Source organism: Cytobacillus sp. NJ13 (assembly GCA_030348385.1).
GTDB lineage: Bacteria > Bacillota > Bacilli > Bacillales > Cytobacillaceae > Cytobacillus.
Genome location: JAUCFP010000006.1, coordinates 1,556,326 through 1,613,996, shown reverse-complemented (window position 1 = coordinate 1,613,996; position 57,671 = coordinate 1,556,326). Strand labels below are relative to the sequence as shown.

General features: G+C 36.9%; 50 protein-coding genes, 1 tRNA gene and 1 pseudogene. 38 read left to right on the top strand and 14 right to left on the bottom strand.

Translation table 11 applies throughout. From position 1 onward, the window contains the following. Nucleotides 1-385 precede the first annotated feature (385 nt). The 3 genes from QUF73_07805 to QUF73_07795 are packed head-to-tail and all read left to right on the top strand — an operon-like array spanning nt 386 to nt 3,273. Entirely contained in the window at nt 386-1,381 is a 996-nt protein-coding gene (locus tag QUF73_07805; GenBank protein MDM5226113.1) for a DctP family TRAP transporter solute-binding subunit, read from the top strand. A 19-nt stretch (nt 1,382-1,400) separates the two neighbouring features. Continuing rightward, a complete protein-coding gene (locus QUF73_07800) occupies nt 1,401-1,973 on the top strand; it encodes a TRAP transporter small permease (protein MDM5226112.1) in 573 nt (190 codons plus the stop codon). A 19-nt stretch (nt 1,974-1,992) separates the two neighbouring features. Then, on the top strand, nt 1,993-3,273 hold the full coding sequence (locus QUF73_07795; GenBank protein ID MDM5226111.1) for a TRAP transporter large permease: 1,281 nt from the start codon (nt 1,993-1,995) through the stop codon (nt 3,271-3,273). Nucleotides 3,274-3,291: 18 nt separating this feature from the next. Here QUF73_07795 and QUF73_07790 read toward each other — a convergent pair whose 3' ends face one another. Further along, entirely contained in the window at nt 3,292-3,909 is a 618-nt protein-coding gene (locus QUF73_07790) for a trimeric intracellular cation channel family protein (protein ID MDM5226110.1), read from the bottom strand. Between the two features lie 237 nt (nt 3,910-4,146). Here QUF73_07790 and hflX point away from each other — a divergent pair, with 237 nt between their 5' ends. From hflX to glnA, 4 genes are all read left to right on the top strand, one after another. Continuing rightward, the gene (gene hflX / locus QUF73_07785) at nt 4,147-5,403 is read left to right on the top strand and encodes a GTPase HflX (GenBank protein MDM5226109.1); all 1,257 of its coding nucleotides are present in this window, start codon (nt 4,147-4,149) and stop codon (nt 5,401-5,403) included. Nucleotides 5,404-5,416: 13 nt separating this feature from the next. Beyond that, on the top strand, nt 5,417-6,688 hold the full coding sequence (locus QUF73_07780; protein ID MDM5226108.1) for a methionine gamma-lyase family protein: 1,272 nt from the start codon (nt 5,417-5,419) through the stop codon (nt 6,686-6,688). 187 nt (nt 6,689-6,875) lie between these two features. Beyond that, nucleotides 6,876-7,283, top strand: a complete 408-nt coding sequence (locus QUF73_07775; GenBank protein MDM5226107.1) for a MerR family transcriptional regulator — start codon at nt 6,876-6,878, stop codon at nt 7,281-7,283. Between the two features lie 102 nt (nt 7,284-7,385). Further along, the gene (glnA, locus tag QUF73_07770) at nt 7,386-8,720 is read left to right on the top strand and encodes a type I glutamate--ammonia ligase (GenBank protein ID MDM5226106.1); all 1,335 of its coding nucleotides are present in this window, start codon (nt 7,386-7,388) and stop codon (nt 8,718-8,720) included. 116 nt (nt 8,721-8,836) lie between these two features. On the opposite strand, the gene QUF73_07765 is transcribed toward glnA, so the two are convergent. After that, the gene (locus QUF73_07765) at nt 8,837-8,971 is read right to left on the bottom strand and encodes a hypothetical protein (GenBank protein ID MDM5226105.1); all 135 of its coding nucleotides are present in this window, start codon (nt 8,969-8,971) and stop codon (nt 8,837-8,839) included. Nucleotides 8,972-9,033: 62 nt separating this feature from the next. Here QUF73_07765 and QUF73_07760 point away from each other — a divergent pair, with 62 nt between their 5' ends. Further along, nucleotides 9,034-9,180: a hypothetical protein gene (locus tag QUF73_07760; protein ID MDM5226104.1), complete on the top strand. Its 147-nt coding sequence runs from the start codon at nt 9,034-9,036 to the stop codon at nt 9,178-9,180. A 139-nt stretch (nt 9,181-9,319) separates the two neighbouring features. Here the strand turns inward: QUF73_07760 and QUF73_07755 are convergent, their stop codons facing one another. Continuing rightward, a complete protein-coding gene (locus QUF73_07755) occupies nt 9,320-9,457 on the bottom strand; it encodes a hypothetical protein (GenBank protein MDM5226103.1) in 138 nt (45 codons plus the stop codon). 898 nt (nt 9,458-10,355) lie between these two features. On the opposite strand from QUF73_07755, the gene QUF73_07750 reads away from it, so the two are divergent. Next, nucleotides 10,356-12,137 (top strand): hypothetical protein, encoded by a 1,782-nt coding sequence (locus QUF73_07750; protein ID MDM5226102.1) that lies wholly within the window; start codon nt 10,356-10,358, stop codon nt 12,135-12,137. Nucleotides 12,138-13,288: 1,151 nt separating this feature from the next. Here the strand turns inward: QUF73_07750 and QUF73_07745 are convergent. Together QUF73_07745 and lexA are read right to left on the bottom strand one after the other, a co-directional pair. After that, nucleotides 13,289-13,573 carry a DUF4257 domain-containing protein gene (locus QUF73_07745; protein ID MDM5226101.1) on the bottom strand — a complete coding sequence of 95 codons (285 nt, stop codon included), beginning with the start codon at nt 13,571-13,573 and terminating at the stop codon, nt 13,289-13,291. Nucleotides 13,574-13,859: 286 nt separating this feature from the next. After that, complete coding sequence (lexA, locus tag QUF73_07740; protein ID MDM5226100.1) at nt 13,860-14,483, bottom strand: transcriptional repressor LexA; 624 nt, start codon at nt 14,481-14,483, stop codon at nt 13,860-13,862. A gap of 156 nt (nt 14,484-14,639) precedes the next feature. On the opposite strand from lexA, the gene QUF73_07735 reads away from it, so the two are divergent. The 9 genes from QUF73_07735 to QUF73_07695 all read left to right on the top strand — a co-directional run bounded on the left by QUF73_07735 (nt 14,640) and on the right by QUF73_07695 (nt 23,490). Beyond that, nucleotides 14,640-14,972 carry a LysM peptidoglycan-binding domain-containing protein gene (locus tag QUF73_07735; protein MDM5226099.1) on the top strand — a complete coding sequence of 111 codons (333 nt, stop codon included), beginning with the start codon at nt 14,640-14,642 and terminating at the stop codon, nt 14,970-14,972. A 9-nt stretch (nt 14,973-14,981) separates the two neighbouring features. Next, nucleotides 14,982-15,629, top strand: coding sequence for a recombinase family protein (locus QUF73_07730; protein ID MDM5226098.1), 648 nt, complete (start codon nt 14,982-14,984; stop codon nt 15,627-15,629). A 144-nt stretch (nt 15,630-15,773) separates the two neighbouring features. Beyond that, nucleotides 15,774-16,007 carry a DUF896 domain-containing protein gene (locus QUF73_07725; protein ID MDM5226097.1) on the top strand — a complete coding sequence of 78 codons (234 nt, stop codon included), beginning with the start codon at nt 15,774-15,776 and terminating at the stop codon, nt 16,005-16,007. Nucleotides 16,008-16,244: 237 nt separating this feature from the next. Beyond that, on the top strand, nt 16,245-18,251 hold the full coding sequence (gene tkt / locus QUF73_07720) for a transketolase (protein ID MDM5226096.1): 2,007 nt from the start codon (nt 16,245-16,247) through the stop codon (nt 18,249-18,251). Between the two features lie 272 nt (nt 18,252-18,523). Then, entirely contained in the window at nt 18,524-18,961 is a 438-nt protein-coding gene (sirA, locus tag QUF73_07715) for a sporulation inhibitor of replication protein SirA (protein ID MDM5226095.1), read from the top strand. 86 nt (nt 18,962-19,047) lie between these two features. Further along, entirely contained in the window at nt 19,048-19,263 is a 216-nt protein-coding gene (locus QUF73_07710) for a YneF family protein (GenBank protein ID MDM5226094.1), read from the top strand. A 134-nt stretch (nt 19,264-19,397) separates the two neighbouring features. Then, on the top strand, nt 19,398-19,838 hold the full coding sequence (locus tag QUF73_07705) for a DUF6376 family protein (GenBank protein ID MDM5226093.1): 441 nt from the start codon (nt 19,398-19,400) through the stop codon (nt 19,836-19,838). A 105-nt stretch (nt 19,839-19,943) separates the two neighbouring features. Continuing rightward, a complete protein-coding gene (locus QUF73_07700) occupies nt 19,944-21,692 on the top strand; it encodes an ABC transporter transmembrane domain-containing protein (GenBank protein ID MDM5226092.1) in 1,749 nt (582 codons plus the stop codon). A gap of 4 nt (nt 21,693-21,696) precedes the next feature. Next, nucleotides 21,697-23,490 (top strand): ABC transporter transmembrane domain-containing protein, encoded by a 1,794-nt coding sequence (locus QUF73_07695; protein ID MDM5226091.1) that lies wholly within the window; start codon nt 21,697-21,699, stop codon nt 23,488-23,490. A gap of 39 nt (nt 23,491-23,529) precedes the next feature. On the opposite strand, the gene QUF73_07690 is transcribed toward QUF73_07695, so the two are convergent. Beyond that, entirely contained in the window at nt 23,530-24,291 is a 762-nt protein-coding gene (locus tag QUF73_07690; protein ID MDM5226090.1) for an MBL fold metallo-hydrolase, read from the bottom strand. 118 nt (nt 24,292-24,409) lie between these two features. Between QUF73_07690 and QUF73_07685 the strand changes: the two genes are divergently transcribed. Continuing rightward, entirely contained in the window at nt 24,410-24,817 is a 408-nt protein-coding gene (locus tag QUF73_07685) for an Lrp/AsnC family transcriptional regulator (GenBank protein ID MDM5226089.1), read from the top strand. 77 nt (nt 24,818-24,894) lie between these two features. On the opposite strand, the gene QUF73_07680 is transcribed toward QUF73_07685, so the two are convergent. Then, nucleotides 24,895-25,065, bottom strand: a complete 171-nt coding sequence (locus QUF73_07680) for an aspartyl-phosphate phosphatase Spo0E family protein (GenBank protein ID MDM5226088.1) — start codon at nt 25,063-25,065, stop codon at nt 24,895-24,897. 346 nt (nt 25,066-25,411) lie between these two features. Here QUF73_07680 and QUF73_07675 point away from each other — a divergent pair, with 346 nt between their 5' ends. The 3 genes from QUF73_07675 (at nt 25,412) to QUF73_07665 (ending at nt 27,398) form a co-directional block, all read left to right on the top strand. Continuing rightward, the gene (locus QUF73_07675) at nt 25,412-26,119 is read left to right on the top strand and encodes a cytochrome c biogenesis protein CcdA (GenBank protein ID MDM5226087.1); all 708 of its coding nucleotides are present in this window, start codon (nt 25,412-25,414) and stop codon (nt 26,117-26,119) included. A gap of 279 nt (nt 26,120-26,398) precedes the next feature. Beyond that, nucleotides 26,399-26,758: a response regulator gene (locus tag QUF73_07670; protein ID MDM5226086.1), complete on the top strand. Its 360-nt coding sequence runs from the start codon at nt 26,399-26,401 to the stop codon at nt 26,756-26,758. A 151-nt stretch (nt 26,759-26,909) separates the two neighbouring features. Further along, complete coding sequence (locus tag QUF73_07665; GenBank protein ID MDM5226085.1) at nt 26,910-27,398, top strand: cytochrome c biogenesis protein CcdC; 489 nt, start codon at nt 26,910-26,912, stop codon at nt 27,396-27,398. Nucleotides 27,399-27,446: 48 nt separating this feature from the next. Here the strand turns inward: QUF73_07665 and QUF73_07660 are convergent, their stop codons facing one another. Next, nucleotides 27,447-27,941, bottom strand: coding sequence for a DinB family protein (locus tag QUF73_07660; GenBank protein ID MDM5226084.1), 495 nt, complete (start codon nt 27,939-27,941; stop codon nt 27,447-27,449). Nucleotides 27,942-28,052: 111 nt separating this feature from the next. After that, nucleotides 28,053-28,478, bottom strand: a complete 426-nt coding sequence (locus QUF73_07655) for a DUF2621 domain-containing protein (GenBank protein ID MDM5226083.1) — start codon at nt 28,476-28,478, stop codon at nt 28,053-28,055. Nucleotides 28,479-28,601: 123 nt separating this feature from the next. Between QUF73_07655 and QUF73_07650 the strand changes: the two genes are divergently transcribed. From QUF73_07650 to QUF73_07620, 7 genes are all read left to right on the top strand, one after another. Continuing rightward, nucleotides 28,602-28,698: transfer RNA gene (locus QUF73_07650), tRNA-Sec, on the top strand. A 168-nt stretch (nt 28,699-28,866) separates the two neighbouring features. Next, a complete protein-coding gene (locus QUF73_07645; protein MDM5226082.1) occupies nt 28,867-29,838 on the top strand; it encodes a site-specific integrase in 972 nt (323 codons plus the stop codon). A gap of 448 nt (nt 29,839-30,286) precedes the next feature. Next, a complete protein-coding gene (locus tag QUF73_07640; GenBank protein MDM5226081.1) occupies nt 30,287-31,615 on the top strand; it encodes a hypothetical protein in 1,329 nt (442 codons plus the stop codon). Nucleotides 31,616-31,916: 301 nt separating this feature from the next. After that, the gene (locus QUF73_07635) at nt 31,917-32,552 is read left to right on the top strand and encodes a hypothetical protein (protein ID MDM5226080.1); all 636 of its coding nucleotides are present in this window, start codon (nt 31,917-31,919) and stop codon (nt 32,550-32,552) included. Further along, the gene (locus tag QUF73_07630; protein MDM5226079.1) at nt 32,549-33,157 is read left to right on the top strand and encodes a hypothetical protein; all 609 of its coding nucleotides are present in this window, start codon (nt 32,549-32,551) and stop codon (nt 33,155-33,157) included. The genes QUF73_07635 and QUF73_07630 overlap by 4 nt, the downstream gene beginning before the upstream one ends. Next, entirely contained in the window at nt 33,120-34,427 is a 1,308-nt protein-coding gene (locus QUF73_07625; GenBank protein MDM5226078.1) for a hypothetical protein, read from the top strand. The genes QUF73_07630 and QUF73_07625 overlap by 38 nt, the downstream gene beginning before the upstream one ends. A gap of 98 nt (nt 34,428-34,525) precedes the next feature. After that, the gene (locus tag QUF73_07620; protein ID MDM5226077.1) at nt 34,526-35,287 is read left to right on the top strand and encodes a BRO family protein; all 762 of its coding nucleotides are present in this window, start codon (nt 34,526-34,528) and stop codon (nt 35,285-35,287) included. 332 nt (nt 35,288-35,619) lie between these two features. On the opposite strand, the gene QUF73_07615 is transcribed toward QUF73_07620, so the two are convergent. Continuing rightward, nucleotides 35,620-35,829, bottom strand: coding sequence for a hypothetical protein (locus QUF73_07615; GenBank protein MDM5226076.1), 210 nt, complete (start codon nt 35,827-35,829; stop codon nt 35,620-35,622). Nucleotides 35,830-36,380: 551 nt separating this feature from the next. After that, nucleotides 36,381-37,655 carry an IS110 family transposase gene (locus tag QUF73_07610; protein ID MDM5226075.1) on the bottom strand — a complete coding sequence of 425 codons (1,275 nt, stop codon included), beginning with the start codon at nt 37,653-37,655 and terminating at the stop codon, nt 36,381-36,383. An 813-nt stretch (nt 37,656-38,468) separates the two neighbouring features. Here QUF73_07610 and QUF73_07605 point away from each other — a divergent pair. Next, complete coding sequence (locus QUF73_07605) at nt 38,469-40,319, top strand: ATP-binding protein (protein ID MDM5226074.1); 1,851 nt, start codon at nt 38,469-38,471, stop codon at nt 40,317-40,319. Between the two features lie 243 nt (nt 40,320-40,562). Here the strand turns inward: QUF73_07605 and QUF73_07600 are convergent, their stop codons facing one another. Then, a complete protein-coding gene (locus QUF73_07600; GenBank protein ID MDM5226073.1) occupies nt 40,563-40,766 on the bottom strand; it encodes a hypothetical protein in 204 nt (67 codons plus the stop codon). 254 nt (nt 40,767-41,020) lie between these two features. Here QUF73_07600 and QUF73_07595 point away from each other — a divergent pair, with 254 nt between their 5' ends. From QUF73_07595 to QUF73_07565, 7 genes are all read left to right on the top strand, one after another. Then, on the top strand, nt 41,021-42,376 hold the full coding sequence (locus tag QUF73_07595) for an HNH endonuclease (protein ID MDM5226072.1): 1,356 nt from the start codon (nt 41,021-41,023) through the stop codon (nt 42,374-42,376). An 86-nt stretch (nt 42,377-42,462) separates the two neighbouring features. Then, nucleotides 42,463-43,518 carry a hypothetical protein gene (locus QUF73_07590; protein MDM5226071.1) on the top strand — a complete coding sequence of 352 codons (1,056 nt, stop codon included), beginning with the start codon at nt 42,463-42,465 and terminating at the stop codon, nt 43,516-43,518. Between the two features lie 336 nt (nt 43,519-43,854). Next, the gene (locus tag QUF73_07585; protein MDM5226070.1) at nt 43,855-46,008 is read left to right on the top strand and encodes a hypothetical protein; all 2,154 of its coding nucleotides are present in this window, start codon (nt 43,855-43,857) and stop codon (nt 46,006-46,008) included. A gap of 1,050 nt (nt 46,009-47,058) precedes the next feature. Further along, nucleotides 47,059-47,622 (top strand): recombinase family protein, encoded by a 564-nt coding sequence (locus tag QUF73_07580; GenBank protein ID MDM5226069.1) that lies wholly within the window; start codon nt 47,059-47,061, stop codon nt 47,620-47,622. Nucleotides 47,623-48,301: 679 nt separating this feature from the next. Beyond that, the gene (locus QUF73_07575; GenBank protein ID MDM5226068.1) at nt 48,302-49,543 is read left to right on the top strand and encodes a hypothetical protein; all 1,242 of its coding nucleotides are present in this window, start codon (nt 48,302-48,304) and stop codon (nt 49,541-49,543) included. Between the two features lie 2 nt (nt 49,544-49,545). Next, nucleotides 49,546-50,076, top strand: coding sequence for a hypothetical protein (locus QUF73_07570; protein ID MDM5226067.1), 531 nt, complete (start codon nt 49,546-49,548; stop codon nt 50,074-50,076). Beyond that, nucleotides 50,064-51,986 (top strand): hypothetical protein, encoded by a 1,923-nt coding sequence (locus tag QUF73_07565; GenBank protein ID MDM5226066.1) that lies wholly within the window; start codon nt 50,064-50,066, stop codon nt 51,984-51,986. Before QUF73_07570 ends, QUF73_07565 begins: the two co-directional genes overlap by 13 nt. A 971-nt stretch (nt 51,987-52,957) precedes the next feature. Here QUF73_07565 and QUF73_07560 read toward each other — a convergent pair. Together QUF73_07560 and QUF73_07555 are read right to left on the bottom strand one after the other, a co-directional pair. Next, nucleotides 52,958-54,511 (bottom strand): annotated as a pseudogene (locus QUF73_07560) (IS3 family transposase). Nucleotides 54,512-54,849: 338 nt separating this feature from the next. Next, nucleotides 54,850-55,794, bottom strand: coding sequence for an LCP family protein (locus tag QUF73_07555; GenBank protein ID MDM5226065.1), 945 nt, complete (start codon nt 55,792-55,794; stop codon nt 54,850-54,852). A 597-nt stretch (nt 55,795-56,391) separates the two neighbouring features. Between QUF73_07555 and QUF73_07550 the strand changes: the two genes are divergently transcribed. Continuing rightward, nucleotides 56,392-57,660 carry a mechanosensitive ion channel family protein gene (locus QUF73_07550; GenBank protein MDM5226064.1) on the top strand — a complete coding sequence of 423 codons (1,269 nt, stop codon included), beginning with the start codon at nt 56,392-56,394 and terminating at the stop codon, nt 57,658-57,660. The last annotated feature ends 11 nt before the right edge of the window (nt 57,661-57,671 follow it).

The following is a 57,671-nucleotide window of genomic DNA, read 5'->3' as shown; positions in this document are numbered from 1 at the left end:
TTAGGAGACCCAACCAATTTAATTTTATTTAAGCATTTTTAAAAAGGGTTATCAAGAAAAATATAAAAATTAAATAAAAAAATTTAGAAAGTATTGATTTTTTAGAAAATTATAAATAGAATATGGATAGTGGTTGGGTGACTGTACCATAACTCAAGTAATCTTCTTTAAGAAAAGTCATTCCATAAAAAAGATTTTAATAGATCAGCAGGGTAGTGAATAAAAAGGAGGAATTTTAAGGGGGAAATCATATTATTCTAATCAAATAACAATATTAACAACTTATTTATGTAGACGACTTGGCGGCGGTAAATCTGATGAATCCTTGCAGTTTTTCAATCATGTATTTGTAAGGGCTTACAATATAGTGCGGGAGGCGAATTATATGAGAGTATTTCTGTCTATCTTATCAATCCTATTGTTAATATTTGTGAGCGGCTGCTCCAGCAATGTTAATGGCAAAGAGCCGGATGCAGAATATGTTTTGAGACTGGGCCATCTTCAAACGGAAACTCATCCCTACCACAAAGGGGCATTGAAGTTTAAAGAGCTGGTGGAAGAAAAATCTAACGGGCGGATAAGAATTGATATATTTCCAAGCAGCCAATTAGGAAATGGAAGAGACCAAATAGAAGGAGCGCAAATTGGCTCCATCCATTTTCATATTGGGTCAGTAGCACCAGTAACCAATTTCGCCCCTAAATTTAATTTGCTTAACCTTCCATATTTATTTGAAAGCCGGGAGCATGCTTTTCGGGTCCTGGATGGGGAGATAGGCAAAGAGATAGCTTCTGATTTAGAGAACAGGGGCCTTATCAACCTCGGCTATATGGAGAATGGCTGGAGGCATATGACAAATAATAAAAAACCCATTAAGACAAGTGCCGATGCAGCGAAATTAAAACTGAGGGTCCAGGAGTCACCTCCATACATCTCATTCATCAAAGCTCTTGGCTCAACCCCTGTTCCTGTTCCTTTTGGTGAGCTCTATACTGCTCTGGAGCAAAAAGTGGTGGATGGCCAGGAAAATCCGCTTGCTCAAATCTATTTAAATAAATTTCATGAGGTGCAGAGCTATTTGACTCTAACTGCCCATAATTATGATGCTGCAGTTTTTCTGATGAGCAAAACAACATTTGATACTTTGCCGGCAGAACTTCAAAATGCAGTATCTGAAGCTTCTAAGGAAGCGGTTGATTATGAACGGGCAATAGCACTGGAAGATGAGGAAAAGTTGCTGGATGAGCTGAGAAAATCGGAAGTTCAAATTGAAGAAAATCCGGATTTGGAATCATTTAGAAAAGCAGTCAAGCCAGTATATGACGAATTTGAAGATTCTATAGGAAAAGAGCTGTTTGATAAGATAGAAAGCTTAAAATAAATGGCGGGGGTGTAGAGAAATGAGTGATTTTTTCGGGAAATTGAGTGACAAAGCGGATAAGTTATCCAGAAATATTGTTATCTTGTTTTTTGTCATTGCCTTTATCTCCACAGTGTATCAGGTATTTTCAAGATACGTCCTGCAAAGTGCGATTGCAAAAAGTATACTCCCTTTTGCAGACTTCAGTATTTTCAACTTAACCTGGATTGAAGAACTTATCAGGTACATGTTTGTATGGATCGTTTTCTTAGGGATCGGAATCGTATATAAAAGCAAAGGGCATGCCCAAGTAGAAATTCTCCATCATTATTTATCTGAAAAATGGAAAAGTAGAGTCATGCTGCTGGTTGAATGTATTAACAGTGCACTTTTTCTGTTTCTCATTATTTATGGATCAAGAATATTGAAGTTCTCTATTCAGCAAATTTCTCCTTCGCTTGGCCTGAATATGACTTTTATTTACGGAGCAGTCCTAGTCAGTTCAATTGTCTGTTTTGTTCACTCATCGGTTAATATTTTGGAGCTGCGCACTGCAAAAAGGGATGAAAGAGTGGTCGTTCAAGTAGAATCCCAAAATACAAATATGGGTTAGTTGAAAGGGAGGGAATTTGATGACGGTAGCAATAATAGTATTGGCTGTATTGTTTTTATTAATGATTCTGGGTGTGCCAATTGCAATATCTTTAATTATAGCTTCCATTTCCGGATTTATTTCAAGCATTTATTATATTCCTCTTGAAGTGGTTCCACAGCGTTTGATTACATCAGTTGATTCCTTTCCGCTGCTGGCGATTCCATTCTTCATGCTTACAGGGGAATTTATGATGTCAGGGAGTATGGGTAAAAGAATAGCGGCATTTGCTTTTGCCGCAGTGGGCTGGGTAAGGGCAGGACTTGCCCAGGTTTCAACCTTAACAAGTATGTTTTTTGCCGGGATATCCGGTTCAGGTGCTGCAGATACAGCTGCTGTAGGTAAAATGATGATACCGATGATGGAGTCAAAGGGATATGATAAAGGGTTTGCAGCTGCCACTGTTGCAAGTGCGGGCACAATAGCTGTGGTTATACCTCCATCCATTCCCATGATTGTATATGGCGTAACTGCAGGAGTATCCATAGGAGACCTGTTCACAGCAGGCATCATACCCGGGATATTAATAGGCTTGTCTTTAATGATGTTAAACTACTGGTTAACCAGGAAAAACAATTATTCTGAAGAAAAAAAGACATTCGAATTCACAACATTCCGCAAAACTTTTTATGAAGGGATATTGGCTTTGCTCTTGCCATTAATCATTATTTTCGGCATCAGGGGAGGGATCTTTACTCCTACAGAAGCCGGAGCAGTAGCAGCTGCATATGCTTTTATCATTAATAAGTTTGTTTATAAAGATATGGATTGGAAGGATATACCCGAAGCGTTTATAAACGCTGGAAAAATGTCTGCGATGGTTGTCTTTATTATAGCCGGTGCAAATTTATTCGGATGGTTACTAACGGCTGAACAAATTCCGCAGCAGCTTGCACAGCTTGTAATGAACGCAACAGAAAATAAATATCTGATACTATTTATCTTCAATATTATCTTCTTTATTGCAGGGTGCTTCCTGAACGCATCAGCAGCGATTACGATCCTAACGCCATTGCTTCTCCCGATTGCTCTCGGAGCAGGCATTGACCCGGTCTTCTTCGGATTAATCATGGTTGTTAACTTATCAATCGGTTTAATTACTCCTCCAGTTGGATTGGATTTGTTTATAGTGAAGGGAATAGCTGATGTTTCCTACGATAAATTAATCAAGGCTGTGATTCCTTTTATTGCCGTAATGGTTTTTGATTTATTTATTATTACTTATTTCCCTGCGATATCAATGTTTTTAACAACCCTATAAATATTAAAAGAGCATCGGCTATCCGATGCTTTTACTTGTTCCCAGCCTCTTAACCGGAAGCTTCCAATTATATGTGTAAGATAAAACCCGCAAAGCGGTAATGAAGATAAACAAAGTGTAAAGTTCAAACGGTGCTTCGGCGATTCCAAGTCCGACTCCAAAACCGCAAAGGATAGCCCAGACCGCATAGATTTCAGACCGCAATACAAGCGGTTTTCTCCTTGCAAGCAGGTCACGGATTATGCCGCCGCCGCTTCCTGTCAGTACTGCAGCCACAATCACAGCGCTTAATGGATGGTTCATTTCCGTTGCGTACAGTGCTCCTTGGATGGCAAACGCGGATAATCCGATTGCGTCTGTGAAATTGCCCCATTTTTGCCAGTGTTTGAGCAGGTTGTTCGGGAACAGCATTACTGCTGTGATGGATAAAAGGGCAATCTGAAAAAATAAACCCTGTTCCCAAAGGGCAGAAACAGGAACACCTATCAGCAGGTTTCGGATGGCCCCGCCGCCAAAAGCGGTAACAATACCCAGAATATAAACACCTAAAATATCATATTCTTCTTCCATGGCCACAATTGCGCCGCTGACAGCGAAGGCAACAGTGCCAATCATACTTAAAACTTCCCATGTCATATGCCATTTCTCCTCATGATGCAACTCTCTAAATCTATGTTATTACAGTCAATTAAAAACGTAAATTCTTTCCAAACAATATGATTTTAACACGGAAAAAAAGAAATACAATACTTTTTTAACACTTTTTAAATGGACGGTGGAAATGCCTATATATAGCGGTAAAAATTAGTATTTAAGCATGTTTTTTGTTATGATGTTATCAATTAAAATAAGCAAATGAAAGAGGGATGCTGGTTGGAACATAAGCCAGATTATGAAAAAGTCATTCTTGTCGGCTGCCATACTGATGAAGATGACCAGCGGTTTGAATATTCAATGGAAGAATTGGAATCGCTGACTGAAACGGCAAACGGAAAAGTTTTAGCTTCGATTACTCAAAAAAGGGAACGGGTTCATCCGTCTACATATATAGGAAAAGGGAAAGTGGAGGAACTGGCTGCACTTCAGGAAGAAATGGAAGCAGATATTATCATTTTTAACGATGAGCTCTCACCAAGCCAGGTTCGCAACTTATCAGCAGATTTGGATGCCAGGATCATTGACCGCACACAGCTGATTTTAGATATCTTTGCGCAGAGGGCGCGTTCTAAAGAAGGGAAGCTGCAGGTCGAATTGGCACAGCTGCAGTATCTGCTGCCGCGCCTGTCAGGCCAGGGTGTCCAGCTTTCAAGACTGGGCGGAGGAATCGGCACGAGGGGGCCGGGTGAGACCAAGCTTGAATCAGACCGCCGCCATATCCGCCGCCGCATTGATGATATTAAGACCCAGCTTTCTGTCATTGTGCAGCATCGTGACAGATACCGTGAACGAAGGAAGAAAAACAAAGCATTCCAAATAGCGCTTGTCGGCTATACAAATGCAGGGAAATCCACGATTTTTAACAGATTGTCCGAAGCGGATTCCTATGAAGAAAACCAGCTGTTTGCCACACTTGACCCGATGACCCGCAAGCTGATTTTGCCAAGTGGATTTATCACACTTGTGACAGATACAGTCGGATTTATTCAGGATTTGCCGACTACGCTCATTGCAGCCTTCCGTTCCACTCTGGAAGAAGTAAAGGAAGCAGATCTTCTTCTTCATGTGGTCGATATGTCCAATCCGGATTATTACCAGCATGAGCAGACAGTCAATAAACTGATAGAAGATTTGGAAAATGATAAAATTCCGCAGCTGACGGTATATAATAAGAGAGATTTAAGGCATCCTGATTTTGTCCCGACCGCCAGAACAGAAACGATTCAGATCAGTGCCTTTGAAGAAGATGACCGCAATGAGCTCAAACGGAAAATCGAGCAGATGATCCTGGGAATGATGAAGCATTACCATGTGGAGGTGCCTTCGACAGAAGGAAAACTGCTGTCACAGCTCAAGAACGAAACCATCCTGAGGGAATTGACTTTCAATGAAGACAAGGAACTCTATGTTTGCAAGGGCTATTACCTCGAAGACCATCAGATCTCAGGGCCTTTAATGAAATATACCGTATAGTTAGGAGAACATCATGTTTCAACAGTTATCACAAGGGGAAAAGCTCCAGCCGATAGTAAAAGAAGTGGAGCAGCAAATTTCAGAAGTATTAAAGAGCATTGATGAGCGGATTGATGAGAATCAATTCCGTGTATTAAAGAGCTTTCAAAATTTCAAAGTCAGCGATTCGCATTTCATTCCTTCAACCGGCTATGGATACGATGATATCGGCAGGGATACATTGGAGGAAATATATGCAGAAGTTTTCGGCGGGGAAGCCGGATTGGTGCGTCCGCAGATTATATCAGGCACGCATGCTATTTCCATTGCACTTTTTGGCGTATTGCGGCCGGGTGATGAATTGCTGTACATCACAGGCAAGCCATATGACACACTGGAAGAAATCGTTGGAATCCGGGGAACTGGAAACGGCTCGCTGAAAGAGTTCGGAATTGGATACAAGAGCATCCCGCTGAATGAAGACGGAAGCATTGATTATCCTGCAGTTGAAAAATCAATAAAACCGAATACGAAAATGATTGGCATACAGCGTTCTAAGGGATACGCAACAAGACCATCATTCACAATCGAACAAATAGAAGAAATGATTCAGTTTGTAAAAGAAATTAAGCCGGATGCAATTGTTTTTGTTGATAATTGCTATGGAGAATTTGTTGAAGACCGCGAACCTTGCCATGTTGGGGCAGACTTGATGGCCGGGTCGCTTATTAAGAATCCCGGCGGGGGGATTGCCAAGACGGGCGGTTATATTGTCGGTAAGAAGGAGTGGGTGGAAGCCTGCTCCTACCGAATGACTTCACCGGGAATTGGGGCAGAAGCGGGTGCGTCCCTTTACAGCCTTCAGGAAATGTATCAGGGCTTTTTCCTTGCTCCCCATGTTGTTGGCCAGGCGCTGAAAGGGGCTGTTTTTACTGCAGCATTGCTTGAGCGGCTTGGAATGAACTCCAACCCAAAGTGGGACAGTAATAGAACCGATTTGATCCAATCTGTTCAATTTGATGATAAAGAAAAAATGGTGGCGTTTTGCCAGGCGATTCAATTTGCATCTCCAGTTAATTCCCATGTAACCGCCTATCCAGCTTATATGCCTGGATATGAAGACGATGTTATCATGGCAGCGGGTACCTTTATTCAGGGTGCAAGCATTGAACTGACGGCTGATGGCCCCATCAGGCCGCCTTATGTTGCCTATGTTCAGGGCGGACTGACTTATTCACATGTGAAAATGGCTGTATGCATCGCTCTGAACCAATTGCTGGAAAAATGTTTAGTCCAAATAAATTAGGTAAATATTAAGAAGGACAGCTACATAGTTAGTTGTCCTTTTCTGTTCTTTACTGAGAATTATATGAAAATATGAAAGGAAAAAATTTTTTGAAAAATTCATGTTATAAAAGCTAACATATTGTTGACAGATTATCTGACATTACATATAATAAACTCAAGAAGTAATAGAAAAGGAGGAGAATTAGTTGACTGGAAGCGAAATTCGACGTTCCATGCCGCTTTTTCCAATTGGTACTGTCATGCAGCTGACTGATCTGACCGCCAGGCAGATTCGCTACTATGAAGAGCACCAATTAATTTCTCCAGCTAGAACAGACGGAAATAGAAGGCTTTTTTCCTTAAACGACATCGATGTCCTTCTGGAAATTAAAGATTTGATTGATCAAGGCGTGAACATGGCTGGGATCAAGCAGCTATTTTTCGTAAAAGAACAGCAAGCGATAACTGAAAACATGAATAAGCAAGCAGAAAAAGCGAGACGTGATCTATCAGATGAAGATATACGGAAACTCCTTCGCAAGGAAATTGTGCAGGCGGGCCGATTTAATCGTTCATCATTGCGTCAGGGCAACATGCACCGCTTTTTCCATTAAAAAAGCCGTTTTTAAGCTCGTTGATATTGTCTTGGGTTTCTGAGCGCACATTAACAGAGCAAAAAATAAATCACTCATGTAAATTTAAGGGAGGAACTACCAGTGGCAAAGTTTACTAAAGAAGATATTAAGCGTATTGCAGAAGAGGAAAATGTAAAATTCGTACGTTTGCAGTTTACGGATATTCTTGGAACTATCAAGAACGTGGAAATTCCGATCAGCCAGCTTGAAAAAGCTCTTGATAACAAAATGATGTTTGACGGGTCTTCAATCGAAGGTTTCGTGCGTATTGAAGAGTCAGACATGAATCTATATCCAGACCTTGATACATGGGTGGTATTCCCTTGGACAGCAGAGAAAGGAAAGGTTGCACGTTTGATCTGTGATATTTACAATCCGGACGGAACTCCATTCCTTGGCGATCCGCGCAGCAACTTAAAACGTATTTTAGCGGAGATGGAAGAGTTAGGATACTCTGATTTCAACTTAGGGCCTGAGCCGGAATTCTTCCTATTCAAGCTAGACCAGGCTGGAGAGCCGACTCTTGAACTGAACGATAATGGCGGATACTTCGACCTTGCGCCAACTGACCTTGGAGAAAACTGCCGCCGTGATATCGTGCTTGAGCTTGAAGAAATGGGCTTTGAAATTGAAGCATCCCACCATGAGGTTGCACCTGGACAGCACGAAATCGATTTCAAATATGCGGATGCATTAACAGCTTGCGACCAAATCCAGACGTTCAAGCTGGTTGTTAAAACAATTGCCCGCAAGCACGGCCTGCATGCGACATTCATGCCAAAACCGCTGTTCGGTGTTAACGGATCAGGCATGCACTGTAACGTTTCATTATTCAAGGATGGCAAAAATGCATTCTTCAACGAAACAGGCGATCTTCAATTAAGTGAGGATGCCCGTCACTTTATCGCAGGAATCATCAATCATGCGACAGCATTTACTGCAGTAACAAACCCAATCGTTAACTCTTATAAGCGTTTGGTGCCTGGTTATGAAGCACCTTGTTATGTTGCTTGGTCAGCGCAAAACCGTTCACCGTTAATTCGTATCCCTGCTTCCCGCGGTGTAAGTACACGTGTTGAAGTAAGAAGTGTAGACCCTGCTGCAAACCCATACCTTGCAATGGCTGTACTTCTAAAAGCTGGTCTTGACGGAATCAAGAACAAATTGACTCCTCCGGCACCAGTAGACCGCAACATCTATGTAATGAACAAGCAGGAACGTGAAGAAGAAGGCATCAAGGATCTTCCGGCTACATTGGCAGCTGCACTTGATGAGCTTAAGAAGGATGAAGTCATCGTATCCGCTCTTGGCGAACATATCTTTGAACACTTCATTGAAGCAAAAGAAATTGAGTGGGATATGTTCCGTACGCAAGTGCATCCATGGGAGCGTGAGCAGTACCTGAGCATGTACTAAAAAGTAAACCCCTTTACACCACTGGTGTTGAGGGGTTTTTATATACGGGCAGAAATTTAATAAAGTTTATATATTTTTGCTTTGCCCGGAAAATGCCCGATTTTAAAGCAAAAAAATTATTCAAGGACATTTTTCATGTATTCCTCGAATTTACTCATTTTTTCAGTTTCAATCTTTTTACTAATATGCGAATAAACATCTGCGGTTATTTGAATGCTTCCATGTCCCAATCTCTCCTGGATGTATTTCATGTCTGCCCCTGCTTCTAATTTTAAATAAGCTTCAAAAATCTAGAGCATTGTAGGTGGATGATATGGGAATAGCTGGACCTATTAATCAAAAGATATTTCAAAGCGAAAAGAAGAAATTTGTCCTTGGTCAGTTAATTGAATTAGGAGTTAGAGAGCCGCAGCATGGTATTCCCATCGATGAATTAAAATATGACGAATTAAAAGTATGAATTGCTCTTGGCTTCATTCAGAGTAATCGATGCTGAAAAAGATGAAAATAGGTGGTTCTGATGACAAAGAAACCTAATCCGGTATTGCAAAAGGCAAGAGAAGAAGCCTAACAAGGGGATTTGCGAAAAGGGAAGTATATTAATCAGTGGATAGAGCCTTTTTACTTTTCTTTTTATTAAGAATTTGAGGTTTTCTTGAAACTACAATTAAAGAAATAATAAAGCTAATCGCTAAGATTGCTGATAATGTCCATGCAAAAAGTTCGAGTGGTGTCATTATTTAATGACCTCCTTCTTTGGGATTTATCTAAAAGTTATGCTGACATACTTGTTAATATCCCAAGAAAGCTAATATAAAGGAAACAAAAGAAATACATTATGTAGAGATGAACAAGGTTAAGGTCCTGTGCTGTTAATCCAAAATATCCGAGGATTAGTGCAAAAAATGCCAGAGACCGGAAAAATTTAATATCAAAAAAATGCGGATAAAGTACTAAAAAAGAAACCCCTTGACACTATTGGTGTTGAGGGGTTTTTGTATTCGGGCAGAAATTTTATAAAAGTTATGTTTTTTGCTTTGCCCGAAAACTGCCAGATTTTAATGCAAAAAAATTATACAAGGGAATTATTTAGGGGCACGATTAAAACGATAAAAGGTATCATCATTGCCCCAAACCTGCAAAATTTAATTTTTTCCTTTTTAAATTAACCTGCCTCTATAGTTGAATAAAAAGAACGGCTGTAAAATGGCAGCCGTTCTTTAAGTAATGCACCCATTTGTTTAAGTAGAAATCTTAACAATCTTTTCTTAACCTAACAATACCTAATCTCTTAAATGTGTTAGGGCATTTCAAAAAGCGCACTCTTTTTAAAGAAAAGCGTTGCGGAATAATAAAAATCGCGAAAGAGCTGCAAAAATAGCACCTTAGCCCCTTTATATAGTTTCTCGGAAATTAAATTTCCATTTTAGCTCTATTCTTTGGACTAGAGTATTTATTATTGAATATTTACGAAAACCTTCCCACTTGCAAAACAAAAATTCCACTAACAGCAAAGTAAGTTTTTTAAAAACAGGCAGTAACACGCACCTGTACATAGGAAGCTTGTCCCTTTCAAATTTAACTCCTTTACATATATTGAATCATGTAAGCAATAAATTAAAAGGAGAGAAAAAAATGGAACAAGAAACCTCAAATAGAATATCACCATTTCAGTCCCTTATTGATTCCTTAGACCCTAGACTTTCATTTGTTTGGTTACCGCCGATAGGAGACGGAACGACTGCCCCAAGTATATTTGATAACTCACTTCAAGGCTATATTACTGTAACCATAGAAAATCTGACGACAGGTGTTACACTCGATCAGTTAGAAATTCTCGCAAATTCCGAAAGCAATTATAGAGTTAACTGGAGAGCAAGAAATGTTCAACGAGGAGATCAAGTTCAATTTCTCGTTGAGGTAAACGAAGTTACTCGAAATGGGGTAGAACTTTCACCTATTGAACTAGACCCTGTTGTTGTTACGGTCGCACCAAATACGTTTCTTAATAATCAGAACGTTCCGATTAGATTTAGAATTGATAACGATCCCGTCATCCGTGCCCGCCAGTTAAATATTCAGGGTGATACAGCCACGCAGATTGCAGAACAATTAAATGCTGAGTTCTTTTTAACTTTCCAACAAAGTGCCTTAATTCTTACCAACGAGGCATTCACTGCACTCGAGGTAGCAGGTGCAATTGTAACAGTATTTGACTTAGGAGTTTCGGAAACTGCCAATCTTCTAAGATCGCTGGGGTTTGATGTAATTGGAATTGCTCAAGCGCTTCAACAAGTTTTCGGTTTGGGTGCTCAGGCTGCGGCCACTATCTTAAAGGACATCGGTTTTGTTGTTACGGAGGTTGCTCAAGCGCTTCAACAGGTTTTCGGTTTGGGTGCTCAGGTTGCGTCACTAATCTTAAAAGCAATCGGGTTTGTTGCCAACGAGATTGCGGCTGCTCTTCAGCAAGTTTTTGCATTGACTGCTCAAGCAACGGCTGAAGTCTTGAAAGCAATTGGGTTTGTTGCCAACGAAATTGCGGCTGCTCTTCAACAAGTTTTTGGATTGGCTGCCCAAGCAGCGGCGAATATCCTAAAAGCAATCGGGTTTGTTGCCAACGAGATTGCGGCTGCTCTTCAACAAGTTTTTGGACTGGCTGCCCAAGCAGCGGCGAATATCCTAAAAGTAATTGGATTTATTGCCAACGAGATTGCAGCTGCCCTTCAACAAGTATTTGGATTGGCTGCCTTAGCAGCGGCTGAAGTCTTAAAAGCGATCGGGTTTGTTGTTAACGAGATTGCGGCTGCTCTTCAACAAGTTTTTGGACTAGCTGCCTTAGCAGCATCTGAAATCTTAAAAGCGATCGGGTTTGTTGTCAACCAGATTGCAGCTGCTCTTCAACAAGTATTTGGACTAGCTGCCTTAGCAGCGGCTGAAATCTTAGAAGGGATCGGGTTTGTTGCCAACCAGATTGCGGCTGCTCTTCAGCAAATATTTGGACTAGCTGCCCTAGCAGCGGCTGAAGTCTTAAAAGCGATAGGGTTTGTTGTCAACGAGATTGCAGCTGCTCTTCAACAAGTATTTGGATTGGCTGCTCAAGCAGCCGCTGTAGTCTTAAATGCGATTGGGTTTGCTTTCAACGAGATTGCGACTGCTCTTCAGCAAGTTTTCGAATCATCTTTGCTGCAAATAAGTCAGATTCTCAAGGATGCTTTTTCCTTTACTGCAAAAGCCATTGCTCAACTTCTAAACAGTGTATTTGATGTAACGAACGATATTGTTGCAAGTATATTAAATGATCTTGAATATGCTTTAGGAGAAATAGGCGAGGCACTTGAAGATGTATTTGGAGATGTTGGCGAATTTTTCTGTGATCTTGTTTCAGATATTCCTGTTCTTGGTGACCTATTTTGCTAGATACTGTAAAATAGCTTAACATCAATAGGTTACCAACAAATTCACCGTGGATGATAATCCTGCTTCTTAAGTATAAGTAGAAATCAAAAGCTCTTCTCACTCGAGAGGGGCTCTAATAATTTTCTTCAGTAATTTCCTCAAAAGTGACTCCATAAAACTCTGCAAGCTTTTCTAATTTGTCTTTCCTGGGAAAACTCTTATTCAAATCCCAATAGCCAATAATAGTATAATGAACCCCGATAGCTTTAGCTGAGAGTGTAGTAATTGTGGGATGAAGAAGTCAATTTAATAATTGGCTTTTTTTGTTTGCTTAAAAATACAAAGCCCGAGGGTTTTTCCGAACGCAAGTGCACCCATGGGAGAGCGAGCAGTACCTGAGCATGTACTAAGAGGTAAGCCCCCTGCTGCCATTGGCAGCTGGGGATTTTTTGATTGGAAAGCAAAAGACAGTATATTGCCTAAATCACAGGCTATTTACTGTCTTGATTTTTGTTATTTAAAAACTATTGATTTTTTCTTTTGCTGCTTTATCTTGATCGGTTTTATTTCCGCGTAACGATATAAAGCAATTAACATAGGGAGCGGTAAAATTAAGTAGAAAAAGTTAATGTAATGGAATACCATATTGCCTGGTATTGTAAGAAAAAACTGTATCCTGCTATATAAGAATAATAATAACAAAAACAAGAATAGGCTTTTCCAAAGTTTTTTATTTAATATTTGTTTGCTGTAAGAATAACCGAATAATCCTATAAGGCCAACAACAGATAAGGGCAAGTAATAATTAGTGAAAGATAACCAATACCCAGACCAATTAATTTTATCAGAATAATTTAATAGTAAAAGTAAATTTCGAAAAGTAGATATTAACATGATCCAAAAATAAATTTTCCAAAACAAGTTCATGAGCCCCTTATATATAACTTAGAATTCTATTGAAATATTATCATAAAAGTCATCAAGAGACATACATAAATTACGGATTTGATAAGGAAAACTAAGATGGCAATGGCAAAACTTTTTTGAGAAAATACTAATAGGGAATTTTAACAATTTCATTATTCAATTATTAAAGCGGTTCTAATTAAAATACAAAAACCCCGTTTGCTGATGAACGAGGTTTTAACTAATTTGTATTTCCCTGCATCTCTCTATTCTTTATGTCTGATCTTTAAGAAATCGAGACATGTCAGCAGTGCATCTCCTCCAAATCCTGCAATCACCGCAAGGAGAACTACCTTTAAGGCAGAGTCAGGATCTGAAGATACGACCAAAAAAACAGCCGCCAAAGCCCCCATGATTACTTCTTCAAAGACCCCCAGATAGATGAATTTTTTTGTCCTTCTGGGTTTGACCATTTTGCCTTCTTTCCGAATATGTCCAACGACACCGACCAGCCCACCAATCAACAAAGCGAAGGTAATGTTCAAAAACATTTTTTCTTCACACTCCTAAAGTCGAGATTTTGGACAAGCGACCTTAGGTTGATTCTCGGTGTATTACCATTATATAGAAAGTGGCTATAAATTAATATGCATAAAAATACCGAATTTTCTGAACAATAAAATAGTCATACATGACTGTAACTTTATGCCAAATGATAAAGTATCAGTTACTTTCGTATGATTTCGCTAATAGCATCAGGTAATAGGAACTGATAACCTTCTTAAAATTGGAAAAAATAAAAAGCAGGCAGAGGCTGCATGCTTTTTATCATTTCTATTAATGCATATGGCGGTATACACCTATAACCTTGCCAAGGATGGAAACATTTCGAATGATGATAGGTTCCATTGTAGAGTTTTCCGGCTGAAGCCGGATAAAGTCCTTTTCTTTGAAGAATCTCTTGACAGTTGCTTCGTCTTCCTCTGTCATAGCAACCACGATATCTCCATTATTTGCAGTGCTCTGCTGTTTGACGATGACATAGTCGCCATCAAGGATTCCGGCTTCAATCATACTTTCGCCCATGATTTCAAGCATGAATACATGCTCGTCAGCAGGTGCCATTCTTTCTGGAAGAGGGAAGTATTCTTCAACATTTTCAATGGCGGTTATTGGCTGCCCTGCAGTTACTTTACCGACGATCGGAACATTGACTGCACTGACCTTAGGGATGTGAGAAGACTCGTCCAGATCTAAAATTTCAATGGCGCGCGGTTTAGTGGGATCCCTGCGGATCAGCCCTTTGCTTTCAAGTCTAGCAAGATGGCCGTGAACTGTTGAGCTTGAAGCCAGGCCGACTGCTTCCCCAATTTCCCTTACAGAAGGCGGATAGCCTCTCAATTTAACTTCTTCTTTTATAAACTCTAATATATCTTGCTGCCTTTTTGATAATTTCACCATCTTTATGCTCCTCGTATGTTTTTGTTGTCTCAATTATAGCATCAATTACCATATGATACAAACATAAGTTCGAATTTTTATTGACACAAAACAAATGTTCGGTCTATAATAAAAACATCAAATGCGAACATATATTCTTTTTAGAGGTGGTATATCATGCTGGAAAAATTGTGGAAATCATATTCTTATGCTATTATTCTCTTCGTTTTAAGCTTGGCAGCATCGTTTATTATGCTCGTGCAAATAGAAACTCCTGATACGGAAAAGTTTGTGAAAGTCACTGTTGCAGAAGGCGACTCTTTATGGAAGATTGCTGAGAATTTTTCGGCTGAACATTCGCTGTCTACAGATCAATTTATTAATTGGGTAGAACAAAATAATGAGATCGCGGCCGGAAGGATTTTTCCGGGCGATGAAATTGTTATTCCAGTAAAAGCACTGGATGATGAGCCTTTTAAAGAGCTTGCCAGTTCAGACCTCTATGAATAAGGAGAAGTTATGAAAGCAATTATTTACTGCAGGGTTAGTACAACAAAGGATACTCAGGAAACGTCCCTTTCAAGGCAGGAAGAAGAGCTGGTGAATCTGGCGAAAAAGCATGATTTTGAAGTGGTAAAGGTGATTCGCGAACAGGCCAGCGGATACGATCTTGAAAGAGACGGTATATTGGAGCTTTTAGACTTAATTAAAGAAAAGGATATCAAGGTTGTCCTCATTCAGGATGAAACCAGGCTTGGGCGGGGCAATGCAAAGATTGCAATACTCCATTGCGTCTTAAAAGAAGAAGTCCAGCTGTACAGCATTTCGAATAACGGCCAGCTCGAGCTTTCGGAATCAGATTCGATGGTGCTGAACATTGTTGGGATGGTAGAGGAGTATCAGAGAAAGCTTCATAACATCAAAATCAGACGCGGCATGCAGCGGGCTGTTGATAAAGGATACCGGCCCGAGAAGAACTTAAGCAATCAGGGAGCAAATGGCGGCAGGGAAAGAATAGAGGTGCCGATAGAGGAAATTGTCCGGCTAAGGAAAAACGAGTTAACATTTGCAGAGATTGCTGCAACACTCAGGGGCTTTGGCTATAATATCTCAAAAGCAACTGTCCATAGAAGGTATAAAGAGCATATGGAATCACTTGCTGAATAGAGCACTTTTCTTGTCAAAAGTGTTCTTTTTTAGTATGATGGCAGTTGAGTTTCAGTATTGTTCCATATCTGAAGCTACTGTATAATAAGAACTTCTATTTAGAATATCCAAAGGTAAACTTTTGATATAAAGGAGCTTTAATATATGCTGCCAAAACAAAAACTTGCCCGAATTAATGAACTGGCAAAGAAGGCAAAGGAATCAGGATTAACAGAAGCAGAAGCGAAAGAACAGACTTCTCTCCGCAAAGAGTATTTGGAGACTTTCCGCTCTGGCATGCTGAACACGCTTAAAGGTGTTACAATTGTTGATCCGAAAGGAAACGACGTAACTCCGAAAAAGCTGAAAGAATTCCAAAATAAAAACCGCCTTCACTAATATTATAAATGCAAGGGATACACAATGCTGTATTCCTTCTTTTAATAGAATGCGGAGATGACTTTTACGGATCTTTTGCCGGATATCTCCGCTTTTTTACATATGCCGGGTCTTTTTGTGTCAATATAGTAACAAACCGGCTTTTTTGTCCTTTTCCTGACCCTATTGGTTGTGAAAAAAAGGGACACCCGATAATATTAAAAGAGTAAAGAATTACTACTCGAAAGGATGTATTGAATGTTTAATCACACAGATGAACTATCCATCAGTTCCATTCGTACTTTATCAATCGACGCCATTGAAAAGGCGAATTCCGGCCATCCGGGGATGCCGATGGGTGCAGCGCCAATGGCTTATACACTTTGGACACGCTTCATGAACCACAACCCGAAAAATCCAGAATGGTTCAACCGTGACCGTTTCGTCCTTTCTGCTGGACATGGCTCTATGCTTTTATACAGCCTTCTTCATCTTTCCGGCTATGATGTTTCCATGAATGACATTAAAGAGTTCAGACAGTGGGGAAGCAAGACGCCTGGCCACCCAGAATACGGCCATACTCCAGGTGTTGACGCAACAACAGGCCCATTAGGACAAGGTATTGCAATGGCTGTGGGTATGGCAATGGCTGAACGCCACCTGGCTGCGACATACAACAAAGACAACTTCAATGTTGTTGACCACTATACATACAGCATCTGCGGGGACGGAGACCTTATGGAAGGTGTTTCGGCTGAAGCTGCTTCCCTTGCCGGCCACTTAAAGCTTGGAAGACTGGTTGTTCTTTATGATTCAAATGATATCTCACTTGATGGAGACCTTGATAAGTCTTTCTCTGAAAGTGTTGAACAGCGCTTCAAGTCATACGGCTGGCAGTACATCCGTGTAGAAGACGGCAATGATCTTCACGAAATTGCAAAAGCAATTGAAGAAGCGAAACAAGATGAAAGCCGCCCGACGATGATCGAAGTGAAAACTGTCATCGGCTACGGTTCTCCAAACAAATCAGGCAAATCTGATGTTCACGGCGCTCCGCTAGGTGCTGACGAATTGAAATTAACGAAAGAAGCCTATAAGTGGACCTTCGAAGAAGATTTCCATGTTCCACAGGAAGTATATGATCACTTCAAGCAGCAGGTTGTGGAAAGCGGCTCTAAAAAGCAGCAGGAATGGGAAGACCTTTTTGCACAGTACAAAGAAGCACATCCTGAGTTAGGAAAACAGCTGGAGCAGGCAATCAATGGCGAGCTTTCTGAAGGCTGGGATAAAGACATTCCTGTTTATGAAGAAGGAAAGAGTCTTGCAAGTCGTGCTTCTTCCGGAGAAGTGCTAAATGCAATCGCACAGAACCTGCCTTCATTCTTTGGCGGATCTGCTGACCTTGCAGGCTCCAACAAAACAATGATCAAAGGTACAGGTGACTTTACGGCTGAGTCATTTGACGGCCGCAACATCTGGTTCGGTGTGCGTGAATTTGCAATGGGTGCTGCATTGAATGGAATGGCACTTCACGGCGGATTAAAAGTATTCGGCGGAACATTCTTCGTGTTCTCTGATTACCTGCGCCCGGCAATCCGTCTGGCTGCACTTATGAACCTGCCTGTTACGTATGTATTCACACATGACAGCATTGCTGTCGGTGAAGACGGCCCTACGCATGAGCCTGTAGAACAGCTTGCTGCATTGCGTGCAATGCCAAACCTATCTGTTGTCCGTCCTGCTGATGGAAATGAAACAGCATCTGCCTGGAAAACAGCAATCGAATCAACAAACAAGCCAACTGCATTAGTATTGACCCGTCAAAACCTTCCTACATTAAAAGGAACAGATTCAGCGGCTTACGAAGGCGTACAAAAAGGTGCTTATGTTGTTTCACCAGCTTCCAACAGCATTGCGGATGTATTATTGCTTGCTGCAGGATCTGAAGTCAGCCTGGCTGTTGAAGCACAAAAAGCGCTTGAAGGCGAAGGCATCCATGCATCAGTAGTCAGCATGCCTGCCTGGGACCGCTTCGAAGCACAATCAAAAGAGTATAAAGAAAGCGTAATTCCTAAGACAGTCAAGAAACGTCTTGCCATTGAAATGGGAACTTCACTTGGATGGCACCGTTATGCAGGTGACGAAGGCGATGTTCTTGCAATCGACACATTTGGCGCATCTGCACCAGGTGAGAAGATTATGGAAGAATACGGATTCACAGTTGAAAACGTTGTAGCACGCGTAAAAGCATTGCTGCAGGGATAATATTAACTGACGAGGGAGAGCTGAGAGGCTCTTCCTTTTTTGTATGGTTGGTTCTCTAAAAAATAGGATTACATTTCAGTAAAACCGGGAAAATAACGAAGTAAATATTTTGTTCTTCTAATATAGCAGCTCTCCCACCAAGAATCCTCATAATCAACTGAATTCTTCGTTTTCGACAAAATTAGTGAAAGTTTTTAACATCTTCAGACAGATTCCTTATGTTTGGTTGCTTATAATTGAAAGAAATGGATCGTACCGGAAGGAGGGGCCAGATGAGAGCTTATCAATTGTATTTAATAGAAGATGAATTCGCGTCCCATTATTTTGGCAGAGAACGGATGTTTTTTCAGTTGTTTGAAGAGTATGAGCGTTCGTCAGGTGAAATGAAGTCTATTCTATCGAAGCAAATTGATTTTGTGACTAAGCCAATCCCGGGTTTGAAAGTGCATCAATACATCCATCAGCAGCTGCAGCGAAAAAAGGACTTTATTATAGAAAAAAGTGCATACTATATAGAGATGAGTAAAAGAAGCAGGGCGAGGCTTGAAGTGTTTGAACGGAGCCTGGTTTTAGAAGCGGGTGGCAGCTATGAGGCAGAGACGGTATTTTTCGAAGTGCTGCGAAAAAGCGAGTCTTCCTTCCTGGCTGTTGACCTCCAGCATAAGCGCTATGGGTGGCTAAAACCGATAAAAGAGAGAAAATTCGTCTAAAATAAGAGAAAAAATGAAGCAAATATTGTATAATAACCTTTGGTCTAGTACACTGTATGATAGACAACATGAAGGAGGAAGTTAGTATGGGTATGTACATTCTAGTTGGTGTACTGGCGCTTCTTGCCGGTGTAGCACTAGGATTTTTCATTGCTCGAAAATATATGATGAGCTACCTGGAGAAAAATCCGCCAATTAACGAACAAATGCTTAAAATGATGATGATGCAAATGGGCATGAAGCCATCTCAAAAGAAAATCAACCAAATGATGAATGCCATGAACAAGCAGTCAGGCAAGTAATCAGGGACAAGCATCCCATCGGAAACCACTTTTCTGTTACAATACAAGGAAGGTGGTTTTTTTATGGCAAAAATGAAACCTTTTTTGAACCAGACCGTATTTATACTATGACAAATCATGAAAGGAACGAGCAAATGAAAAAAGTATTTCTAATAGGGCTCCTTACCGTTTCTATGTTATTAAGCGGCTGTTCCGTTCTGGGAGAAGTGAATAATTCCATTGACTATGTTAATGAAGCGACTGATCATATCAATACGTTAAGCGACTTTGCTGAAGAGGCTCCGCAAATGATTCAGGATGCGGCAGCGGATCCGGCATTAAAGCAGGAACTTGAAGACCGTTTGACGACACTTAAGCAGGAAGTTGAAGATTTTATCGCCCTTCAAGATATCCCGACGATTGCAGAAGATGTTCATCAGGAGCTGGTGACCCAGAATAAAGCGCTTCTGGCTGAGATCAATAAAGTATTGGAGAACGGCAACCTGGCACTGGATCAGCTGGAGAACTCTGAGCTGTTCACTACCATTAATGAGGCAACAAGCCTGATAAACCGCATAGAAGCATTAGGCCAATAAAGCATCCGTCAGGGTGCTTTTTTCTGAGAGAAAAAATCTTCCTTATTTTCTCAATATTTGTTAAACTATTTAAGCTATTATGTTTCGGATTTCGGAGGATGGGGTATGAAGGTTTTTTTGGATTTGATGTGGTTTTTTAAACAGGAGAAAAAAGCTTATGTAAACGGGATCATTCTGCTGTTATTTGTGGCTCTGCTTCAGCTGGTCCCGCCCAAGGTTGTCGGCATTGTGGTCGATTCGATTAAAAATGGCGAGCTGACTGCAAAAGCATTATTAATGTGGATTGGACTTCTTGCTGTTGTTGCCCTCATGATGTATGTGCTCCGCTATTATTGGAGAATTATGATTTTCGGTTCGGCCGTTAAGCTGTCCAAACTCCTGCGCAACAGGCTTTATCAGCATTTTACGAATATGTCACAGTCCTTCTACCAGAAAAAGCGGGTGGGGGATTTAATGGCCCATGCGACAAATGATCTGCAGGCGATTCAGCAGACAGCAGGCGCCGGGGTCCTCACATTTGTCGATTCACTGGCGACAGGCGGTTTCGTTATCATCGCCATGGCGACAACAATCAGCTGGAAGCTTACATTGATCAGTCTGATTCCAATGCCGTTCATGGCACTTTTGACAAGCTGGTATGGAACACTTCTTCATAAACGGTTCCACAAAGCACAGGAGGCTTTTTCTTCACTGAATGACAAAACTCAGGAAAGTGTTTCAGGAATTAAAGTCATTAAAACATTCGGCCAGGAAAAAGAAGATATTGAAGATTTCCGAAGGCAGTCAGAAGATGTAGTGCAAAAAAACATTTCTGTTGCACGGGTTGATTCTTTGTTTGATCCGACGATCAGCATTATTGTAGGGATCTCTTTCTTCCTTTCTATTGCATTTGGATCAAGATATGTTATTGCAGGAGAGCTGACAATCGGGCAGCTGGTTTCATTTACTACCTATCTTGGTCTCCTGATTTGGCCGATGCTCGCATTTGGCTGGCTGTTCAATATTGTCGAGAGAGGCCGCGCCTCCTATGATCGAGTCTCTGCGCTTCTTGCAGAAGAAATCGATATTAAGGATGATGAGACTGGCATTAATGAAGTTCCGAGCGGTGATATTGCGTACAAGATTGAGGAGTTCGCCTATCCGGGTGAACAGAAAGCGCTGCTTAAGGATATTCATTTTAGACTGGAAAGAGGAGAGACTCTCGGCATAGCAGGTAAAACGGGTGCTGGCAAAACCACACTGCTGAAGCTATTGATCCGTGAGTTTGAAGGCTATAAAGGGGAAATAATTTTTGCCGGACATCCAATAAATCGCTATAAAATCGAAAAACTGAGGGAAGCGATTGGCTATGTCCCGCAGGAGCACTTCCTGTTCTCGGCCACCGTTGCGGAAAATATCGCTTTCACTAGGCCAGATGCAGACCTTGAAGATATTTATGCGGCAGCGAAACTGGCCAATATCCATGAAGATATTCTCGATTTCACAGATGGATATAAAACCGTTGTTGGAGAAAGAGGGGTCTCGCTATCCGGAGGACAGAAGCAGCGTATTTCCATTGCACGAGCCATTCTGATGAAACCGGAAGTATTGATTTTGGATGACTCCCTTTCTGCCGTTGATGCGAAAACAGAGGAAGCGATTCTCGCTTCATTGCGTGGTGAGCGGGCAGGCAAGACAACGATCATAACCGCTCACAGGCTGAGCGCCATTCAGCATGCGAATCTCATATTGGTGATGGATGAAGGGAAAATTGTTCAGCAGGGATCACATGAGGAACTGATGGCTGAAGAAGGCTGGTATAAGAATATGTATCTGCGTCAGCAGCTGGAAGAGCTTGTGGAGCATGGGGGATAAGACTATGGAAAAGACACCGATTATGAAGGGAAAAGAGCAGCGGAAGGTCCTTTTCCGGCTGCTTTCCAATACAAAACCGCATAAGAAAACAATTATACTTGCCTTCAGTCTGCTTCTGTTAACGACGATTGGAGACATCCTAGGGCCGATTCTTGTCAAAATTTTTATTGATGATTATTTAACACCAAGGAACCTGGTTTTCGAGCCGTTATTTGCCCTTGGTGCAGCCTATCTGGGCATTCAAATTATGAATGTGCTGGTATCCTATTTTCAGCTGCTGAAATTTCAGGAAATTGCGCTTAAAATCATTCAGCAGCTGCGTGTGGATGTCTTTTCAAAAGTTCAGTCACTGGGCTTGAGATACTTTGATAAAACGCCTGCCGGAAGCATTGTATCAAGGGTTACCAATGATACAGAGGCAATTAAAGATATGTTTGTCAGTGTACTGGTTACCTTCATTCAGGGAGCCTTCCTGCTGACAGGGATCTTTGTGGCGATGTTTATCCTGAATGTGAAGCTGGCCCTATTCTGCCTGGTGATTCTCCCGATTCTTTTTATTATCATTCGCACGTACCGTAAATACAGTTCGGTATTTTATAAGGACTTAAGGGAAAGGCTGAGCCAGCTGAATGCAAAGCTGAGTGAATCACTGCAGGGAATGTCCATCATCCAGGTATTCAGGCAGGAAAAAAGGCTGCGGAAGGAATTTGGCGATATCAATGAGCAGCATTACCAAGCAGGTATGCGCAATATCAAAATGGATGGTCTGCTGTTAAGGCCGGCCATTGACCTTGTGTATGTTCTGGCACTTATTATTGTATTGAGCTTCTTTGGTATTTCTTCCTTTAACAGTCCGATCGAAATCGGTGTGCTGTATGCCTTTGTCAGCTATCTGGACCGCTTCTTTGAGCCTGTGAATCAGATCATGATGAGGCTTTCTATGTATCAGCAGGCAATCATTGCGGCTTCAAGAGCGTTTGCGCTGCTGGACGAAAAGGAACTTGCTCCGGCACAGGAGGATAACCTGTCTGATGGAATTATGGAGGGAGAGATTGAGTTCAGGAACCTCAGCTTCTCCTATGACGGCAAACGGGATGTATTGAAAAATATTACTTTTACAGCCAAGCCGGGTGAAACAGTTGCCCTGGTTGGCCATACCGGCAGCGGCAAGAGCTCAATCATTAATTTAATGATGCGATTCTATGAATATGAGCGCGGCGATATTTTCATTGACGGAAAAAGCATTAAGTCTTATTCAGCTGAAGAATTGCGCACGAAGATGGGGCTAGTCCTTCAGGATCCTTTCCTATTTTTCGGGACGATTAAGGATAACATCAGACTTCATAATAAGAAAATGACAGTTGAAGAGATTAAAGCTGCCGCTCAGTTTGTTCAGGCCCATACATTCATAGATAAGCTGGAAGACGGATATGAGCATGCGGTGGTTGAGCGCGGATCGACTTTCTCGAGCGGGCAAAGACAGCTTATTGCATTTGCAAGAACAATTGCTGCCAATCCGAAAATTCTTGTCCTGGATGAAGCAACAGCCAATATTGATACAGAAACAGAGGAAGCGATACAAACCGCACTGGGAAAAATGCGGAAGGGCCGCACGACAATTGCGATTGCTCATCGATTGTCTACGATACAGGATGCAGAACTGATTCTCGTTCTTCATCAAGGGGAAATAGTAGAAAGAGGAACGCATCAGGAATTGCTTGCAAAGCGCGGCTTGTATCATAAAATGTATCTGCTTCAGAACGGGTCCGCTGAGAAAGTGGAAGATGCAGTAGGTTAATAGAAAAGACGTGTGATTGCCCACACGTCTTTTTGTTTCTTAAAAGGTGTAGGATTCTCCATCTTCAGGCACTAATACTTGATGGGAGATTCCTTTGTCTTTACTGTAGCTTTTTAATTCCTCTTTTGAGAGTGTCCAATGGTTGACCGCCTCCATATGGACAGAAATAATCTTGGCATCTGGGGCAGCTTTGGAAACTGCATAGATATCCTCTTTCCCCATAACAAGCGAGCCGCCTTCAAGAAACTGGTTATCTCCGCCATTTACTACAATGACTTCAGGATTGTGTGTTTCAATGACTTCCTGAACAGCATCATACCAAACTGTATCTCCTGCTACATAAAGTGTTTTTTCACAGTGATGTTTGAAGACCACTCCACAAACAAGACCGGCCAGTTTTAAAATTTCGCCCCTGCCATGTTCGCCCTTTGTTTTTATTAGTTGGATATCTCCAAAAAATGTATCTTCATGGAGGACTTCAATATTATTAAAACCTGCATTTTTCACTTCAGCAGCATCTTCTTCATTTTGCACAAACATTTTAATGTCCTTTGGCAATGCTTCTTTGGCTGCATCATCAAAGTGGTCTAAATGCAGGTGGGTAACAATCACGGCATCCACATTATGAATGATCTCATCAATGGAGACTGGCAACTCCGTTAAAGGATTGTTTTGATCTTGCCTTAATGAATTCGGGAAAGGCGGGTAAGTCCCTTTTTCTGCTAAGAAAGGGTCAATTAAAAACTTTTTCCCTGCATATTGGACAACTAGTGTAGCGTTACGGATTTGCTGTATATTCATATTAATGTACTCCTTTTCTTTGATTTACGTATAGTTTATACTAGGACCCATTGGCACTTACATAGATAAAATCAAGTCTTTTTGCCGTTTAACTTGAAAAGTGAAAGGAGTTGAAGAAATGCTGGATCATACGGATCAGCGTATTTTAGAGGAACTGTCCAAAAACAGCCGGATCACCATGAAGGAGCTGGGGGGGAAAGTCCATTTAACTGGCCAGGCGGCAGCATCAAGAGTGGCGAAATTAGAAGATCAGGGCGTTATTGAAGGATACACAATCAAAGTAAACCAGGATAAATTAGGATTTCACATCCATGCTTTTATTACGGTTATTACTCAAAGTATGTATCATCAGCCGTATCTGACTTTTGTCAAAGCACAGGAGGAAATCATTCATAATTTTAAAATCAGCGGAGATGGCTGTTATCTGCTGGAATGCAAATTCCCATCTAATGAACGGTTAGATCAATTTTTAACACACTTGAATAAGCATGCAAACTACAAATTATCGATTGTTATTAATAAATAGATGTTAAGGATATAGAGAAGGATTCATGAAGAGAAATGAATGTAAAAAACAGCCTGCATTGGTTGCATGGCTGTTTCTTAATGTGTCTGCACTTTTTTTATAAAGGTTCGGTTATATTCATTTAATAGGGCATCCAGTTCCTGGCTGTACCGGATTGCTGCGGCAGAGCTTAAGCCGCTTTTCATGGCCACTTGAATTAACTCTGTTCTTTTTTGTTCAATCAATGTAAGCAGTTCCTGTTTACACATGGCCAATAGTTCCTCTCTGATTATTTCTTATATGTAGGCCTTACTCTGCCAATTCGGTTCCATGTCAAAAGCTGAAAGATAATAACAGAATTTGTTAAGTCCTATACTAGTATATCGAATTATGGTAATTAATTCAAAAGAAACTTGTTTTAAACTTTAATAACATTTACATTAAAAATACATGTTTTAGGTTGAAATTTAATATCAATTATTATAATAGCAGTTGGTTTACTCAGAAATGTGTGAAATTTTCAGGACACAAAATGTTCACATTCTATCCATTATCTTTTCTATATGGGATTTGTTAGAATGAAATGGGAATGAATGAGTATCAGGAGTTGTGACTATGACAGATTTGAATGTATTTATTGCATTAGGGGCAGGGTTCTTAAGCTTCATTTCACCTTGCTGCCTGCCGTTATATCCAGCATTCTTATCGTATATTACAGGAATGTCTGTAGGGGAGATTAAAGAAGAGAATGCGATGCTGCAAAGACGGAGCATGCTGCACACGCTATTCTTCCTGCTTGGATTTTCGGCTATTTTTATTGCAATTGGGTTTGGGACTACTTTTATTGGCCGTTTCTTTACTGAATATCAAGACCTCATCCGCCAGCTTGGGGCAATATTTATCTTCTTCTTTGGCCTGCTGGTAGTGGGAGTCATCAAGCCGGAATTCTTAATGAAAGAAAGACGATTCGAGTTTAAAAACCGTCCTGCCGGATTGCTTGGTTCGGTATTAATCGGAATGGCATTTGCTGCCGGCTGGACCCCGTGTACAGGACCGATTCTCGGAGCCGTGATTTCACTCGCAGCATCTAATCCAAGCTCAGCAATGGTTTATATGATTGCCTATATCCTTGGTTTCGGAATTCCATTCTTTGTGCTTTCGTTCTTTGTCGGCAAGCTGCAATGGATCAGACGAAACAGCGCCAAGATTATGAAAATCGGCGGCGTATTGATGATGATCATGGGTGTTGTCTTATTCTTTGACTGGATGACAAAAATTATTGCGATACTTTCACCGTTATTTGGCGGATTTACAGGTTTCTAAAAAGCAGGAGCACATTCAAATTGGGAATGTGCTTCTTTTTTTGCTATAAGCAAAAAGGGCTATGTCAGCTGGTCGAAATTTGTCATATTCTTTCAATTGAAATTAATCTGATACTTCGATATATTGAAATATGTGTTCCTTGGGCGTGGAAAAGTGTATCTCTCTAAAGGAATATTTTTTTCTATTGGATGTTTTATAATTGTTTTTATGGGTATTTTTTACTATGAATGTAGTATAATAGAGATATAGCTTCCAATGCACTACAAGGGGGAAATAGCGGTGGCGAGAATTTTAATAGTAGATGATGCAAAGTTTATGAGAGTTACCCTTGGCAGCATTTTGAAAAAAGCAGACCATGAAATTGTGGGAGAAGGGGAGAACGGAATAGAAGCCGTGCACCTATTCGAAACTCTAAAACCTGATCTGGTGATGATGGATATCACAATGCCTGAAATGAGCGGACTTGAAGCTGTCAGGGAAATTAAGAGGGACAACCCTAATGCAAAAGTAATTATGTGTTCAGCCATGGGCCAGCAGAAGGTAGTGGTTGAATCCATTGAAGCTGGCGCGAAAGATTTTATCATAAAACCATTTGATGAAGGCCGTGTATTAGAAGCTGTGAATCGGGTATTAAGCTAAGAGATGACTCAGGGTACCCTGGACATAAGGATGTGTCCGGGTATCAGCTGGAGTGGCTTTTTTATTGAACTTTTATCCTTCTGAGTACCTAAATCAAGCCTATTAAGATATAATATGGTTAGTAATCAAATGAAATAGAGGATGAAATCGAATGGACTTTGTATTAATTTCATCAATCGGTGCCGTTTTTATGGCGATCTTCGTGATGTTCATCCGCATGAAGGCCGCAAAAAAGCCGGCTTCCGCCAAGAAAATCATCTTGCCGCCGATTTTTATGAGCACAGGTGCTCTTATGTTTGTCGTTCCTTATTTTCGCGTTACCCCAATGGAGATACTGGAAGCAGCCACAGTTGGAATGCTGTTTTCCATCCTTTTAATTAAAACATCCTCCTTTGAAATCAGGGATAGCGATATTTATCTGAAGCGTTCCAAGGCATTCGCTTTTATATTGATAGGATTGCTTGTAATCCGGATTAGTGGAAAAATGGTCCTTAGCTCAACGATTGACTATGGTCAGCTGAGCGGTATGTTCTGGATTCTCGCGTTTTCAATGATCTTACCGTGGAGGATAGCGATGTATATGAATTACCGGAAGCTTCATCAGGAGCTGCATGGGTCAGGGAATCCGAAAACAACTTGATAGAATGAAATCCGCCGGGCATGGGCTCGGCGGATTTTTGTGTTTGGATTAATGGACACCATTCTTGGGGTCCCAAAGTCCATACATCTTCCTGATTTCTACGATTTGGCCGATGTGATAGGCGTTGTGGATGGTTAGATTGGAAATGACAGACGACCAGGGTTCAATTGGTTCCTGGTAGGCGGATGAGAGAAGCTTTTCTTCACTGCATTCTTCCAGGGCTTTGATCCATTCAGACAATACGTTTTGAAGAGCTTTTTTGGCAGAGTGCCAATCCTCTTCAGTAACGGATTCATTGGTGCTGAATGTTTCGTCATTTGCGATATGGGTTTGAGCGAGAGGCAATTCTTTGAATCTTGTTAGATAGCGGTCATTCCAGAAGGTAAGGTGGGTGACGATCTGCCAGACCGAATTGGCGGTTCCAGACTTGAATGATGCTTCTTTTGCTGATAGTCCTTCGATGGCAGCTGATAACGGGACAAACCAATTGGGCTGGTCGAGGCAGGCGGATAGCTGTTTTAGTAAGACTTCTTTTGTGGTCATTGGATTTCTCCTTTTTGGGTAGAGTACTCTTCATTTCTATTCAATAAAGTTAGAGAGTATCCTTTTTTAAGTTCGGAATAATAAAAAACCATTTCGGAGATCCGAAATGGCTTAGAATAAATGTTCATATGGAGTCATGTTTATCTGTTTTTCTGTCAATTTCTTTCGCAGGAATTTGTGATCCCGTTTTGGAGTGGCTAGAATATAGCCTCGAATCAGGAGGTCCTGATTAATTTGTGCTGCCTTTTCCTTTAGGGCAAGTTCGCCGATTTTTCCGGCTATTTTCATTCTTGCTACATCCCTGAACAGTTCAGGCACTGGACTTACGAGATCCTCAAGCAAATCTTTTTCCTTCTGCTGCCAAAGATGGCGCGTTTCATTGACATAATGCTCTTCCCAATCCAAATCTGATTTGCCATCTTCTTTCGGCATTCGCTTTAAGAATTTGCGGAACATAAAAAAGCCGCCGATCGCGAAGAAAGAAATCAAAACAACAACCCAAAACAATATAAAATACATAAACCAGCCTTGTAGCATTTCCTTCACCTACACACATATTTTCCTGTCCTTATTATAAGCCTTGTCCCGCCAAACGACAAGAAAGGAAGCATTAGTCTTGAAAGCAGCACCATTTGCCTTTATAATAGGAAGAGTCTTTACGGGGCTGATTGGGGTGCTGGTGCCCTCCACGGTCTTCAAAACCGCTTGTGACCTGCGTGCCAGGTCAGCTGGGTTCGATTCCCAGGCGGTCCCGCCAAAATAAGATTTTCAACGTTACATCGAATAAGTGTTTGACTTATTCCCAAACGGATTTCGACCAGTCTCACGAAAAACTGTGTTTGGCTGTAACGAAAAACCGTTTTAGACTGATACATAAAACCGTTCAACCTCTTACGTAATTTTTATTATGGAAGGGGTTTTTATTTTGCGACAAAATCAATTTAGACGTCTTAAACGTGAAGTAAAATCAGTAAATGTTGGCGGTTATGCCTATTCAATTTCAGAAATGTTTGAGCAGTTTATGTTAATTAAAAAGGGAGAGGGATTAGCCAAAAGAACCATTAAGGAGTATTACAATAACTTTCAATACTTTATGGATTATATTGGTCGTGAACTATCAGCAAAGGAAATGACAACAGAGGTTTTTACTGGGTGGATAAGTTACATGTGTGAAGAACTAGACTACTCTCCTGCAACTGTAAATATAAGAGTGAGAACAATGAGGTCTTTTTTAAGGTACATTTATGAAGATAAGCAATGGATTCTAGAACCTATACACAAACGCTTTAAGACAATCAAAGCACCTATCGATAATGTTGAAGCTTTAACGCCTGAGGAGTTTAAACGGTTAATTGGTGCAATAGATGAATCCACTTATACTGGGTTTAGAACAAAGGTAATTTTGTTTATCCTATTAGATACAATGGTTCGGGTGTCTGAATTAGTTGATATTAAAAGAAAAAATATAGATTTTAAAAAATTAACTATTCAATTAGAAGCTGCGGATACAAAAGTAAGAATTGCTCGAACCGTTCCCATATCACCAAAAACAGCGAAATTACTAAGTGAGTATATTGTTGAAACTGAGGATTTTGGGAATGAATATATGTTTTTAACATATGAAGGTGAAAGAATGAGTGAGGCTACTGTACGGGACAATATTAGGGTATATGGTCAGGTTGCAGGTATTAATAATAAACGCTGCAGTCCTCACACTTTACGTCATACAGGGGCGTTATTCTATATATTAAATGGAGGCGACCCGTTCAGTTTGCAACATATACTTGGTCATTCTCATATGAACATGGTAAGACGTTACGTACAAATGACAAATATGGATGTGCAAAATCAGCATAACATACATTCCCCGTTGAATTATGTCTTTAGTAAAAAGTAAAAAAGAAGAATATGGTGGAAATAAAGAGAACAGTCATAAGGCTGTTCTTTTTTTGTTGAAAAGGAGAGAAAAAGAAGAATTTTTGCTTATTGGAATTCCGCATTGCAATACATTTGTTTAAGTTTGCAATACTTTTGCTTTAATAGCTAAATAGCTACAAAACTTTTTAGAATAAAACTGAAGGAGTTACAGATAATAAACACAAGCAATAAATGTTCTGACAAATTATCTGTCCTTGTATAGGAGAAAGAACTAACAAAAACTGGAGGTGAAGGAATAAAAAGTGTTCTAGTAGGGGGAAGGTTGTTATTAATATTCATATTGGAAATAGTGTCGAAATCTCTAAGGAGGGCAAGAAATGACTAAAGTTATGAGGAATTCCTAAATCAAGTTTATCAATTGGTATGTGGAAAGCATATACATAATAATGAATGCAAGGTGATGGAGTTTGGGGCAACGGAATACGAAATTAAGTGAATTTGAAATTAAAATTCTATTATCAAAATACGGATTAGAATTAGAAACAAGTTTTTCCAACTATAAAAATATATATAGTGAAATTGAAGTGAAATGCAAAAATAATCACATTAACAATATAAGGATGTACCAAATTACTGATAAGAGAAGGAAAGGTGAATATAAATGTCCAGATTGTCAAAAAGATGAGTTACTTAGAATAATGAGGAACTACTATTTATCCGTTGGATTCCCTACTCAAAGAGCATTTAAAGCGATAAACGGGTTACCAAACTATGGAACTTATAATAATTTGTTTGGAAGTTTTAAAAACGCTATTTTGACAGCGGGAATTCCAATCCCGGAGGAGAGAGAGGGATATTTTGATAGGAAAAGCTTGACAGATAATGAAATGTTGATATTATTGAAACATTTTACTAATGAAAAGCTTAAAACTAGTATCACACTTCTAACCTATGATGAAATTGATGAAATTTCAAATATGCCACATTCATCCTGTTATGCTAATAGGTTCGGTTCATTAGAGAATGCCTATAAGAAAATTGCAATTAATAGCGGAGAGTTTAATCGCAGAATGATTAAAAAAGATATGAAAGAGAAATATTTACAAGTTAAAGATTTAATAGGTAGAACTCCAAATAGCAGGGATTTGGATGAGTATAGTAAAAAGGGTATTTGCTATGCCATGAAAACTTATGAAACACATTTTGGAAGCTTGTTTAATTTACAAACTGAATTGGGATTTAAACCAACTGGAAATGGATTGATGAGAAATATTACTGATGAGGAATTGATAAATAATTTAAGAATCCTTGGGAATGAATTAGGAAGAATTCCCACTGTGATTGATGTGGAAAATAGGTACTCATATGGTTATGAAAATTATGCAAAAAGGTTCGGCACATTTGATGATGCTCTTATTAAGGCAGGATACAAAAATATTCGTAGGAGGGTATTTATTACAAAAGGTGGAATAAAATGTTTTTCATTAATTGAATATGAATTTACAAATATGTTGGAAGAGTATGGTTATAACTTTAAAAAGGATGTTTTATATTCAATGTTTATACCAGATTTTAAAAGGAAACTAAAACTTGATTATATACTTCTTATTAATGATGAGACGCACTATGTGGAGATTTTTGGAATTGAAGGCAGCGATGCCTATGAGAAAATAAAGAAACTTAAGCGAGAGACTTTTAATGAAGAAAAATTAAAACTAATTGAGTTTAGTCATAGTGAAATATCTAGAAAAACAACTTCAGAGTTGAAAAATTTGTTAATGACTAAAATTCAATAATTGCTACGATTTATCACGGTAAAGTGGTAATTATGGAGTGGTATACATTTAATAGTCCCCGTGTTTTAGGAAGAAATGGTAGCACCTCCATCCCTACTATAAGTGACTTAAAAACTTCGATTCGAGACAAATATCTCAGAATATCTCTTCAATTAGGTTACCATTTATTTCGTTAAGAATTGAGAATAATATCAATATGGTACACCTATTAAAAGAAAAAATAAATTATTGTTGCCATACCATAGTATGGCGTTGTATAATGTGATAAGCCACACTTTAGTATGGCTAGATTGTTTTAGGAGTGATTATCATTATAGGATTAGAAAAAATTATTAAGACATTCAATTTAAATGCTACTCAAATTGCCAAGGAACTTGGCATAAGTAAATACAATGTTTATGATTGGCTGAAAGACAGGAGGAAAATTCCAAAAGATAGGCTTGAACAATTATCAAAAATTCCAGAGTTCAGTCATGTTGACAAAAATTTATTTCAAAAGGAAATAGATAAAGCTGATGAATTGGAAATTGAACTAGCTTACTTCAAGCATCTATCTGCAAAACATTCAGAAGAAATGGTTGATGAAGAAGGAATTCCATTTACCTTTGACCCTCATTATCAAGACAGAGTAGCATTAGAGACAGAGATGCAAAAAGAAGGGGAACTGAAACAGAAAGAAGAGGAACTAAAACGAGCAAAGTTATTGTTACAAGATGGAACTAATTTGTTCAATGCTTTCAATCGTCCTACTGATGAGGTATATTTACTTGCCTTTTCTGCATTAAATGGTACTTTTCAACAGGATTCTGCTGATAAGATAAAGGCTGTAACAAATTTGCTTGTTCTCATTAACATGAATAATATGACGAATGAGTTAAATAAGGAATTGGAGGAACTTATTAAAAAACATGATATTTTCGGAGGGGCAATAGGATGAAAATAATACTAGATACAGTTGAGTATTCATCCAAGCCTTGCGGAAGAGAAATCGGTCTGATTAATAACCGTATTATCCGCTGCAATCCAGTTGAGATTGATGCAGCAAAGCTTGCTGAAGAGGTTATAAAAGGAAAAACATTCATTCCTGCAACCTTTAAATCAATAGGCGGTAGCATTAAAAGGTCAAAGGCAAATTGGGAATCTCAACAAGTAATAGCATTAGATTTTGATGAAGGACTTACAGTAGACGAGGCAAAAAATGATGAATATTTTAAACAAAATGCTGCGTTCCTTTACACAACGTTAAGTCATAAAATGAGTCATCATAAGTTTCGGGTAGTTTTTGTATTGGACAAGCCTTTAACTCGATATAAGGATTTTGGGTGTATAATAGGTAATTTGCTTGAGCGATATCCGTCTGCCGACAAAGCATGTAGAGATGGTAGTCGCCTATTCTTTGGTGGTAGAGAAACACTCCCTTTTAATTTCAATAATCGGTTAAAGGTATCCAGCTTCGCTGGTTTAAATAATACCCCTTTGCAGGACATAAAGAGTAATCTGATATATGTCCGTCACAAGGGTTCACACGAACCTGAACCCTAAAGCTTCCCAAAGTAATGTATATGCTAATAATGTTGAGTTGATAAGTATTAGAAACATTAAGAAGCTTCAGGAACTGCTTCATATTGAACCAGTAACATTATCAAATAGCGAGGTACTCGATTACCTTAAGAAACAAGATTTAAGAGCATTCTTGGGTATTAGAACAGAAGGCAACTTCATTGATATCTTTCATGACGAGGATAGTCCAAGTGCTTCAATCTATCAATCTCATAGAAAAAATGGTCATTGGCTTTATAAATGCCATTCATCAAGTAATCCATTTACAGGAACAATCCTTCATGTTGTACAGAGGCTATTTGAATGCTCTGTTGTAGAGTCAAAGAAATTCCTGATGGAACTTTACAGGATAGAGATATATGAAAGTGAAGCAGTTAAAGAATTTAAGGAATCTATAGATATTTATAAAGAGTTATTGAGGTCTGATGAACTAGAAGATATTCATCCACACTTCTACAAGGTATTTAGTAAGTATGGGCATCTGCAGGACTTATATATGTTGTTAGACCTAGCTAAAGAATTCATTACTAATGATACAGACCCCAGAATTGTGTTTTATCACAGCGTAAGAACCTTAGCACAACACTTCGGTAGAAGCACAAGTGCCACTGGAACAAGAATGAATTTCTTTGCTCTTTTCAAAGTAACAAGGAAATTAGATGAACCAGAATTACCAGAAAAACTTTTGAAAATCCAGCAAAGAAACAAAAGAGAAAAGCATTTTCAATATAGGAGTAACACATATGAGTTGCCGATGTACACTTACGAGTTTTTCCGCCAAGTAGATGAAATGTGTAGGGTTTGGTTAGATAAAGGTTGTACAGGTAGAACAATATCTTATGAAGGAATTATGAGAACTTTTGGAAGAGAAGAAGCAGACAGGGTCTTTCCTCAGGATAAAGGGAAAGAAATCGCAGAACTGAACGAGGAAGTAGTATCGAATATACAGTTTAATACACTTAAATTAGTGCAAAGTAAAGGTTGGACAACTGAGAAAGAAATATTAGATATGGTGAAGTTATACTTCAAGGGGCAGCAAGAATTCAAACATAAACAATTCAAACGTTGCATTGCTGAGATGGTGGATGCGTATGACTTGGAGATAATCCCATCCAATAAAAAGTTAAAAGAAGAGTTGGGAATAACAGAAGATGATTTGAGTAGGTCTAGCTTCCCAAAAATAATAAGAAAAAAACTTGTAATGGATTGCCGTCCAGTACAAGTCAAAGAAAAGAAAAAATTAATTAGTTAATGACATTATAAAGCAACGACAAGGAAAAGTCATCCTTAATTAAAATGATGATTCTACGATAAAGAATAACATATAAAAGAAAGAGGTAATATGAATTGATGGAAAATTTAAAAACATTTGAGAACAGTGAATTAGGTAATTTGGGGATTTTAGATGTTGATGGTAAATTAATGTTTCCAGCGACAAGATGTGCTAAATTGTTGGGATATAAAAACACACACGATGCAATAGGAAAACACTGCAAGAGAGATGGGGTCGCATTTTTCGAGGTCACCGATTCCCTAGGTAGGAATCAGGAAGTAAAGTTTATTACAGAAGGTAATCTTTATCGTCTTATTTTTAAATCAAAATTACCACTAGCGGAGCAGTTTGAAAGATGGGTGTCTGACGAGGTTATTCCTCAAATAAGACAAACAGGTGGCTATATCCCTGTAAAAGAAGAAGAATCTGAAGAAGAAATATTGGCTAAAGCATCATTAGTTGTTAAAAAGACGGTGGATAAAAAAGACGAAATTATCAAGTTACAACAGAAAAAAATCAAAGAGCAGGAAGGTATTGTTCAATCATACAACAGAATGATTGCATCGGATGGACTATTCAGTATGAAAGAAGTTGCTCAGTTACTAGACTTTGAGATTGGTAGAAATAAATTATTTGCACTTCTACGAGATAAGAATGTCTTAGATAATCACAACTTGCCATATGAAGTGCATCGAAAAACAGGTAGATTTAAGGTTAAATTGTTTGAAATAGATGGAATAACGGTTACTACAACATTGGTTACATTAAAAGGTATCGATTATATCAATAGATTGATAATGAAAAATGGAATGTATAACCCTCGTAAGGAAGTTAGCTAAACGAAGTATCAGAGGAAAGAGGAGGGTCATTAAATTGAGGCTCTCCTTTTTGTATATTGGAGCGAATGATTGAACATGATTTAATTCAATCAGGCATCATTACACAACGATTAATAAAACTCGTCTTTTATTGATTGAAACTATTGCTTGTGAAGGAATGTACTTAAGTTAAAGAAGCAGGTTAGTGAAAGAAATAACAATTAGGTCTGACTGGGAAAATAGGCGATGAAATAAAAAAGACACCGAAGTGTCTTATGTACTTTCAAATCAAGCTCACCGATAAACTGGAATTTATACTCCAATCTTATCGGAAATTTTCTTTATAGTTCGGTTTATCTTCTATGGTGCTTATATGTGCAGTCTTTTGCCCACCATTTATTTTTAAAATAGCAATAATCTTCGTAAGCATTATCACAATCACCATACTCACGAACCACTTCTTTGTAATCATCAGGATTGTCTGGTCGAATGTCAATGTATGTAACAGTCCAATAATCATTCTCATCGTAAAATCCTGCAGGCGTTTTCGTATGTATCATCAAAATCCCCTCCTCAAAAAATTATTAATGTAATTCGAGTTTTTCATTCTATCTGCATTATATCAAAGGGCTTCATTTGTGAACACAGTAGCATAATACAAATTCTAATTTGTCTGTCTATTTGCCTGTATAATATCATATGTTTGTGAGAAATAACACATAAACTCCCTCAGTTTAATACGATTATCTTCCGAATGCTCGCTTATTCGCAGGATTTCATCCACCTAGGATTACATTTAATTTAATGTAAGGAGTAGATTCTGGACATTTGGCTACGTGAAGGCATAGTTAAATAGAGGAGTAGGGTTATACTCCATATTTTACCATATCATGTACTTCTCCACGCCGCCCCTGGAGGCTTTCCCTCCCATGTCTCAACGGGTCAATCGCCCTCTCATTCCTTCGTCATGCCTATCCAAGGGGTGGAGGCCAGTCTAGCTAACGGAATGGGTCAGTGCCCTTTTGTTTAAGTAACCTGGTACTCCGTACATATTTGAAATCCTACGAATAAGCCAACACTCGATCTAATTTCTCTTCGGAAAAATATGTTTAAACTAAGCTGCCAAATCTGTTAGGGGTTGAACTTTTTCTGGACAATACGGTTCGTTATTGCGTGCTATTCCTACAAAAATCCTGGCCAATTTACCAACCAGTTTCATTATTGATTTCATCTTTTTCATTTTCTTAACCTTCACATTATTGGAGTGGATAGCCTTAAACTCAGCGTTGTTTACCACCAGGCTGATAGTGGCCAGGTAAAGGAAACGCCTGAGTCTTGACCTTCCGCGTTTTGATAAGACAATTTGTCCTTTCCATTTCCCAGAACTAGCTTCAGAGAGATGGAGCCCAGCGTGGCGGAGTAAAGAATTACCGTGCGAAAACCCACTTAAATCTCCTGCTTCACCTAAAATACCGGCTAAAGAAATATCACTAATTCCCTTGATTTTAAGCAGTTTATCGGCGAAAGGGATTTTAAGAAGTTCCTTCTTGATTGTCAGCTCGACTCTGTTTAGTTGTAGAACCGCAAGGTCATACTCTTCGAGTAATTGTTCCAGATGAAATTTATAGGCCCCTATGGCTTGCCGTGTACCGACAGATTTCCTGGCTACATTGAGAAGTAAATAGGCTTTCTTTAACCCTGGCTGCCTTTTCATGAGTGATTTCCAACCGGCAACGATCTTATCTGGCTTCATGGAACTCAGTTCCATCGGAGTTGGAAAAAGCCGTAGTGTGGCGATTGCCCCTTTTGCGGTAATGTCTTTAAAGACTTGCCTGAGTTCGGGAAAAACAATGTCCACCCAGCGATTTAATTGATTAATAGAGCTTACAAGCCTTTTAACAACAACATCCCGGTTAGACATGAGAACCCTAAGTTTTTCAAAAGGTTCAGAAGCATGTCTCACATAGGAGTAGTAACCATTCTTCACCATATCGGCTATGACCAGGGCATCTTTCTTATCACTCTTTGATTGCGTATTATCACGATTTTCTTTATTCCTTTTAACCAAATGTGGATTAACTGTTACTACCTCAATATTTCGCTTTATCAGCCATTTTGAAAGGTTAATCCAATAATGGCCTGTAGGTTCCATTCCGATAATGGATACCTCCAATTTATGTAATCTTTTAATATTATTAATCCAGTTTAATAGGGTCGAGAAACCGTCTTCGTCGTTTTGAAAAGTGATTGGATCTCCTAGAACAATTCCACGAAAATTGACAGCCCTGGCTACATGGAATTGTTGGGCAATATCTACTCCAATTACAAGATGCTTGGCAGAAATTCTTTCGATTAGTTGATTTTGTTTGTCCTGCATTTTAAACTTCATAGTAAGGGTTCCTCCTAAGGTTTGAGTTAGAGTGGTGTCTATACTCATATCTTACTGAGGAGCCCTGTTTTTATCAAAGCTCAAATTTAGTGATCTACAGGAATGCTAACGGGTAGCTTGGATTAAACAAGGTGTTGCTGCGGCAACCCTTTTTCTTTTTTTACTATTAACAGGTTAGTTTCATAGATGGTGGGTAGAACATTTTATTTTGGAAAGATGACTTTTGATGTTAAAAGATGTTTTTAATTGCGAATTTACCAATTCATTTAAACTAGAAGCTGACCCAATTTGGTGCAACGTATGTGGCTGGAATCTCAATATTGATGACTTTCCGTTGACAGATAATCTTAAAAATGACTTATATCAATGGACTGAACAATAGAAGAAAATCCCAATTAAGAAACATAATAGAATCGGTAAAAATCTTACTGAAAAAGTGAAACAAGAATTAGGTTCAGATTATAGAATCGTATTGATACCTGACAAATAATACAACCATCATCCATAATCTAAATGGGAAGAGTAGTGTAATTAGCCTTCTTAGACTAAAAGGTACTTTTCTACAAAAAGCATTTTATGATATTAAGGCACTATTCAAATAGTGTCATATGAAAAAGTGTAGAAATGGATAACTCAGATTTGAGTCATTCCTTTTGGTGTCTTGGAGCGGATGGTTGGACATAGGGTGGGGTTTAAGACATAGCTGCACATCTGTTAATTTGTCTTGATTAGTAACTGTTTAAAACTTTAAAAACTCAGTATTATTATGGTACAATTTTCCTGAATAGTATTGGGTATAATGGAGGGATATTGATGAGTTATTCTATTAAAGATATTATCCTTAATAACGAAAAATTTAAAGGATATACTGTTGAAGGAGAAACAGAGAAGATTTCTAATCTATCAAAAATTAATATTTTTGTTGGTACTAATAACTCTGGAAAAAGTAGAATGTTAAGATATTTATTTGCTGAAAACCCATTGTTATTTACCCCTAGTGGAATTGAACTAGAAAAAATAAATCAAATTATTAGTAATTTTAAACAAAATGTGACCCAAACTATACAAAGTTTCAACCTACTTGATTATGATGGGATAATAAATCAAATAGAATCGCTTCAAAATATAACATACCTAGTTGAAGGGGATGGGTACCTATCAGATTTTTCTCGACTAATAGAAAAATTGGTACATATAAGAGGACAATTGGTTGCCACCCATCGAGGAATGACTTTGAGCATAATAGATTATGATAGATTAAACGAAAGATTGAGAGAAGTTGCACAAGGAACAATGGATGCATTGGAACAGGATTTACCTTCGAAGTTTGATTTCCGAAAGGTATATATTCCTACTTTACGAGGGTTAAGGACGCTGGAAGGAAATGAAAACTACTATCTAAAAAGAACGAAGACGGACTATTTTGGTACTCAAGAACAAGTTGATGTATTTACTGGACTTGACTTGTATGAAGAAGTAAAAAGTCTATTACTCGGAAGTCTGGAGGATAGAGAAAAGATTGCTGAGTTTCAAGAATATTTGAGTAGAGTATTTTTCGATGGGCAGCAAGTTACTTTAGTACCCTCGATAAAGTCTGATGTATTATTTGTGAAAATCGGTCAAGAAAGAGAACAACCCATTTACAATTTAGGGGACGGTATACAGTCAATAATTATATTGACATTTCCATTGTTTAAGTACAAAAGTGAAAAATTATTGTTATTCATTGAAGAGCCAGAGTTATATTTGCATCCGGGACTCCAAAGAAAGCTATTAGAGACAATGATGAGTGAAAGCGAAAACCAATTTCAATATTTTATAACAACACATTCAAATCACTTTCTTGACCTAACATTAGATATAGACATGATTTCCATATACTCTTTTAATAAGGAGTTTGATGAATTAGAACATAAAGAGAAAGATGCAAAATTTACAGTTGAGAATGTAAGCAACGAAGATACTAATGTATTAGAAATGTTAGGTGTTAGAAATTCATCGGTATTCCTCTCCAACTGTACAATTTGGGTAGAAGGAATAACTGATAGGTATTATTTAAGGCACTATCTAAAAATCTATATTAATTCATTAAACGAAAATTTAGATTTAAAGGAGGATTATCATTATTCATTTGTGGAATATAGTGGTAATAATATTACGCATTGGTCTTTTTTAGATGATGATACAACCACGGGTGAGGAGACCGCCTTTAATTCAATGAATGTTGAGAGGCTTTGTAGCCGATTACTTTTAATAACAGATAGAGATAGTGAAAACAAATTGGCACGGCAGCAAAAGCTTCAGGAAAAACTAGGGGAAAGATATTATTGTTTAAGTTGTAAGGAAATTGAAAATTTGTTATCCAAAAATGTAGTATTAAAAGTAATAGCTGGGTATGAAAATTTAAATGTGGATGAGTTGCAATTTCAAGGGGATTTTACTGAAGAAAGTTATCGAGATGAATACCTAGGAAAATTCATAGATGATAATTTAGTTGATAGGAAGAGAAGAGGAACATATGGTTCTGACTCAGGGACAATAAGAGATAAAGTAAGTTTCTGTAAAAAAGCAATCTCCAATATTTATAGTATAAATGACCTTTCTGCTGAGGCAAATGATTTATGTGAAAAGATATATCAATTCATTAAAATTAATAATCAGTGAAACCAAAATAAATCAATCCGAAGCAAACAATGAATCTAACAAGAAGGTAAGCCAGCGATTGTGGCTTACCTTCTTTCGTTTATGTGCAGTTGATTGAGTAATCAAATTCCAAATAAACAAAAGAGGAGGAAACCATCTTTTATTGTTTGAAGCAATAAGCTATATAATATGAGAAAGAATGTACTTAAAAATGTGACTACTTAACAAGAATTAAAATAGGACCATATTTCTATGGTCCTTACCTCAGTCCCACTTATCGACTATTTCAATGTTAGATAAAAAGTGTTCTACTAGTTGGAAGAACGCATATTCAGTGTCATCTACTAAGTACTTAATTCTTAAGGCTGGGTCATACTCATTATTAATGTCATAGATAGGTTTGACACTGTTATTTTGAATAAAAGCTTTTGCAAGTTCGATAGCTAACAGTTTATTATCATCTTTCATAATTTATCCCTCCCTATCTCAATATTATGTATGGATGAAAATTTTATGATGTTTATTTGCTTCAATAGCTTTGAGAAGTCTTACTAGCCAAATAAAGTTTCCTGTCTACTAAAAGGCTGCTGCTTTTTTGTATAATATGGTATCATTTTCCTATGTGTGTTTATAAAGTAGGTTGTTCATAAAGATTGCATTAGTAACTTACACTGAAGTAAAAGTTAGGAATAAACTAATTATGCACTTAGGGGCGGTGTTTCATGGACATAGAAAAATATAATAGAAGTTTTGTAAATAAAGAGTACATTAAAGGGAGAAGTAAACAAACGGAATATTATATTTTAACAGCTAAATTAGGAGAACAAAACTACAAGCTTACTTTATTAAGGGATAATTCAATTATTTTGGAGAGATTTTACGAAGGTCTAACAGCTTCGAAATATGGTGCTTTTGAGTGGCTTCTTAATCATGATTCTTCAATTTTCGAAATGAATAGAGTAACCGTGGTTCATTATAAAGAGGATAGACCTAATGCACACCCTTGGGTAAAGGAAACAAATATAGAACTACAAACGAATTTGAAATCATTCTTTAATTCTTCAAGTATTAAACAAGCTGCAACCACTCAGAAAGATGTTGCAGCAACTCAAGAAAATTTGCTAGTAAAAGATGAAGGGCAGCCTTCTAATACCATGGATGATTTGGCAAAGCATAATAACACTTGGATATTTCAAGGAAATCCTAATGTTTTCGATATTGACAATTATGTTAGGAATCATAGGTTTATTTGGTGGTCATTAAGACAAGAACATTTCTCAGATACTATCGAAATTAACGATGAAGTCTTCTTGTGGAGGTCTGATGGGGGAAAACGAGGTACTGGTGGAATATTAGCAAAAGCTAAAGTAGTAGGTTTACCTAATGAAAGAACCGATGATGAGGATGCTAAAGATTATTGGCATACTGATGATTGGGAGAATTCATACTTAGCAGTTAAGTTAGAAGTTCTAGAGGTAAGGCTTGAAGTAGGGTTTATTAGCAGGTTGTCTCTTCTTGAACATCCCGTTTTAAAGGATTTACTTATTTTAAGGCTGAGACAGCAAACAAATTATTTAGTGCCTTCAGAACATGCGATTGAACTTCAAAAGTTATGGAACTCCAGTAATATCATCATTGAAGATGCACTTAATTCAAATGATTTAGAAAATCTTATTAATGTTGAAATAACAGAAACTGAAAAAGAGCAGGTCATTAAGTCTAGAGTTGGTCAATCAGCTTTTAAAAAGGCTTTATTAAGAAATGATAAGAAATGTAGATTATGTGGTGTATCGGATGAACGTTTTCTTGTAGCAAGCCATATTAAACCATGGAGTCAATCTAATAATCAAGAGCGGCTAGATGTTAATAACGGTTTGCTATTATGTCCAAATCACGATGCTTTGTTTGATAAGGGTTATATCAGTTTTGATGATAATGGAATAATTATGATTTCTGATAGTTTGGTTGAAGGAACAAAGGTATTTCTAAATATAAATGAATCTATGAATATTAGGATGAATGAGGGTCAACAACATTATATGAAGTGGCATAGGGAAAATCTTTTTATGTCGAGGTGAATTTGACGATAGCAAAAAGGAAGAATTTATATGACAATAGAGGATAAAAAAAGAAAATTATCTATAGATTGAAAGGAGAAAATGCAGTGGATAAAATACTATACTTTCCCTCGATTACTATCCCTAAAAGTCAATGGCTAATGGGGTCATTGTTTTATTGGGATAAGTTGGGGTCTATCGTACCTCTTGAGTTTTTAAAGAAGCCAGACCTGCTAGGAGAGTACATGAGAAAATTAGTAGAGGCTGAGTTGATTGAGCAGGTTGTACCAGAGAATTATTTGTGGAATGTTGCTAGCTTTGAAGAGGAATTTTTGGAATTTATTGATAATAATCCTGTGTTTTGTCCTATCTCTAAGTTGGGAAAGTTAGGGTTAATAGGTCAGAATGGAGTAATAAAAACAACAACAGAGATACATATGGGAAAGCTTAGAGGTCTTGGGCAAAAGCTTGAACAGAGAGGATTGGCAACTAAAGGACGAGGGTCGTGGTACACTGTAGAGGAGTATACGGCATCTAACTTTATGACATACCTAGCAACAGTACTAGGAGCAATTACAGAATATAGACCTCTTACTGATAGTTATAATGAGTTATCCTACTTCCTTCCTAATGTTGAGAAAGAGAACACTCGAGATGTGCTAAAAGAGCAACTTCGGGCAAGGATTATTGAAAAAGTATTACCTGTTCCTTCTTCTATCGAAGACCCGTACGATATTTATCGGTTTAAGGAGAAGCATTATGATAAGCTAAAAAGATTTCGTAGACACGTAGAAGAGTTTATGTTGAATCTAGAACTCCTTCCAGAATATCAAGTTGAAGAAAGAATAAAGTTGTTTGCTGAAAGTTCAGAGGATGAAATCAGAGATATTTCAGATAAAATGAAATCTTTTAAATGGAGAATGATAAGTTTTGCTACATTGTGTTCAATAGCCCCTCCAGCCTTGGATTTAGTTAAAGGAATTTCTGAAGATAGTAAACTAGATACTGCAAGTGCAACCGTCAGTTTATTGGGTGCGGTTGGTTCGGCACTTAGTAGGGCGGAAATAATAGAAATTGAACGTCGCCCATTGGCATATGCTGCCATAGTTGAGAAACAATTTAATAAACAACCGTCTAACATTCGTACTACACCAAGATACTAATAATATAAAGTTGAAATGAATAGAGGTTTTCTATTTTAGGAAGAATCAAATTGTGTAGTGCTTATAAATTCAAGCTTTATATGGAGTGTAGCTAATCTAAGTAGCTGCCTCCATATATGTAAGGAACTTAATAAATTTTTGATTTTATTAGCTAAGTATAAAAGTAATATCTATCAAATAAAAGCTGAATATATGATTTAAATAAATGTGCAAGATATGTACAAGATATGTAGAAAATTGTCGAAGAATAATTTAAACTATCATAATTACACCCCTGACTTATGATAGTTTAAATTATGGTATGTTTGAATAAATAGAAAGTAATAGGGGGATATAATGATTAGGGTTGGAAATTCTAATTTAGATGAAAGAGAGTTAAGTTATTTATATAGCGAAGAAAAAAAAAGTGCTGCTGAAGTAGCAAAAATAATAGGCACAACAAAAAGAAATGTATTAAAGGCACTTGATATAATTGGTGTTGAAAAAAGAAAACCTAATACATATCCAAAATTGACCAAGGAGCTTCTAGAGGAATTATATATTAACCAAAAGTTATCTACTAGAACTATTGCAGAGAAAATTGGATGTAGTAAAAACCTTGTAAATAAGAGATTACACAAATTTGGTATTACTACAAGAATGAGTGCAGGTGACCCATCTTTCACGGTTCAAGAAAGAAAGGGAAAATGGGGAAGACGGAAGGAAGAACATCCTCGCTGGAAAGGCGGAGTAACTAAGGTTAGTGGTTTAATTCGAAATCGTTTATCCTACCTTACAGAAGAATGTTTTAAACGTGATGGATATTTATGTGTAAATTGTGGGAAACCTAGTAATTTACATGCCCATCATTTACGACCTTTTTCTGAGATTTTGCAAGAGATACTGATGGAAAATCCCCAAATTGACTTACTTGAAGAAGAGTCACGATTATTATTTGTGGAGTTATGTGAAACAGATAAAAGGTTAACTGATTTAGAAAACCTAACTACACTTTGTGAAGATTGTCATCATAATGAACATACGGATAATCCCGTTAAAATTATAAATTATGATATTCTTGAGAAACAATGGCGTGAATTTGTTCTTGAAAATCATCTTAAAATGTCCGTGAGTGAAATGGGTTTAAAGATAAAAGTCCTTCCATATCGGATTATTGACTTTATGAGGAAGGAAAACTTAATGTTTGCTTACCAAAATAAAGAGTGGTTGGGTATGAAGTTGCAAAAAGTTAACTTTATTTCAAGTATTGCTAAGGAATTCCATAGCCAAAAATATCCTTGTTACTCTGAGAATATAAGAGAATACGCTATTAAGTTCGGATTTATTTATGATTTCGAAGAAAAAAATACCGAATATATAATTAAAGCCTACGATGAAGGGAAATCATTAAAGACGATTGCAGCTAACATTAATTCGTCTCAAAAAAGAATTACTGAAATTTTAAAGAAAAACGGTATCGAAATTAAAAACAAACGGATTAGAGATGACATAGTGCCAGCAGTAGTAGTTTCGATGTTTAAAGAAGGGAAAAAAATTAATGAAATCGCAAAACATTATGCCGCCTCTAATCAAACAATCACTTATGTACTAAGAAACAATGGAATAGACGATACGTCTTCGAATCATTTACGACATGATATTGATGTATTAGAGATTACAAAAATGTATGTTGAAAAAGGTATGAATATAAAAGCTATTGCAAAGCAGTTCAATTCTTCTAGTAGAACAATAAGTAATAAATTAAAGGAAGCGGGTATTGATGTAGTCAACAGTTCCGCTCTACGGAGAATTAATAGCCAAGTAGTCCTTTCATTGTTTAAGCAAGGGATAAGTGTTGATGATATAGCCGAATTAAATTCTAAATCACACGATAATATTAAATTGAAATTAGAGGAGTCTGGTGTAAAATTTCCTTCTCAAAATAACAAGCTAGGAGGAATAGACAACGATATATTATTAGAATTATATAATTTTGGTGCTTCAATTGTAGACTTGTGTAAAATGTTTAAATGTTCAGATAGTACTATTCGAACAAGATTAATATCAAAAGGAATTTCTTTTGAAAAGATAATTGATATTGAAGGAATTACCTTACTGTATACCCAAGGTCTATCTTTGAAAAAAATCGCTAATGAAACAGGAATAAGTGAAATTACTATTCAGAAATATCTGGTTAGGAACGGGGTAGAAGTAAAAAACAAAAATATTCGAGATGATTTAAAATCCAAAGAAGCTATTAAGGATATGGAGAAACTTTATCTAGAAGGAAAAACGATGAAAGAAATTGCCGCAGTGTACAATTGCTCTGATACATTGGTGGGTCAGAAGTTGAAAGTCCGAAAGCCTAAATTAAAGGATTTTATTTCAAAAGAAGAGTTATACCAGCTTTATATTGTGGAAAATAAAGGGTTTCAAGAAATTGCAGATATTTATAAAACATCACGTGGAGGTATTTGGAAATTAGCGAAGAATTATGGATTATTAGATTGATGAAGATTTAATTAATTAAAATGATTCTGGCTAATTTTGCCTTGGAAAAGTAACCTTTTAGAAGACTCTTGATATTAGAGGGTATGATTCAATATAGGGGAAAAAACAACTGTGATTTCATAAAGAATAACACTCCGTTAACTACCCGTTGATACGGGTTCCCAGACTTCTGCAGATGTACCATAGTTAGATGATTTTTGGTATTCACAATGAATTTCTTCAAGCATTAGCTGCATGAGGGATTATGGAGAGTTGAGATTAATGTTGTAGTCATATGGACAACAGTTATAGTACCTCTTGGAGTTGCTGTTGTACCTTTTCTTCTCACATACTTTGGCACTAGGAATTAAAAGAAGAAAGCACTTGAAACGGCTTAAATCCAATACAAGAGCAAGTAAAAAAATCATAGTAAATGTAAAAACAACAATATAAGTAGATAAAAGGAATTCTGATTTTGTAACAATTTGAATCCCTAATCACCATGGTAAGCGTTTCTGAAAGGACAGGAACGCTTTTTTCTTGTTATGCTAGCAGACGAGTTTAGAAAAACACACCAGTACGTCAATTGAATCAGTTTAAATTAAGACATACTAATGCTTAGAGAGATGTTCTAAGTGTTCCGTTCCCCCTCCCGCCCAAGCTTATATTTTAGGTATTTCCATAAGCCAATCTGGGTTTTGTGGATTAATTGGTAGCTGTTATACATAACCACACACATTCACAAACAAGCATTAGGTAAATTTCCGACACGACTCAAATTTAAGGCATGTTAAAATTTGATAAATACAGTAATTCACTAGTAAAACACTGATTTTGTTCGAGACAATTATGGAGATAAATTAGTAATCCACCAAATTCAATAAAGTAACAATGAGTTTTAGTTAATAAAGTTCTCTGTTTTGAGTTTGATTTAGTGATATTGTTTTCGATATTATTAATGGTGCAAATACTTGAAAGTTATTGCACCATTTCATTGACCTTGCTATAATAGGCTTCATAAGGTGCATTAACTTAGTGCAATAAATGATTGATGAATAGTGAGGAAATAACATGAAATATGGATATGCTAGAGTCTCAACAGTAGCACAAGATTTAGAGGTTCAAATTCAAGCATTACAAGCAGAAGGTTGCGAGGTTATACATAAAGAGAAGTTCACAGGTACTAAAACAGATAGACCTGAGTTCAACAAGGTGCTTGAGACATTACAAGAAGGGGACACGTTAGTCGTAACCAAGTTGGATAGATTTGCAAGGTCAGCAGTTGAAGGTATACAAACAGTTAAGGCTCTATTTGCAAGAGGAGTAAAGGTTCACATCCTCAATATGGGACTAGTGGAAAACACCCCAACTGGAAGATTGATTTTCAATATATTAAGTTCATTCGCAGAGTTTGAACGGGATATGATTGTAGAACGTACTCAAGAAGGTAAGGCATTGGCTAAGCAACGAGATGATTTCAGAGAAGGTAGACCAAGAAAACACTCCAAGCAACAAGTATTACATGCTTTAGAATTGCTTAAGACTCACACATACAAAGAAGTTGAAGCAATGACTGGTATAAAGAAGCGAACACTGATTAACAGAAAGAATGAACTAGAAGCAAAGCAATCATAAGAGACTCCCGGACCAAGTAGTCTCTTTTCTTTTGCGTAAGGGTATGGGGGGCGTATTTTCCACACTTTCACATGGGTTATGAGCGGGAGATGGGGTAGGTTACCTCATCTACACAATCTGGAAAAATGGTTACCGAATTTGAATAGAAAGCGAGCAATTGATTATGTCATTGAAAGAAAGATTGTCAGTACAAGAATTAAATAGACTTTATCATGAACAAAAATTATCTATAAAGAAAATTGCAGACTTATAACAAGTTACACCCATGTCTATTCATAGGCACTGCTAGGCGAATTAGTGAGGAGCTTATAATGCTCTTATGTAATGACGCCTTTAAACAAATTAATGGATATAGTTGTACGTTAAAATTAAGTGGTATAAACTACATGTTTATATCCTTTTTTTTAGGGAAAATGTTATAGTTAATTTACATATATTTCTTGGTTGTGGTATTAGAGTGTTTGTTAACTGGAAATTTAATCTGCGTAACTTTATTAGAAACATAAGAAGAACATATTTAATAAATTTTTGTTCCAATCGGATTACAGCAAAAGGCATCTACATAAAGCCATCGTTATAGCCATCTTTAAAACAATTATATCGAATAGATAGGAAGGGCTAATAAATAATAGGAATATGTAGTGAAATATGTATATATGTTTTTTGAAAGGTGAATTGTATGCAGGATTTTAATATTGAAACCGTTAATAGAGATGCAAGTGATAAATATAAAGGATTTAGGTATCAAAAATTTCGAGTTGCTATAAAAATGTTGCAATTAATAAAATTAAATAGCAAAAACAATATAATTGCACTTCCAGAGTCTAGAGAAGATGGACATTTTATTGATGACGAAGGTCACGAACATCTTGAACAAGATAAATTATATGAGAAGGGTTTTTCATTCAATTCCTCTGAAATTCTAAAAACTATGATTAATTTTTTGGACAATTATATTGAATTGAAAAAAGACCCGTATATAAATTTTATTTTTTTTACTAATACTAGGTATGTTAGTGAAAATCAAACAAAGAAACTAACTCAAATCGGACTAAATGTATTAGAAAAGCCTATTCTTGAGTACTTGGTAGAAAAGGATTTTAATGACGATGTTGTAAATTTTATTTCTAAATATTTAATTCATACATATAGAGAAACATATTGTATTGAAGAAGATAAACCAGAAACTTATCACATAAATTATTTGACAATAAAAAAAATGGTAAATAATGATTGGGTTGAGTTTTTAGAGAAAATATCATTTAAATTTGATGAAAGTGACTTAGAAACCTTATCTCAAGAGCTAGATAAAGAAATTAAAGAATGTCAGTTTTTCTCCACTGAACATTTTGGGAAAGAGAATCTAATCAAAAGAAATTTATTAGATGTTATAGATGAACGTATGACGCAAAAACATGTGACGCAAAAAATTATTAATGTAGATTCAGTCAGAATTATTTATAAAGAAGCAGAAAGTATGAATAGTGAATTTGTGATAGATGAAATTTATCCATATTGGGATGATGTTGAAAATGATTTAGAAGGAGAAGTATTAAGGAATTTAAAAGAAAAAATTCTTACAGTATGTCCAGAATTTAAAGATAACACAATTAAAAGATATACTAGAGATGCTGCAACAGTAAAGGATGAAATTAAGCGATTTGATAAGAGGCAGATTAATTCTCTAAAATATCGAGTTTATGAAAGCATGGGGAAATTTTTCGATGAAGAATTTAAATACAATGAAAGTTTCACATTTGAACATTTGAATGAAGTTATTAGAACATTAAGAGAATCTGTAGTCGCAGACCTTAATCAATTGAAGAAAGATTATAATTATGGAGTAAGAAATGATATTACAGTTCAAAAAGTAGCAATGTTATTAATAGATGAATGTTTTTATTCGTTTGATGAGGTGTAAAAATGAACGATAATTTTAAGGAAAAAAGACTTTTATATAATAATAGCGAAGATTTATATTTTCTAGCTTATAATTTAATTCTAATTTTATCAGTGTTAGATTGTAAAACTGATAAAAGCAGCTTTAAAGATTATAGAAAGCTAATCTTTTTAATCCCAATTATATCTAATGAGAAAAATACACAGCTTTTATTAAACTATTACAAAAGTTATATAAAGCCAAATGCACATATTATTAAAGAGTTAAACCGAATATATTATGATGCGATAGAAACAATAACTCTAATAAGATACTTATTATTAATTTTAGAAAAAAGAAATATCATTAAAATTGTTGTTGAAGATAATAAAGTTAATATCTATTTGTTGGAAAATGAAACTATTAAAATGTTTATTCAAGATACCAAATTTGAAAAAGAAAAAAGACGAATAATTGACATTAAAGGAAAGGTAAAGAGTTTGAAAAGATTAAATTATATGACTTTCGTAGATAACTTTTTTAAAGCAAATGGGGTAGCGATATGGGAGCAATAGTAATTAATTCTTTAAAATATAGAGGAGATACATATTTTTATAGGAATGAAAAATTTACTAAAGGTTTAAATTTGTTGGTGGGGGATAATGGGAATGGAAAATCTACTTTCACCTACCTAATTGTTTATTGCTTAGGTATTGACGTAGAATTCTTTAAAGAGAGTAGTAAAGAGCCTATAAATGAAATCTTGCAAGACTCCAATAAAATTATTGAGTTAAGTATAAGCATTAATAGTGAAAATTTTATATTAAAAAGACAAATCGGCGAAAACATAATTAGTGTTTATGATTTTAAAGCAGGAGAATATACAACATATAGTGTGTATAGAAAAGGCTTTATTTATCAAAAAGAAGATATGACATTTTCTGATTGGATAATGAATAAATTAGGTATTGAATTTGTGGAGATAGAACAAAATAATACGACTCATCGCTTAAACATTGATGACCTATTTAGATATATTTATTATGACCAATTAACTGAAAACAAAAAGATAATTAGTGAGTTTGGAATACAACCTTCTGATTATTTTAAGAACAGTAATATTATGAAAAGAAGTATTTTTGAAGTATTAATGTCAGGTTATAATGACGAGTATTATAAAAAGTACTCTGAATTAAAGAGGTTAACTAAAGAATTACAAGTAGAGAAACAAAAATTAAAATCTATTGAAATAATTCAACATGAAATACTTAAACAATTAAGAAAACATGATATTGAAAATATAAATGAAGAATTGATAGCTACGAAAACTGAATTAAAAAGATTAAATAATATAAGAGAAGATATTAAAAAGGAGAGGCATTTTGGTGAAGAAGTAGTTTCAAGAATTCAAGAAGTCCAAAAGAATATTGTTATTGAAACACATAAATTAAAAAATTATGAGTACCAGCTAAACTCAGTTTCTGAAGGTTTATCAAAATCATTAAGAGTTAAAGATGATTTAAAAAGTGAAATTGAACATATAGACAAAGTTTTATTTACCGCACAGTATATAGATTTAATTAATAATGAAGAATGCCCATTTTGTTTAGACAAAGTTGTTTTATATGAAAATAAATGTATTTGTGGTTCCAATAATCATTTAGATTTTTCCAGATTTATATATTCTGATAAAGAATATATCCAGTTGTTAAAGTCAAAAGTAAAATCTTTAGAAACAATCAATGAAGTCATTGAAGGATATAGAAAAGATTATGCTCAATTAAATGAAATTATCGAAAATACAAAAAAACAAATAGAAATATTAGTTAATGAAGTTAAAGCAATTACAGGTGATATAGAAGTAAACTCAAATGTTTCTGCTATTGATGAAATTACTGATAAAATAATCCCATTAAAAGAAACCGCTTCTGAATTAGCGATATTAAAAGAGAAGGCGAAAGATATAAATAATTCTAAAAGTATAATTAGTGGGTTAGAGGATAAAATTCAAAAGACTAGAGAGCGTTTAAATAAATTAGAAGAAGAAAAAGATAATATGTTCCAAAAAAATATAGAACAGTTTGAAAAAATATATAGTGAATATCTTAGAGACTTTTTTGATGCTAATGAAAACGAATATATAGTTAAATTAGACAGAAATTATTATCCGTTTATTGGTCAGTATAAAGAGCAAAGTTTTAATGTACCAAGAAGACTATTCTTTTATTTATCTTTACTTAAACTATCTTTAAATCCAGATTATCAAATCGCTTTCCCAAAATTTTTAATAATTGATACTTTAAAGGCTGAAGGAATTGAAATTCCGCATTTAAAAAAATTATTCACTTACATTGAGGAATTTAAAGATACAGATTGTCAAATACTAATTACAAGTGGATATGATGAATACGAAGAAGAGTTGCAAAACGAGTTTTTAATTGATTATTTATCTTCAGAAAACAAACTTCTAAAAAGAAAAAGTTAAGTAAGCTAAAAAAGTTAGAAGATTTGATAGTTGAATATGTATATTAACAATTTTATTATGAATGTATAAGGTCTTAAACCAAGTTCGTAAGTATTTAATCCTCTCTAGAGGATAAAATCGATAAAGTAAGCGAGGCTTTAAAGTTTGCAATTCCTTGTGGTTCTAAGTTCGGCATAATGCCACGTGAATTGCAAATAGGTAAATAATGTTGTAAAGCATCCCTCACCGTTACGTTGTAATATCAATGGTTGTTGCCATACTGTATGACATTACCTCTAAATTATGGAGCAATCATAAAAGTCTAGATTATTTCTAGGTTTATTTTTTCTTTTAAAATTTATAATTCACAAATCACAACAGATATTTTACAAAAAAATATAATATTTTATTGGGATATGGTAATTGCCCAATAATTGAGAACGGAAAATAGGCTTGAACGTAGTAGACCCAGCAAAAGTAACTCGTTCTGCTCTACAAAACGCAGCATCTGTTGCAACTCTATTCCTAACAACCGAAGTAGTTATGGCTAAAACTAGAAGAATTGAAGCAAAAAAGTTCCAGTAAAAATACCTCAGAATTAATCTTACCCCCCATATTGGGAGTAGGATTTTTTGTATGAAAATTTTGATGTGACTGAGATTAAATAAAAGCAGAGTTTAATTAATAGGTGAATGAATAATTGACACTAATATGAACTAATAACTATAATAAATCTGTAAGGATTGAACGAAAACTGTATCAGAATTTAATAGAAATCTGTTTTGGTGGGTTTGAAAATGTTGATTTAACGGTGTTTTGAAACTGTGATTGGGGTGCTGGTGCCCTCCACGGTCTTCAAAACCGCTTGTGACCTGCGTGCCAGGTCAGCTGGGTTCGATTCCCAGGCGGTCCCGCCAACTATACATAGTTAACCGCACAGTGAATTTTGAACTGCCCCCTGTCAAGTAGACAGTGGAAATAATAAAAATGATTTAAGCGGCTTTAACTCTATATTCCATAGGGCTAAGCCGTTAATCTTTTTTGGTATCTTTCATGATTATAAAAATGTATGTACTCATCCATCGCAGTAGTAAGTTCCTCAAATGTCTTATATTTATGTAAATAATACTTCTCACATTTTAGTGTCCCAAAAAAAGACTCCATTGGCCCATTATCAATACACCGGCCCACTCGTGACATGCTATGTGTCATCTCCGCCGCATCTATTTTACGTTTGAACCCTTTAGAGGTGTATTGAAATCCACGGTCACTATGGATAAGAGGGTGTTCTCCATTCAATAGTGCTGTGGCTTGATCAAGTGTCTTGAATACAAGTTGATTATTATTGGAGTGTCCTAGAACATAACTTATAATGGATCCGTCATAAAGATCACGAATCACACTTAAATAGGCCTTTTTTGATTGGCCATACTTAAATTCTGTAACGTCCGTTACCCACTTTTCATTTGGTTTTTCGGCTGTAAATTCACGATTTAATATATTGTCTGCCACATGTTGAGGTGTAGAGCGTTTATATTGCTTCTTCTTGACACGAATGACAGAACGTAATCCAGCCACTTTCATCAACCGATCGATTCTTTTATGATTAAGTTTCTCCTCAAACTTTCTATTCATGTGAAGGGTCATCTGACGATAACCGAATATGCCATCAACTTTTTCATGGAGAATTTTCATCTCTTTGATGATTTCTTTATTCAATATTTCTCTGGATGAAGGAGTACGATTTAGCCACTTATAGTATGCAGATCGTGCAATACCAGCAATTTCACAAAGTAAACTAATACTTAAACCTTCATTCTGGTGAAGCTCTTGAATAGCGACATACTTATCCTCAAATCGGATTTGGCTAATTTTCGCCTCCTTTCGATCTCCTCTAACTTTTTTAAAAACAAATTCTCTGCACGTAACCGTTCATTTTCACTTTCTAATTTTTTCATTTGAAGGTTCATTTTCTCTTCTGGAGTCAAGCTAGTTTCTTCTTTCTTATTACCACGTTTATCTTTTAGCGCTTCATCTCCTCCATCTTCATACTTCTTAACCCATTGATAGACTTGTTGATAAGAAACATTATAAGTATTAGCTGCTTCTTGATAATCTTTTCCGTTCCCCAAGCAATCAATTACAATTTGTATTCGTTCTTCCCAAGTCGTTTTTCTTCCCTTAGTCATAGAGCTCGCCCTTCCTGGTAACGTATCTTTTAAATCTCTATGACTATTATACTTCTTTATCCAACCTCTAAGGACAGAGGAATCTGATATTTCATACAATCTAGCAACCTCACGTATAGAATACTCCCCAGACAGACAATCTCTAATGGCAGCTAGCTTCAATTCCTTGGAATACTTTTTCCAAGTAAAAGACTCTTTTAGACCTTCTAAACCACACTTATCATACTTGTGTTTCCAGTTCAAAATAGTTGTATGGTGCACGTTATATTTTGACTCAAGTTCATATGTTGAATAATGCTCGTCTAATTCCTTTAATATCTCGTATTTCTCTTCAGCAGAGTAAGATCTTTTGGACATAATAAATACTCCCCCATAAGCAGCCAGATTTTTATTTTTTAATCTGTCTACCTAAAGGGGAGCATATCATTTTTACTAGTGCGGTTTTTTCTTTATATCTATAGGAATGTAGTAGAACAATTTTAACTAGGGTTTCGTAGGTGATGTTTTTATTAAAATGCTGTGTTAAAGCTAAGGTCAATGTTGATTTAAAGCACCTGGTGATTGGAGCAGAGGGCACTCGACTATCCTGCGGGCTCACCGGGCGCCCCAGGGAAAGCGAGTGCCTTGTGCGGACATCAGCAGTCTAATTTAATATAACCAAAAAAAGATTATGGTTATGGGTTTTGAAAGTTTGATCAGGGTTTACTTTTTTCTTTTTCTAAAAACCTTTTAAGAGCTGTTTTATTTTGTTCTAAGTCTACTTTTAAGACTTCTCCAATTTCTTCATGACGTTCATTTGTAAAACTGCCATCTTCAGGGATTCGGATTGTTTGTATTTCTCCACTTTTATTGCTCAAAATGTCTTTTCCAATCGTCAAGAGTGTGGCAGTGTCAATGTCTGTATCGATGTATTTATTTAAAAGTCCTAATAGATCAGGAAGCTTTGTGACGCTATGCAGATTTACGGCTTCATCTTTTAATTTTGAGATGACTTCTTGCTGTCTTTGCACCCGGCCGAAGTCACTTAAACGATCTTGACGGAATCGAACATATCCTAACAGTTCTTTACCATGAAGTTGTTGCTTCCCTTCCTCTAACGTCATTCCGATGCCATCAGACATTTCATATGGTATGTCTACTTCAATCCCATCGGGAACAAGGAGGTCTACAGCTTTTTCGAATCCTTTGAAGTCGACAATCGCATAATGATGAATATCCAGACCAAAATTTAATTGGATGGTCTTCCTTAATAATTCAGGTCCTCCTAATGAATAAGCAGTATTTAATTTATGCTCTCCATGTTCAGGTATGGATACATACATATCACGCATAAGCGACATAAGTTTTACCTCATGAGTTTTAGGATTATAGTGAGCTACCATTATTGTATCTGTTCTAGCTTGTTTTTCTCCCCTTGAGTCACTTCCCAGTAAAAGTACATTTACAGCGTCCATTTTACTTTTCTCACCTTGAAACGAATGAGTTGCTTCAACTTTTTTAAATGGTTGATTAACCTTTTTTATAGTTCCTTCTATATAGTGAAATATAGTAAAAAGACCAACCAAAAAGATACTTAATAGAAGAATGGCGGCAGATACTCTAATCCATCTTATCCTTCTTCTCTTTCTTATTCTTGCCATACCTGCACCACCTAGGCTGAATAATAATCAACATAATCAATAAATCAAATTATATAATGGGCGTCTCTTCAGTTTCTGATGGGGCAATTAGAAACTGAAGGGGTTCAATCATTTTAGCTTGAAGTAACTATTATTCCATAATTACATTTCATTTTTTGATATATTAGATTACATTTGTTTAAAATTCTGTTTACATTAGTTTCGTTTTACACAAGTGAAATGTGAAAACAAGATAATAGAGGAATGGTTAAGGTTTTTAGTTATTGTGAGATTTAAAGGTTTTATTCACCTCATTTTTCTATAGGATACTTGTAAACAGTCCTTTAATAATCCTTTAATAGAAATAAGTAATGTTGAAATGTGTAACTGATTAATTTTCTTTGGCAATCCCTGGTGGTGCCATACTTGGTGGGTGTTGCTTTTTAACGTTTCCTGCAACGTATGAACACTTCTATTTGTCCTGACCCCAATAAACTGATGCGTTACAACTCAGGAGAAAAGTCACCATTTTTTCGTTATTGATAAAGTAGGAATTGACAGCTTAGATACTTTACCCGTAAAGTTGCTTATGATGCAATTTAAATTGGAGGATAACAGATGCAATTCATAAATAATCTACTTCTAGATATGGATCTGGATCCTAGATTAGTAGAATATCTTTCGATAATAATCAAGATTCTGCTAATAGGTCTTATCTGTATCGCAGCAAATTTTATTACAAAGAAAATCGTGATCAGGATCATCACTCGTATTGTTACAAACTCCAAGGTCAAGTGGGGTAAAATCATATTGGAAAGACAAGTTTTCCGAAAGTTATCACATATTGTTCCTGCAATCATTATTTATTCGTTTTCTACAACCTTTCCAACCTATCAGCCAATCATAGCGAAATTGGCCATTACCTATATCATTATTGTAGCGTTAGTGTTTATTGAAAGCTTACTTAATGTACTTAATGATATTTATCAAACCTTTGAAATATCCAAGGTTAAGCCTATTAAAGGATATATTCAGGTGGTTAACATTATTATCATGACTATAGGGTTCATCTTAGTAATCTCGAACCTTATTGGTGAGAGTCCTCTTATTCTATTAAGTGGTATTGGTGCTCTCTCGGCCGTTGTAATGTTAGTATTTAAGGATTCGTTATTAGGATTAGTGGCTGGAATTCAATTGACGGCCAATGATATGGTTCGGGTTGGTGACTGGATTGAAATGCCAAAATATGGAGCAGATGGTGACGTTATTGATATTTCTTTAAATACCGTAAAGGTTCAAAATTTCGACAAAACGATTACGATGATACCCAGTTATGCTCTTATTTCTGATTCTTTTATAAACTGGAGAGGGATGCAAAGCTCAGGCGGCCGACGAATCAAGCGCCATTTGTATATAGATACCAGCAGCATCACGTTTTGCACCGAGGAAATGATCGAGAAATTTATAAAAGTTCATTACCTTTCTGACTACATTATTCAAAAGGAAAGGGAAATTACTGAGTATAATGCTAGTAATGAAATCGATCGGAACAACCCTGTGAATGGCAGGGCCCTTACCAATATTGGTGTTTTTAGGGCGTATATCAACAATTACCTCAAGAATCACGATGGAATCAATCAGAATATGACCTTAATGGTTAGACAGCTGGCACATAGTGAACATGGGTTGCCTCTAGAAATTTACGCATTTACAAATTCCGTACAGTGGGCAGTGTATGAATCTGTGCAATCTGATATCTTTGACCATCTATTTGCAGTTGCACCAGAGTTTGGACTAAAGGTATTCCAGAATCCATCTGGGGCTGATTTAAGAATCATGGTAGAAGAATCGAACAACAAAGCCTTGATCGGCAAAAGAAGCTATTGAAATAATCAATC

Bases quoted from the DNA above. Each gene is read 5' to 3' on its own strand.
- QUF73_07805 (MDM5226113.1), top strand. From the start codon at position 386: ATGAGAGTATTTCTGTCTATCTTATCAATCCTATTGTTAATATTTGTG.
- QUF73_07800 (MDM5226112.1), top strand. From the start codon at position 1,401: ATGAGTGATTTTTTCGGGAAATTGAGTGACAAAGCGGATAAGTTATCC.
- QUF73_07795 (MDM5226111.1), top strand. From the start codon at position 1,993: ATGACGGTAGCAATAATAGTATTGGCTGTATTGTTTTTATTAATGATT.
- QUF73_07790 (MDM5226110.1), bottom strand. From the start codon at position 3,909: ATGACATGGGAAGTTTTAAGTATGATTGGCACTGTTGCCTTCGCTGTC.
- QUF73_07780 (MDM5226108.1), top strand. From the start codon at position 5,417: ATGTTTCAACAGTTATCACAAGGGGAAAAGCTCCAGCCGATAGTAAAA.
- QUF73_07765 (MDM5226105.1), bottom strand. From the start codon at position 8,971: ATGAAATACATCCAGGAGAGATTGGGACATGGAAGCATTCAAATAACC.
- QUF73_07760 (MDM5226104.1), top strand. From the start codon at position 9,034: ATGGGAATAGCTGGACCTATTAATCAAAAGATATTTCAAAGCGAAAAG.
- QUF73_07755 (MDM5226103.1), bottom strand. From the start codon at position 9,457: ATGACACCACTCGAACTTTTTGCATGGACATTATCAGCAATCTTAGCG.
- QUF73_07750 (MDM5226102.1), top strand. From the start codon at position 10,356: ATGGAACAAGAAACCTCAAATAGAATATCACCATTTCAGTCCCTTATT.
- QUF73_07745 (MDM5226101.1), bottom strand. From the start codon at position 13,573: ATGTTTTTGAACATTACCTTCGCTTTGTTGATTGGTGGGCTGGTCGGT.
- lexA (MDM5226100.1), bottom strand. From the start codon at position 14,483: ATGGTGAAATTATCAAAAAGGCAGCAAGATATATTAGAGTTTATAAAA.
- QUF73_07735 (MDM5226099.1), top strand. From the start codon at position 14,640: ATGCTGGAAAAATTGTGGAAATCATATTCTTATGCTATTATTCTCTTC.
- QUF73_07730 (MDM5226098.1), top strand. From the start codon at position 14,982: ATGAAAGCAATTATTTACTGCAGGGTTAGTACAACAAAGGATACTCAG.
- QUF73_07725 (MDM5226097.1), top strand. From the start codon at position 15,774: ATGCTGCCAAAACAAAAACTTGCCCGAATTAATGAACTGGCAAAGAAG.
- tkt (MDM5226096.1), top strand. From the start codon at position 16,245: ATGTTTAATCACACAGATGAACTATCCATCAGTTCCATTCGTACTTTA.
- sirA (MDM5226095.1), top strand. From the start codon at position 18,524: ATGAGAGCTTATCAATTGTATTTAATAGAAGATGAATTCGCGTCCCAT.
- QUF73_07710 (MDM5226094.1), top strand. From the start codon at position 19,048: ATGGGTATGTACATTCTAGTTGGTGTACTGGCGCTTCTTGCCGGTGTA.
- QUF73_07705 (MDM5226093.1), top strand. From the start codon at position 19,398: ATGAAAAAAGTATTTCTAATAGGGCTCCTTACCGTTTCTATGTTATTA.
- QUF73_07700 (MDM5226092.1), top strand. From the start codon at position 19,944: ATGAAGGTTTTTTTGGATTTGATGTGGTTTTTTAAACAGGAGAAAAAA.
- QUF73_07695 (MDM5226091.1), top strand. From the start codon at position 21,697: ATGGAAAAGACACCGATTATGAAGGGAAAAGAGCAGCGGAAGGTCCTT.
- QUF73_07690 (MDM5226090.1), bottom strand. From the start codon at position 24,291: ATGAATATACAGCAAATCCGTAACGCTACACTAGTTGTCCAATATGCA.
- QUF73_07685 (MDM5226089.1), top strand. From the start codon at position 24,410: ATGCTGGATCATACGGATCAGCGTATTTTAGAGGAACTGTCCAAAAAC.
- QUF73_07680 (MDM5226088.1), bottom strand. From the start codon at position 25,065: ATGTGTAAACAGGAACTGCTTACATTGATTGAACAAAAAAGAACAGAG.
- QUF73_07675 (MDM5226087.1), top strand. From the start codon at position 25,412: ATGACAGATTTGAATGTATTTATTGCATTAGGGGCAGGGTTCTTAAGC.
- QUF73_07665 (MDM5226085.1), top strand. From the start codon at position 26,910: ATGGACTTTGTATTAATTTCATCAATCGGTGCCGTTTTTATGGCGATC.
- QUF73_07660 (MDM5226084.1), bottom strand. From the start codon at position 27,941: ATGACCACAAAAGAAGTCTTACTAAAACAGCTATCCGCCTGCCTCGAC.
- QUF73_07655 (MDM5226083.1), bottom strand. From the start codon at position 28,478: ATGCTACAAGGCTGGTTTATGTATTTTATATTGTTTTGGGTTGTTGTT.
- QUF73_07630 (MDM5226079.1), top strand. From the start codon at position 32,549: ATGAAAATAATACTAGATACAGTTGAGTATTCATCCAAGCCTTGCGGA.
- QUF73_07625 (MDM5226078.1), top strand. From the start codon at position 33,120: ATGTCCGTCACAAGGGTTCACACGAACCTGAACCCTAAAGCTTCCCAA.
- QUF73_07620 (MDM5226077.1), top strand. From the start codon at position 34,526: ATGGAAAATTTAAAAACATTTGAGAACAGTGAATTAGGTAATTTGGGG.
- QUF73_07610 (MDM5226075.1), bottom strand. From the start codon at position 37,655: ATGAAGTTTAAAATGCAGGACAAACAAAATCAACTAATCGAAAGAATT.
- QUF73_07605 (MDM5226074.1), top strand. From the start codon at position 38,469: ATGAGTTATTCTATTAAAGATATTATCCTTAATAACGAAAAATTTAAA.
- QUF73_07600 (MDM5226073.1), bottom strand. From the start codon at position 40,766: ATGAAAGATGATAATAAACTGTTAGCTATCGAACTTGCAAAAGCTTTT.
- QUF73_07595 (MDM5226072.1), top strand. From the start codon at position 41,021: ATGGACATAGAAAAATATAATAGAAGTTTTGTAAATAAAGAGTACATT.
- QUF73_07585 (MDM5226070.1), top strand. From the start codon at position 43,855: ATGATTAGGGTTGGAAATTCTAATTTAGATGAAAGAGAGTTAAGTTAT.
- QUF73_07580 (MDM5226069.1), top strand. From the start codon at position 47,059: ATGAAATATGGATATGCTAGAGTCTCAACAGTAGCACAAGATTTAGAG.
- QUF73_07575 (MDM5226068.1), top strand. From the start codon at position 48,302: ATGCAGGATTTTAATATTGAAACCGTTAATAGAGATGCAAGTGATAAA.
- QUF73_07570 (MDM5226067.1), top strand. From the start codon at position 49,546: ATGAACGATAATTTTAAGGAAAAAAGACTTTTATATAATAATAGCGAA.
- QUF73_07565 (MDM5226066.1), top strand. From the start codon at position 50,064: ATGGGAGCAATAGTAATTAATTCTTTAAAATATAGAGGAGATACATAT.
- QUF73_07555 (MDM5226065.1), bottom strand. From the start codon at position 55,794: ATGGCAAGAATAAGAAAGAGAAGAAGGATAAGATGGATTAGAGTATCT.
- QUF73_07550 (MDM5226064.1), top strand. From the start codon at position 56,392: ATGCAATTCATAAATAATCTACTTCTAGATATGGATCTGGATCCTAGA.